Origin of the sequence: uncultured Methanobrevibacter sp. (genome assembly GCF_902770715.1) — an archaeon.
Lineage (GTDB): Archaea > Methanobacteriota > Methanobacteria > Methanobacteriales > Methanobacteriaceae > Methanocatella.
The window spans coordinates 1-57,671 of record NZ_CACXTS010000005.1; the positions used below are offsets into that span (position 1 = coordinate 1).

The 57,671-nt window shown below is 35.0% G+C and carries 56 protein-coding genes and 2 tRNA genes (1 of these 58 running past the window's edge); 36 read left to right on the forward strand and 22 right to left on the reverse strand.

What is annotated here, in order from left to right; genetic code table 11:
• Positions 1-720 (reverse strand): F420-dependent methylenetetrahydromethanopterin dehydrogenase (locus tag QZU81_RS02175; protein ID WP_295589206.1); only part of this gene is annotated, 720 nt, incomplete at its 3' end.
• Between the two features lie 269 nt (positions 721-989).
• Positions 990-1,061: transfer RNA gene (locus tag QZU81_RS02180), tRNA-Val, on the reverse strand.
• 120 nt (positions 1,062-1,181) lie between these two features.
• Here QZU81_RS02180 and QZU81_RS02185 point away from each other — a divergent pair.
• Positions 1,182-2,105, forward strand: a complete 924-nt coding sequence (locus QZU81_RS02185; protein ID WP_292852326.1) for a branched-chain amino acid transaminase — start codon at positions 1,182-1,184, stop codon at positions 2,103-2,105.
• Between the two features lie 12 nt (positions 2,106-2,117).
• Positions 2,118-2,951, forward strand: a complete 834-nt coding sequence (uppP, locus tag QZU81_RS02190) for an undecaprenyl-diphosphatase UppP (RefSeq protein ID WP_295589207.1) — start codon at positions 2,118-2,120, stop codon at positions 2,949-2,951.
• A 28-nt stretch (positions 2,952-2,979) separates the two neighbouring features.
• On the opposite strand, the gene cobT is transcribed toward uppP, so the two are convergent.
• Positions 2,980-4,041, reverse strand: a complete 1,062-nt coding sequence (cobT, locus tag QZU81_RS02195; RefSeq protein WP_292852320.1) for a nicotinate mononucleotide-dependent phosphoribosyltransferase CobT — start codon at positions 4,039-4,041, stop codon at positions 2,980-2,982.
• On the reverse strand, positions 4,034-4,537 hold the full coding sequence (locus tag QZU81_RS02200) for a hypothetical protein (protein WP_292828725.1): 504 nt from the start codon (positions 4,535-4,537) through the stop codon (positions 4,034-4,036). The genes cobT and QZU81_RS02200 overlap by 8 nt, the downstream gene beginning before the upstream one ends.
• 79 nt (positions 4,538-4,616) lie before the next feature.
• On the opposite strand from QZU81_RS02200, the gene QZU81_RS02205 reads away from it, so the two are divergent.
• The 8 genes from QZU81_RS02205 (at position 4,617) to QZU81_RS02240 (ending at position 15,252) form a co-directional block, all read left to right on the forward strand.
• Positions 4,617-6,215, forward strand: coding sequence for a bifunctional N(6)-L-threonylcarbamoyladenine synthase/serine/threonine protein kinase (locus tag QZU81_RS02205; protein WP_295589208.1), 1,599 nt, complete (start codon positions 4,617-4,619; stop codon positions 6,213-6,215).
• A 45-nt stretch (positions 6,216-6,260) separates the two neighbouring features.
• Entirely contained in the window at positions 6,261-6,812 is a 552-nt protein-coding gene (locus QZU81_RS02210; RefSeq protein WP_292828719.1) for an XTP/dITP diphosphatase, read from the forward strand.
• Between the two features lie 68 nt (positions 6,813-6,880).
• Positions 6,881-7,279, forward strand: coding sequence for a 30S ribosomal protein S15 (locus QZU81_RS02215; RefSeq protein ID WP_292828716.1), 399 nt, complete (start codon positions 6,881-6,883; stop codon positions 7,277-7,279).
• Entirely contained in the window at positions 7,269-8,603 is a 1,335-nt protein-coding gene (locus QZU81_RS02220; RefSeq protein ID WP_292828713.1) for a DHH family phosphoesterase, read from the forward strand. The genes QZU81_RS02215 and QZU81_RS02220 overlap by 11 nt, the downstream gene beginning before the upstream one ends.
• A 1-nt stretch (position 8,604) precedes the next feature.
• Positions 8,605-9,792 (forward strand): aconitase X catalytic domain-containing protein, encoded by a 1,188-nt coding sequence (locus QZU81_RS02225; protein ID WP_292828710.1) that lies wholly within the window; start codon positions 8,605-8,607, stop codon positions 9,790-9,792.
• 99 nt (positions 9,793-9,891) lie between these two features.
• Positions 9,892-11,277 carry a Mur ligase family protein gene (locus tag QZU81_RS02230; RefSeq protein ID WP_295589211.1) on the forward strand — a complete coding sequence of 462 codons (1,386 nt, stop codon included), beginning with the start codon at positions 9,892-9,894 and terminating at the stop codon, positions 11,275-11,277.
• The gene (locus QZU81_RS02235; RefSeq protein ID WP_295589213.1) at positions 11,270-12,778 is read left to right on the forward strand and encodes a Mur ligase family protein; all 1,509 of its coding nucleotides are present in this window, start codon (positions 11,270-11,272) and stop codon (positions 12,776-12,778) included. Before QZU81_RS02230 ends, QZU81_RS02235 begins: the two co-directional genes overlap by 8 nt.
• Before the next feature lie 152 nt (positions 12,779-12,930).
• Positions 12,931-15,252 (forward strand): DEAD/DEAH box helicase, encoded by a 2,322-nt coding sequence (locus tag QZU81_RS02240; protein WP_295589214.1) that lies wholly within the window; start codon positions 12,931-12,933, stop codon positions 15,250-15,252.
• Here QZU81_RS02240 and QZU81_RS02245 read toward each other — a convergent pair.
• The 4 genes from QZU81_RS02245 to hisS are packed head-to-tail and all read right to left on the reverse strand — an operon-like array spanning position 15,249 to position 19,558.
• Entirely contained in the window at positions 15,249-15,998 is a 750-nt protein-coding gene (locus QZU81_RS02245) for a sugar phosphate isomerase/epimerase (RefSeq protein WP_295589215.1), read from the reverse strand. The two genes, QZU81_RS02240 and QZU81_RS02245, sit on opposite strands and share 4 nt — an antisense overlap.
• A 5-nt stretch (positions 15,999-16,003) precedes the next feature.
• Positions 16,004-17,851 carry a PINc/VapC family ATPase gene (locus QZU81_RS02250; RefSeq protein WP_292828697.1) on the reverse strand — a complete coding sequence of 616 codons (1,848 nt, stop codon included), beginning with the start codon at positions 17,849-17,851 and terminating at the stop codon, positions 16,004-16,006.
• A 1-nt stretch (position 17,852) separates the two neighbouring features.
• Positions 17,853-18,260: a phosphoribosyl-AMP cyclohydrolase gene (gene hisI / locus QZU81_RS02255; RefSeq protein ID WP_292828695.1), complete on the reverse strand. Its 408-nt coding sequence runs from the start codon at positions 18,258-18,260 to the stop codon at positions 17,853-17,855.
• A gap of 2 nt (positions 18,261-18,262) precedes the next feature.
• Positions 18,263-19,558: a histidine--tRNA ligase gene (gene hisS / locus QZU81_RS02260; protein ID WP_295589216.1), complete on the reverse strand. Its 1,296-nt coding sequence runs from the start codon at positions 19,556-19,558 to the stop codon at positions 18,263-18,265.
• Positions 19,559-19,643: 85 nt separating this feature from the next.
• On the opposite strand from hisS, the gene QZU81_RS02265 reads away from it, so the two are divergent.
• Together QZU81_RS02265 and QZU81_RS02270 are read left to right on the forward strand one after the other, a co-directional pair.
• Positions 19,644-20,495 carry a shikimate dehydrogenase gene (locus QZU81_RS02265; RefSeq protein WP_295589218.1) on the forward strand — a complete coding sequence of 284 codons (852 nt, stop codon included), beginning with the start codon at positions 19,644-19,646 and terminating at the stop codon, positions 20,493-20,495.
• Between the two features lie 4 nt (positions 20,496-20,499).
• The gene (locus QZU81_RS02270) at positions 20,500-21,189 is read left to right on the forward strand and encodes an ATPase (RefSeq protein WP_295589219.1); all 690 of its coding nucleotides are present in this window, start codon (positions 20,500-20,502) and stop codon (positions 21,187-21,189) included.
• Here QZU81_RS02270 and QZU81_RS02275 read toward each other — a convergent pair.
• Together QZU81_RS02275 and QZU81_RS02280 are read right to left on the reverse strand one after the other, a co-directional pair.
• Positions 21,172-22,707: a replication factor C large subunit gene (locus QZU81_RS02275; RefSeq protein ID WP_295589220.1), complete on the reverse strand. Its 1,536-nt coding sequence runs from the start codon at positions 22,705-22,707 to the stop codon at positions 21,172-21,174. The two genes, QZU81_RS02270 and QZU81_RS02275, sit on opposite strands and share 18 nt — an antisense overlap.
• A 9-nt stretch (positions 22,708-22,716) precedes the next feature.
• Entirely contained in the window at positions 22,717-23,664 is a 948-nt protein-coding gene (locus QZU81_RS02280; RefSeq protein ID WP_292828681.1) for a replication factor C small subunit, read from the reverse strand.
• Between the two features lie 152 nt (positions 23,665-23,816).
• On the opposite strand from QZU81_RS02280, the gene QZU81_RS02285 reads away from it, so the two are divergent.
• Genes QZU81_RS02285 through QZU81_RS02295 form a run of 3 tightly spaced genes read left to right on the forward strand, consistent with a single transcriptional unit; the run spans position 23,817 to position 26,340 of the window.
• Positions 23,817-24,776, forward strand: a complete 960-nt coding sequence (locus QZU81_RS02285; protein ID WP_292852284.1) for a zinc metalloprotease HtpX — start codon at positions 23,817-23,819, stop codon at positions 24,774-24,776.
• An 8-nt stretch (positions 24,777-24,784) separates the two neighbouring features.
• Complete coding sequence (locus QZU81_RS02290; RefSeq protein ID WP_292852281.1) at positions 24,785-25,516, forward strand: tRNA (adenine-N1)-methyltransferase; 732 nt, start codon at positions 24,785-24,787, stop codon at positions 25,514-25,516.
• Between the two features lie 59 nt (positions 25,517-25,575).
• Complete coding sequence (locus QZU81_RS02295) at positions 25,576-26,340, forward strand: DUF4013 domain-containing protein (RefSeq protein WP_295589221.1); 765 nt, start codon at positions 25,576-25,578, stop codon at positions 26,338-26,340.
• 5 nt (positions 26,341-26,345) lie between these two features.
• Here the strand turns inward: QZU81_RS02295 and leuS are convergent, their stop codons facing one another.
• Positions 26,346-29,201: a leucine--tRNA ligase gene (gene leuS / locus QZU81_RS02300; RefSeq protein ID WP_295589222.1), complete on the reverse strand. Its 2,856-nt coding sequence runs from the start codon at positions 29,199-29,201 to the stop codon at positions 26,346-26,348.
• Between the two features lie 10 nt (positions 29,202-29,211).
• Positions 29,212-30,000: an NAD+ synthase gene (locus QZU81_RS02305; protein ID WP_295589272.1), complete on the reverse strand. Its 789-nt coding sequence runs from the start codon at positions 29,998-30,000 to the stop codon at positions 29,212-29,214.
• A gap of 64 nt (positions 30,001-30,064) precedes the next feature.
• Between QZU81_RS02305 and QZU81_RS02310 the strand changes: the two genes are divergently transcribed.
• On the forward strand, positions 30,065-30,460 hold the full coding sequence (locus QZU81_RS02310) for a nuclear transport factor 2 family protein (protein ID WP_292828666.1): 396 nt from the start codon (positions 30,065-30,067) through the stop codon (positions 30,458-30,460).
• Between the two features lie 200 nt (positions 30,461-30,660).
• On the opposite strand, the gene QZU81_RS02315 is transcribed toward QZU81_RS02310, so the two are convergent.
• Positions 30,661-31,332, reverse strand: coding sequence for an ABC transporter ATP-binding protein (locus tag QZU81_RS02315; protein WP_295589224.1), 672 nt, complete (start codon positions 31,330-31,332; stop codon positions 30,661-30,663).
• A gap of 246 nt (positions 31,333-31,578) precedes the next feature.
• Between QZU81_RS02315 and QZU81_RS02320 the strand changes: the two genes are divergently transcribed.
• Positions 31,579-32,592 (forward strand): ArsA family ATPase, encoded by a 1,014-nt coding sequence (locus QZU81_RS02320; RefSeq protein ID WP_292828660.1) that lies wholly within the window; start codon positions 31,579-31,581, stop codon positions 32,590-32,592.
• A gap of 38 nt (positions 32,593-32,630) precedes the next feature.
• On the opposite strand, the gene QZU81_RS02325 is transcribed toward QZU81_RS02320, so the two are convergent.
• The 4 genes from QZU81_RS02325 to QZU81_RS02340 all read right to left on the reverse strand — a co-directional run bounded on the left by QZU81_RS02325 (position 32,631) and on the right by QZU81_RS02340 (position 37,028).
• A complete protein-coding gene (locus QZU81_RS02325) occupies positions 32,631-32,984 on the reverse strand; it encodes a hypothetical protein (protein WP_295589225.1) in 354 nt (117 codons plus the stop codon).
• Positions 32,977-35,877: a hypothetical protein gene (locus QZU81_RS02330; protein ID WP_295589226.1), complete on the reverse strand. Its 2,901-nt coding sequence runs from the start codon at positions 35,875-35,877 to the stop codon at positions 32,977-32,979. The genes QZU81_RS02325 and QZU81_RS02330 overlap by 8 nt, the downstream gene beginning before the upstream one ends.
• Positions 35,878-36,004: 127 nt before the next feature.
• Positions 36,005-36,643: a cobalt-precorrin-7 (C(5))-methyltransferase gene (locus QZU81_RS02335; protein WP_295589228.1), complete on the reverse strand. Its 639-nt coding sequence runs from the start codon at positions 36,641-36,643 to the stop codon at positions 36,005-36,007.
• A gap of 1 nt (position 36,644) precedes the next feature.
• Positions 36,645-37,028, reverse strand: a complete 384-nt coding sequence (locus tag QZU81_RS02340) for a helix-turn-helix domain-containing protein (RefSeq protein WP_295589229.1) — start codon at positions 37,026-37,028, stop codon at positions 36,645-36,647.
• A gap of 102 nt (positions 37,029-37,130) precedes the next feature.
• Between QZU81_RS02340 and QZU81_RS02345 the strand changes: the two genes are divergently transcribed.
• Together QZU81_RS02345 and QZU81_RS02350 are read left to right on the forward strand one after the other, a co-directional pair.
• Positions 37,131-37,934, forward strand: a complete 804-nt coding sequence (locus QZU81_RS02345) for a protein-ADP-ribose hydrolase (protein ID WP_292828645.1) — start codon at positions 37,131-37,133, stop codon at positions 37,932-37,934.
• Position 37,935: 1 nt separating this feature from the next.
• Positions 37,936-38,778 carry a hypothetical protein gene (locus QZU81_RS02350; protein WP_295589230.1) on the forward strand — a complete coding sequence of 281 codons (843 nt, stop codon included), beginning with the start codon at positions 37,936-37,938 and terminating at the stop codon, positions 38,776-38,778.
• Here QZU81_RS02350 and QZU81_RS02355 read toward each other — a convergent pair.
• Together QZU81_RS02355 and QZU81_RS02360 are read right to left on the reverse strand one after the other, a co-directional pair.
• Positions 38,767-40,887, reverse strand: coding sequence for a phage holin family protein (locus QZU81_RS02355; RefSeq protein ID WP_295589232.1), 2,121 nt, complete (start codon positions 40,885-40,887; stop codon positions 38,767-38,769). The two genes, QZU81_RS02350 and QZU81_RS02355, sit on opposite strands and share 12 nt — an antisense overlap.
• Positions 40,884-41,753 carry a metallophosphoesterase gene (locus tag QZU81_RS02360; protein ID WP_295589234.1) on the reverse strand — a complete coding sequence of 290 codons (870 nt, stop codon included), beginning with the start codon at positions 41,751-41,753 and terminating at the stop codon, positions 40,884-40,886. The genes QZU81_RS02355 and QZU81_RS02360 overlap by 4 nt, the downstream gene beginning before the upstream one ends.
• Positions 41,754-41,831: 78 nt before the next feature.
• On the opposite strand from QZU81_RS02360, the gene QZU81_RS02365 reads away from it, so the two are divergent.
• The 8 genes from QZU81_RS02365 (at position 41,832) to QZU81_RS02400 (ending at position 48,738) form a co-directional block, all read left to right on the forward strand.
• Positions 41,832-43,022, forward strand: coding sequence for a redox-regulated ATPase YchF (locus QZU81_RS02365; RefSeq protein ID WP_292852235.1), 1,191 nt, complete (start codon positions 41,832-41,834; stop codon positions 43,020-43,022).
• A 33-nt stretch (positions 43,023-43,055) separates the two neighbouring features.
• On the forward strand, positions 43,056-43,616 hold the full coding sequence (locus QZU81_RS02370; protein ID WP_292852232.1) for a DUF6434 domain-containing protein: 561 nt from the start codon (positions 43,056-43,058) through the stop codon (positions 43,614-43,616).
• Positions 43,613-43,927, forward strand: a complete 315-nt coding sequence (locus tag QZU81_RS02375; RefSeq protein WP_292828626.1) for a TIGR04076 family protein — start codon at positions 43,613-43,615, stop codon at positions 43,925-43,927. The genes QZU81_RS02370 and QZU81_RS02375 overlap by 4 nt, the downstream gene beginning before the upstream one ends.
• Before the next feature lie 577 nt (positions 43,928-44,504).
• Positions 44,505-44,894 (forward strand): hypothetical protein, encoded by a 390-nt coding sequence (locus QZU81_RS02380; RefSeq protein ID WP_295589236.1) that lies wholly within the window; start codon positions 44,505-44,507, stop codon positions 44,892-44,894.
• Positions 44,895-44,954: 60 nt separating this feature from the next.
• A complete protein-coding gene (locus QZU81_RS02385) occupies positions 44,955-45,965 on the forward strand; it encodes an SLC13 family permease (RefSeq protein ID WP_295589238.1) in 1,011 nt (336 codons plus the stop codon).
• Between the two features lie 278 nt (positions 45,966-46,243).
• Positions 46,244-46,792, forward strand: coding sequence for a DUF2115 domain-containing protein (locus QZU81_RS02390; protein ID WP_295589240.1), 549 nt, complete (start codon positions 46,244-46,246; stop codon positions 46,790-46,792).
• 121 nt (positions 46,793-46,913) lie between these two features.
• Positions 46,914-47,363: a MarR family winged helix-turn-helix transcriptional regulator gene (locus QZU81_RS02395; RefSeq protein ID WP_295589242.1), complete on the forward strand. Its 450-nt coding sequence runs from the start codon at positions 46,914-46,916 to the stop codon at positions 47,361-47,363.
• A gap of 13 nt (positions 47,364-47,376) precedes the next feature.
• The gene (locus QZU81_RS02400; RefSeq protein ID WP_295589244.1) at positions 47,377-48,738 is read left to right on the forward strand and encodes an MATE family efflux transporter; all 1,362 of its coding nucleotides are present in this window, start codon (positions 47,377-47,379) and stop codon (positions 48,736-48,738) included.
• A gap of 61 nt (positions 48,739-48,799) precedes the next feature.
• On the opposite strand, the gene QZU81_RS02405 is transcribed toward QZU81_RS02400, so the two are convergent.
• From QZU81_RS02405 to QZU81_RS02415, 3 genes are all read right to left on the reverse strand, one after another.
• Positions 48,800-49,603 (reverse strand): alpha/beta fold hydrolase, encoded by an 804-nt coding sequence (locus tag QZU81_RS02405; RefSeq protein WP_295589245.1) that lies wholly within the window; start codon positions 49,601-49,603, stop codon positions 48,800-48,802.
• 168 nt (positions 49,604-49,771) lie between these two features.
• Positions 49,772-50,209 carry a hypothetical protein gene (locus tag QZU81_RS02410; protein WP_295589246.1) on the reverse strand — a complete coding sequence of 146 codons (438 nt, stop codon included), beginning with the start codon at positions 50,207-50,209 and terminating at the stop codon, positions 49,772-49,774.
• Positions 50,210-50,284: 75 nt separating this feature from the next.
• Positions 50,285-50,683 (reverse strand): C-GCAxxG-C-C family protein, encoded by a 399-nt coding sequence (locus QZU81_RS02415; RefSeq protein ID WP_295589248.1) that lies wholly within the window; start codon positions 50,681-50,683, stop codon positions 50,285-50,287.
• Positions 50,684-50,771: 88 nt separating this feature from the next.
• Between QZU81_RS02415 and cfbD the strand changes: the two genes are divergently transcribed.
• The 9 genes from cfbD to QZU81_RS02460 form a co-directional block, all read left to right on the forward strand.
• Positions 50,772-51,845, forward strand: a complete 1,074-nt coding sequence (gene cfbD, locus QZU81_RS02420; protein ID WP_295589273.1) for a Ni-sirohydrochlorin a,c-diamide reductive cyclase catalytic subunit — start codon at positions 50,772-50,774, stop codon at positions 51,843-51,845.
• Positions 51,842-52,438 carry an imidazole glycerol phosphate synthase subunit HisH gene (gene hisH, locus QZU81_RS02425; protein WP_295589249.1) on the forward strand — a complete coding sequence of 199 codons (597 nt, stop codon included), beginning with the start codon at positions 51,842-51,844 and terminating at the stop codon, positions 52,436-52,438. Before cfbD ends, hisH begins: the two co-directional genes overlap by 4 nt.
• Before the next feature lie 2 nt (positions 52,439-52,440).
• On the forward strand, positions 52,441-53,805 hold the full coding sequence (locus QZU81_RS02430) for an AIR synthase-related protein (RefSeq protein WP_292828600.1): 1,365 nt from the start codon (positions 52,441-52,443) through the stop codon (positions 53,803-53,805).
• A 51-nt stretch (positions 53,806-53,856) separates the two neighbouring features.
• The gene (locus tag QZU81_RS02435; RefSeq protein ID WP_292852203.1) at positions 53,857-54,294 is read left to right on the forward strand and encodes a hypothetical protein; all 438 of its coding nucleotides are present in this window, start codon (positions 53,857-53,859) and stop codon (positions 54,292-54,294) included.
• A 51-nt stretch (positions 54,295-54,345) separates the two neighbouring features.
• Positions 54,346-54,419, forward strand: a tRNA-Arg gene (locus tag QZU81_RS02440).
• A 20-nt stretch (positions 54,420-54,439) separates the two neighbouring features.
• Positions 54,440-55,696 carry a tRNA pseudouridine(13) synthase TruD gene (truD, locus tag QZU81_RS02445; protein ID WP_295589250.1) on the forward strand — a complete coding sequence of 419 codons (1,257 nt, stop codon included), beginning with the start codon at positions 54,440-54,442 and terminating at the stop codon, positions 55,694-55,696.
• 41 nt (positions 55,697-55,737) lie between these two features.
• Entirely contained in the window at positions 55,738-56,643 is a 906-nt protein-coding gene (locus tag QZU81_RS02450; RefSeq protein WP_295589252.1) for a zinc-ribbon domain-containing protein, read from the forward strand.
• Between the two features lie 18 nt (positions 56,644-56,661).
• On the forward strand, positions 56,662-57,051 hold the full coding sequence (locus tag QZU81_RS02455) for a DUF126 domain-containing protein (RefSeq protein WP_292828588.1): 390 nt from the start codon (positions 56,662-56,664) through the stop codon (positions 57,049-57,051).
• Positions 57,052-57,059: 8 nt separating this feature from the next.
• Positions 57,060-57,671, forward strand: the 5' portion of a protein-coding gene (locus tag QZU81_RS02460; protein ID WP_292852194.1) for an amidohydrolase family protein. 603 nt of this gene lie beyond the right edge of the window; 612 of the gene's 1,215 nt are visible here — the first part of the coding sequence; its start codon is at positions 57,060-57,062; its stop codon lies off the right edge, out of view.

Here is a 57,671-nt window from a genome sequence, read left to right on the forward strand (position 1 = left end):
TAATTTAGCAGCACATGCAGCAATTTCGTGAGCAGCAGCTACTAATGGGATGAAGTTTTCGAAACCTTTGGTCATGAAACAACCTTTCATGTCTAAGTTTGCAACGGATCCAGCCATTTCGTATGCAGCAATAGCTTTTGCTTTTGCGTATGGGTTTGCGAATCCACCAGCTTCTGCAGCTTTTTCAGCAGTAATGATGAGTTTAGGTAATTCGATTTCTTCGCCTGCGTCAGCTTGAGCAATTACAGCGTCGATAGTTTTTTGGACTAATCTTAATGCTCCGGTTTCAGCTAATACTTTTAAGATGTCGGAGTTGAAGATAGCCATTTCAGTTGGGTCTAACCATTCTCTTTTTGCACCAATCATTGGGTCAGACATTACGATGATGTATCCTAAACCTTGTTCGTCCATTTCATCTTTCTTACCTTTACCAGGTGCGTCACCAATGATAATAGCAGGAACATCTTTTTCAGATAATAATTCTCTTGCTTTAGCTGGTCCAGGTGCTCCTGGGTTTGGGCTAATGAAGATTGCGAAGTCAGGTTCGAAAGCGTCTATTTTAGGCACGACGTCTTCTACTTGTTCAGGGTTCATTTTTGCTCCAGATCCAAAAGTTCTTACATCGATATTTGGTCTGTCTGCTCTTTCGTCTAACAATAGGTCAATTACTGGTGAAGTACCAATATTACCACTTTTAATAATAGCAATTTTTACTACCATAATTTAGTCTCCTTTTTCGATAGTTATAATTTTAATTAAGAAACTATTTAAGTTTTATTATTTAAGATTTTTAATTGTTGTATTAATTATTTCAGCGAAGGTTGTTCATAATTAAATTTAATCAAAAAATTGTATACGATTAACTATTTTTTTGAATATTTTTTGAGTAAAAATTATGTTAGATAAGCCAAAATTAGTGCATATAATTACTATTAAAATTATGAAAAAGTAGACTAAAACTGATAAAAAATATTTAAAATAAGAATTAGTGGTTCCGACGAGATTCGAACTCGTGATCCCCTCCTTGTAAGGGAGGTATCATACCACTAGACCACGGAACCAACAAACAATATTATGAATTTACTATTATATATATTTTTGCATTATTGCTATAATTGAACAAAGTAACTTTAATATATATAAAAAACATATATTTTATCACAAAAATATGAAGTGATAAAATGGCATGGGACGATAAAGAAACTAAAGTTTGGATGGACGGAGAATTTGTCGAATGGAAAGATGCAAATATTTCAGTACTTTCTCATGTTGTCCACTATGGAACAAGTGTTTTTGAAGGTATTCGTGCGTATGAAAACGAAAATGGTGTGGCTGTATTTCGTTTAAAAGAGCATGTACAACGTTTATTTGATTCTGCAAAAATTTATAAAATTGACATTCCGTTTACACAAGAAGAGATTGAAGAAGCTATTTTAGAAACCCTTCGTGTAAATGATTTAGGCGCATGTTACATACGCCCTATCGTATTTAGAGGATATGGAGAATTAGGAGTTAATCCTTTAGGATGTCCTGTTAATGTGGCAATTGCTGCTTGGGAATGGGGATCATATTTAGGAGAAGAAGGAATGGCAAATGGTGTAGATATCGGTGTTTCCTCATGGAGAAAACCAGCACCTGACACTTTCCCTGCTCTTGCTAAATGTGGTGCAAATTACATGAACTCCCAATTAGCAAAACTTGAAGCTATTGACAACGGATATGACGAAGCTATTATGCTCGATTATGAAGGACATGTTTCTGAAGGTAGTGGAGAAAACATATTCCTTGTTGAAGGTGAAAAACTATTCACTCCTGCAATGTCATCTTCCAACCTCAAAGGAATCACCAGAGATTCTATCATGACTGTTGCACGTGACTTAGGTTACGAAGTGGTTGAAGAGGTCATTTCAAGAGAAAGATTATATGCTGCTGATGAAGTATTCTTCACAGGAACCGCAGCTGAAGTAACTCCAATCCGTTCAATTGACCACAGAACAATCGGTATCGGTAGAAGAGGACCTATCTCCGAACAATTACAATCTACTTTCTTTGATATCGTAGAGGCTAAAGTGGAAGACAAATACGGATGGTTATCATACATCTAAGCGGTGTAAAAAATGAATATAATTCAAGCAATAATTATCGGTGTTGTTCAAGGGTTAACCGAATTTTTGCCGGTTAGCAGTTCAGCACATTTAGTTTTTGCTCATAACATTTTAAATGTTGAAAGCTCTTTAGCTTTCGACGTTTTTCTTCATTTGGGAACTTTGATTGCAGTTTTATGGTACTTTAGATGGGATATTATTAAAATGCTTAAATCATGGTGGTTAAGCATTGGTGATTTCCTGCAAGGCAGATTTATGCAAGGTTTCCGTGATGACCCATATAAGAGGCTTGCTTGGTATGTAATTTTAGCTACAATTCCTGTAGGTATCGTTGGGGTATTATTTGAAGATTCAGTTGATGCATTGTTTGCCGGTGCACTTTATGTTCCTGCATTCTTTTTATTTGTAACAGGAACCATTCTCTACTTGTCTCAAAGAATGCCTGGTGGAAATATTAATTTACATAACATTACTAAAAAAGAAGCTTTGTTCATGGGATTAGGTCAGGCATGTGCAGTATTGCCAGGACTCTCACGTTCAGGTACTACCATTTCAGCCGGTTTGGTGGCTGGGCTCGATAAAGAATTTGCAGCTAAATTCAGTTTCATACTATCCATTCCAGCGATTTTTGGAGCATTTGTATTTAAGTTAAAGGATATTGGCTCTGCTATGGATGCTAACTTCTTGCCTATATTTTTAGGTTTTATTGCATCAATTATTGCAGGTTATTTCGCTATTAAATGGATGTTGGATTTAATTCAAAACAAGAGTTTAGATATCTTTGCTTATTATTGTTGGGTAGTTGGTATCGTGGTGTTTATGGGCTCAATAGCTCATATATTTTAAAATTAAAAAATAATAGAGATTAAAATCTCTATTTACATACTTTTTCTATTCTTTTTCTTAATTTTTCTACAGAATTTCCTAAAACAAGTGCAGTGTACATTGCTCCTCCGGCACCGGCACCTTCTTTAACAAATCCTTTTAAGTAATTTTTCAATCCTTCATGTTCGGATTCTTCAAATCTTGGATCCACTACGTTAACGGTAATGTTGTCGTCAATTTGATCCAATATTCCAAAGAGGTCTGCTGTTTCATCAGCTGCAACAAATACTGTAGTTGCTAAGTTGATTCTTGAAAAGTCAAATGTAGGTTGGATGGATTTGATTACTGCACAGGTTGCGGCCATTTGTGTTCCGCCCGCTAAAATAATTGGGATATCGGAACCCAATACCATTCCGGCAATTGCAGGAATTGTAGGGTCTCCTACTGCACCGATTGCTTGCATTGCATCCGCTTCACCAGGTTTGATTCCCGCTTTTTCCAATCCTTCATTTACAGTATTTGATTTTAAATCATGAGGGTTATGTGGCATGCTTCCACTAACTTTTTCATTAGCTTCGTAGCCCAGTGCTTTTAACACGCCTAATGCAGTTGTAGTTCCTGCAGCTATACTTTCACCTATGATAAGCATTTCATGTCTTTGGGATAATGTAGCTCCCAATTCTTTCCCGTTTTCAAATATTTCCAATGGATTCAAAACGCCTTTTCCAGTTCTTATGTCTCTTCCATATTCTTTTCCTAAATTATAATATTCGATATCTGGTTTAATTTTGGAACCTGCATCAACTATGACAAATGGGATGTTTGCGACTTGAAGTGCTGCTTTTGTAAGTCTTGCAGGTGTTGGTGCAGCGGCATCACCAACCACTGTTTCCGCTGGCGCTTCACAACATCTAACTTCACCCAATACCATGAATTCAGCATCTGATGCTGGTGTGTATACTGTTAATTCTGCTGTAGGTCCGGCTCCGGAGATGCCTTCTATCAATGAAGTATCAGTTGTTCCAATTGTAAGTATGAATACTGGATCTTCACATTCCTGTAGCTTTTCAGTTAATTCAGTTGATCCATATGTTTTTATTCCATCAATCATTATTTTCACCTTGTTTTTTTAATAAATCAATAATAATCTTGTTTTGGTTGATAATCTTTTTATTTTGGAGCATGATTTTTTTGAGCATTTCGATTTCAGGCAATTCGTCATCCCTGTAGAATTCCTGCCCGTCCCTTGCTCTTGGCGGAATCTTGATTTGTTCTTTTGGAGGAAGTGATGTTTTTTCATCTGACCTTGGAGGTATGACCCCTTTTGAAGCGCTGTCCTCATTGGATATGAAGTCAACGTATCTGTGTGTAACCTTATTTTTTCCTCTCTCGTCAAGTAATTCCATTAATCTGTCATCCACTTCTTTAACGCCATGAAGCTCTTCTTGCTCTACCTCGTGGAGTAATCTTTTTTGAATATTGTAAGCATTATAAATTGGTATTCCACGGGTTTTACATTCATTTTTAAACATGTCGCTTATGTTAATGTCGCCTGTTAGTTTTTTTACCCTCTTCTGTTCGGGGGTGTTAGCACTATAAAATCCCATATTTTACTTTTTGTTTTTTAAATTTAAAAAATATTTTTATATTTTTAAAAGTAATATACTAATTAATTAAATTTTTTGGTTGATTATTTTGATAAGTTTAGGAATTGAGGGCACAGCAGAAAAGACTGGTGTAGGCATTGTCGACAGTGATGGAAATATCTTGGCTATGACTGGAAAGCAGCTATTTCCCGAAGAAGGGGGTATTCATCCTAGAATTGCGGCTGAACATCATGCCGAATGGATTCCTAAATTAATTCCTGAAGCTATTGAGCAGTCAGGTCTTTCCTATGATGACATTGATTTGATTTCATTTTCACAAGGGCCAGGATTAGGTCCGGCTTTAAGGATTGTTGCAACTTCAGCAAGAAGCTTGGCATTATCACTTAAAAAGCCGATAATTGGTGTTAATCATTGTATTGGACATGTTGAAGTTGGAAAACTTGATACCGGTGCAGTCAATCCAGTATCCCTTTATGTGAGCGGTGGAAACAGCCAGGTAATAGCTTATGAAAGTGGAAGATACAGAATTTTTGGTGAAACTTTAGACATAGCTATTGGAAATTGCCTTGATCATTTCGGTCGTGAAACCGGCTTGGGCCATCCTGGAGGACCCGTCATTGAAAAATTGGCCAAACAAGGTTCATATATTGATTTGCCATATGTTGTAAAGGGTATGGATTTTTCATTTTCAGGTTTGCTTTCTGCAGCCTTGAGGGAAGCAAAAAAAGGAACTCCTATGGAAGATATTTGCTTTTCACTTCAGGAAACTGCCTTTTCAATGCTTGTTGAAGTGACAGAACGTGCACTGTCACATACTCAGAAGGATGAAGTCATGTTGTGCGGGGGAGTTTCAGCTAACTCCAGGTTAAGAGAAATGCTCAAGACAATGTCAGAAGAGCATGGCGCTAAATTTTACATGCCTGAAATGAAGCTTTGCGGTGATAATGGTGTGATGATTGCATGGCTGGGCCTTTTGATGTGTAGGGAATTCGGGCCAATGGAATTCTCCGAAACTGAAATCATTCAAAGATTCAGAACTGATGAGGTCGACATTCCATGGATTGACAATACAAAGACTTACTTGAAATTAAGCGATGAGTTTATAGCGAAAGGTGCTGAGTCAAATATTGTCAAAAGCAGCTATTTGGGTGAAAAAGCCGTCCTGAAAGATAGAATTCCTAAAGGATATAGGATTTCTGAAATTGATGATAAAATCAGGAAGGCAAGAACAAAAGAAGAGGCAAAATTATTGTCTGATGCAAAACGTGCAGGCGTTAAGACCCCTGTGCTGTATGATATTAACTTGCAGGAAAAATCTATTCTGATGGAAGAGATTGACGGTCAGATGGTCAAGGACATCATCAATGAGGATTTGGCCTTTAGAATCGGTGAGGAAATTGCAAAGCTTCACTCTGCGGATATTATCCATGGAGACATTACAACCTCAAATATAATGCTTCAGGATGATAAGTTGGTTTTCATAGATTTTGGCCTTGGAAGATATTCACCATTGGATGAGGACAAAGCTGTTGATTTGCTTGTTTTGAAAAAGTCTTTGCAAAGCATTGATTACAATTTGGCGGTAAAGTACTTTGACTGTGTTTTAAAGGGTTATGGAAGGCGGGATATGGTTAATAAAATATCAGACATCGAATCACGCGGAAGATATACTCACTAATTTTTTGGATTAACTATATAAAAAAATGAATTCATAATTAAAAATATGATAACATTTATAACTGGTAACGAACATAAAGTTAAAGAAGCAGAGAATATTTTCAAAGATTATGACATTAAACTAGAGCATATTGATTTAGGTTACGAAGAGCCTCAAGGAACTCTTGAGGAAGTGGCCTTGTCAGGCGCAAAATATGCTTGTCGTAAACTTGAGAAACCTGTGATTGTGGAAGATGCTGGTTTATTCATTAAAGCTTTAAATGGCTTTCCTGGAACCTATTCTCATTATGTTCAAGATACAATAGGAAATCAGGGAATTTTAAAGTTATTAACCGATACTGATGACCGTTATGCCGAATTCAGGTCAGTTATTGGGTACTGTGCCCCCAATTCTGAGCCCAAGATCTTTTTAGGCAAGGTGTCAGGAGAAATCGCAGTTGAAGAAAGAGGAGATTTAGGATTTGCTTTTGATCCGCTTTTTTATGTTCCTAGTCTAGGTAAGACTTTCGGCGAACTTACAACTGATGAAAAAAACCAATTTTCACATAGAAAAAATTCTTTAGAAAAATTTATTGAATGGTATTCTTCTCAAGAGTAGCATTGTTTTTCTAATTAATACTTAATTGGGCTTATTTAAGATTTAAAAAATTTAAAGAGGTTTATATTATGGCAAGACCAGAATGGGTAACTTATAGTGATGAAGAAATTGAAGAGATGATTTTAAAATTTAACAGAGAAGGTAAAAGTACTTCCGAAATAGGTATTATCTTAAGAGACCAATATGGAATTCCATCTGTTAAAGATGTAACTGGTGAAAGAATCACTCAAATCTTACAAAGAAACGGTCAAGCTGGAGAATACCCAGAAGACTTATTAAACTTAATCAAAAGAGCAGTTAACATCAGAGACCACTTAGAAGAAAATCCTAAAGATTTACACTCTAAAAGAGGTTTAACTATCATTGAATCCAGAATCAGAAGATTAGCATCTTACTATGTAAGTGAAGGTAAATTACCAGAAGGATGGAGATATAATCCAAGAGAAGCAGCACTCCTTGTTAAATAGAGCTAGCGAAGCTACTGATATGCTTAAGGAGCATATCGAAAAGGATAGTGTTATAAGAATAATTTCTCATAACGATGCTGATGGAATATCAGCGGCAGCAGTAATAGCGAATGCTTTGGCTGAGGAAAATGTTCAATTCCACACTACAATTATTCCACGTCTTAAAGAGGATATTGTAAATCAGCTCAGAAGTGAGAAATATGACTTATTCATATTTTCTGATATGGGCAGTCCTTTCATTAAGGAGTTCAATACCTATAAACATGATGTTATTGTTGCAGATCACCATCAGGTAGATGACACCGAATCCGAAAGCAATGTTGTCCATCTTAATCCTCACTTGTTTGGAATTGATGGAAGTAAAGATTTATGCGGTGCAGGTTCAAGCTATTTGGCTATTCGCGAACTTGATAAAAAGCATTTGGCTTATTTTGCTTTGATCGGTGCATTCGGTGATATGCAGGGGCAGGATGGCTTTACTGGTGTCAATAAATTAATACTTGACGATGCTTTAGAAAGTGGAGCTTTGGAAGTTCATGAAGGTTTAAAGATTGTTTCAAAAGCATCAGAACCAATTTTTAAATCTCTTGCTTACACTTTTTCACCCCCTCTTCCGAAAATTAGTGGAGACTTGGATGGGGCTCGTGAATTTTTAGAGCGCATGAACTTGTCTTATGGTATCAAATTCACCGACATGGAAGATGAAGAAAAAGACTTGTTGAAAGATGCTCTTGTTTCTATTAATCCGGATATTTTCGGTGATTGTTATACTGTTCCAAAAGAAGTGCCATTGCTTCGTGATTTAGAAGAGTATTCCTATATACTTGATGCTTGTGGTAAGAATAAGAAACAAGGTCTTGGTTTAAGTATCGCGCTCGGCGAACGTGACCAGGCTCTTGATGCGGCTTTAAGATTGCAACGCCAATACAGGGACCAAATTGTAAAAGGTTTGCAATGGGTTAAAAAGGAAGGCGCTGTGCAACTTAACAGCATACAATATCTTTATTCCGAAGACAAAGTATTGAAATCTGTAATGGGCACTATTGCAAGTATTGGTTTATCTGTTGAATTGTTGGATGATTCAAAACCTGTTTTAGGACTTTCAAGACTTCATAAGGATATTAAAATCTCTGGCAGAACCACACGTGACATGGTTGCCAAAGGTGTTAATTTAGGAAAGGCCTTGCAGGATTCATCAAATAATTTTGGAGGCACTGGCGGCGGTCACGACATTGCTGCAGGTGCTATGATTCCATATGAAAGTAAAGACAATTTCTTGCATTTAGTTGATGAAATGGTCGAATATCAATTATCAAATGATTAATATGTTTTTAACAAAAAAAGAAGAACAAATGTGTGATGGGGAGTTCGGAGAAACCATCAGAAAAAGTATGGATATCCTAGTTGCATTAGGGGATATCTATGGTGCTTCTAAATTGGTTGACATAACTTCTGCACAGGTATCAGGAGTCTCTTATAAAACTATTGGAGACGCCGGTTTGGAATATTTGCAAGATTTGGCTAAGGATGGTTCCGGTAAAGCTACCATTAATGCTTCTTTAAATCCACCTGGAACAGATTTGGATAACTGGAAGGAATTGGGTTTTCCGGAAGAGTTTGCAATAAAGCAAAATCAGATTGTCGATGCTTATGCAAATCTCGGTATTTCCAAGACATGCACTTGCACCCCTTACTTGGTAGGTAATGTTCCAAGATTCAGAGATCATGTTTCATGGTCAGAATCATCTGCTGTTGCATTTGTCAATTCAGTAATTGGTGCTAGAACTAATCGTGAAGGAGGGCCTGCAGCACTAGCGGCAGCCATTGTTGGTAAAACTCCATTATATGGATTCCACTTGGAAAATAATAGGAGAGCTAATTTGGTTGTTAATGTTAATTGTGAATTGTCCGGTGCTGATTTCGGTGCATTAGGTTATATAATCGGTAAGGTTGTTGGTGGAGGAGTTCCTTATTTTGTATTGGAAAACACTCCAAATAACAATGATTTGAAAACTTTAGGTGCAGCACTTGCTTCATCCGGTTCGGTTGCACTTTACCATATGGAAAATGTTACTCCTGAATTTGATATGGCCGGCAAGGAAGAAGTTGAAGATATAATGTTCATTTCCGAAAAGGAAATTAACGAAACTCGCCAAAAATTATCAACTACTGATAAAGAGCCTGATTTGATTTGTTTAGGATGTCCTCATGCATCTTTAGAAGAGATTAAACAAGTGGCTAACATTGTCCAAGGTAAAACTATTAAAAATAAATTATGGATTTGCACATCAGTCAGCGTAAAAGCGACCGCTGATAGGATGGGTTACACAGAAAGCATTGAAAAGGCGGGTGGAAATGTTGTATGTGACACCTGTATGGTTGTAGCCCCTATTGAAGAGATGGGCTTTGAGGTAATCGGTGTAAATTCAGCAAAAGCAGCAAATTATGTTCCGTCAATGTGCGGACTTGATGTTGTTTATAATGATGTAGAAAATCTTATTCAGTTTGAATAAGTTTTCTTCAATTCTTTTTTTTAAAATACTTATTTTCTTATTAAACTTTAAATTACATAACTTCTAATATTATAATTAAGAAATTGCGAGGAAGACTTTATGAATTATTTAGTTGTTGGTGCCGGAAATGCTAGTAGGCCTGTTGCAAGACTACTAAATCATTTAGGCCATGATGTTGTTATCACTGATTTAAAAGATAAATCCGAATTTAAAATTGAATTTCAAAGAAGTTTAAATCAATTGGAAAAGGAAGGCGTCAAGTTGGATATGGCAAACAAAAATCCTTCTGTTGAAGGTTTTGATGCTGTTTATATGCCTCCTACATTACCTGATTCCGCTCCAATAGCTCAAAAAATTGCAGAGTCTGACTTAAAGATATTGACTAATGAAGAATTTTCCGAAATGGTGAATGATTTGATTCCGGTCGACATAATAGGAATTACCGGAACCATGGGAAAAACAACCACTACTTTTATTACAACTAGCTTATTCAAACAGGCAGGATATAAGGTATGGTCCTGTTCATCTCTTGTGAACAACCTGGTTTCAGAAGCTATAATCGATGGAATCGTCACAGGCAAAGCAAATGAATGTGACATTGCTATTTTTGAGCTTCCTCATGGTACTATAGGCCTCTTGAATAGGCTTGATATCAAGATAGGTCTTTTAACTAATATTGCCGAAGACCACCTGTCAGAGTTTGGAGGCTCCCTTGAATTGTATCAGCAACGTAAATTGGTTTTGCAGGCTATGAGCAGTACATTTATAGCAAATAATTCATGCAGGGACATCATTGAAAAAGTCAGGGATGATGCGCTCTATTATGCATTGGATGAAGACGTTGACTTCAAGGGAAGCGTTGGCGATAAATCATTAACTGTTAACTATGCAGATGGAGAATTCACTACACCATTCTACATGATGAGTTATTTCTTCGAGAATTCTGTTGCGGCTTCTGCTGTAGCGTTAACATACGGTGTCTCCGAAGAGGACATTATAGATGCACTGACAGAATTCAAGGGCCTTCCGGCACACATGGAAGACGTTGGGGATTACAATGGCAGGAAAGTAATTCTTGATTCCGCATTTTTATATGATGGAATGAAAATAACTCTCGATTACTTTAAAGATGAAAGTGTTGTACTGTTTTTAGATCATTTTGATACATTATCTGTAAGGGATAAGGCGGAAGTCGGTGAATTGGTAAGCAATTATGACATTAAAGTTGTAATTGCAAGCGGATTCAACGAAGTTAATCAAACTGTTGAAATGGAAGCGGCACAGGAGATTTTGGATGCAATCACAAATCCGAATATTGAAAAGGTGCCTGTTGAGACAATCGAAAAGGCTGCCGAATTGACTTTCAAATATTCAAAACCTGGCGACATAATTTTGCATATGGGGCCGCTTATCGCATATGACAGGCTGACTACCGTGGATAAAATTATGAAAGGACTTGAAAAGGGAAGTAAAAAATATGAATAGGAATAAAACCTTTGGGGTTATTGGTGTTTGCGGAGCAAACGGAAATTTAATTGCAAGAATCCTAAAAGAAAGAGGATACAATGTTATTGGAACTGATTTATCATTTAAAAAAGATTGTAGATTTGCCAATGCCTTAGAGGGTTATGATATTGATGTTTTTTACGGCAAAACTCCTGAAGCGTTCTTTAAAAAATCTGATTATATAATTCCTCCTGCTAGCCTATCTAAAGATTCAGAATTATTTAAGAAAATTGATAAGCCTATTTTGGAATTATATGATGTAATTGAAATGATTCAGCCTGAAAAGCCGGTATTTGGAATAACCGGTACAAACGGCAAAACAACTTCAACAACTTTACTTAAAAAAATAGCTTATGATAATGGAATAAAACCCTGTGAGCATAACTTGGAAGGCATGCAGGGAAATGCAGAATTCATTCCAATTTTACAGTCAAGATTGGATGGGGATGTTGCAATTTTGGAAGTTGGAACATTCGGTATTCCTGGAACTGTTGGAAGGGTTGTGAAAAACACTTCCATGTCAGCGGGTTTGATTACAAACATCACTCCTGATCATTTAAACGATTTGGGCAGTTTTATGGATTATGCAAGCGTAAAAGCAGAATTCATTAAGGAAATTGGTGACGGCACACTTATTGTGAATGGGCATGACCCAACAATTATGGGTCTTTTGAGAGAACTTGACTTTAAGGGAAAGCTCATTACTTTCGGTGTTGATGAACTTCCGGATTCTGTAGGAATGAAGGAATGTGTTTGCGGCAATGAAATTGCTGTTAAGGAAATCATCTCAGGTTGCGGCTATTACTTCTGTAAATGCGGCCTGACCACTCCGCAAGTTGACTATATTGCAACAAACGTTGATTTGAAAAACAGGACTTTCGACCTGCACACTCCAACTGAAAAATTGACAGTTAAAATGGGAATAGATGGACTTCACAACGTTTATAATGTTACTGGAGTCATTATTGCGGCTCATGAATTTTTAGATTTGCCTTATGATAAAATATTGCAGTCCATAGCTACTTTCACAGGTGTTGGTGGAAGAATGGAGGAAGTAGGTGAAGTCAACGGCAAAGACATTTTTGTTGATTATGCTCATAATCCTGCAGGTGTAGAGACTGTTTTAAAAGAGTTTAAAAAATTATTCGGTGATTTTACCACTGTCATAACTGTTTCTTCCGAATCAGGATATCCTGGAGATTTGGATATTTTCAATAGTGTTTTGAAATTTTCAAAATTTATTGTGCCTGCATCAACTGCCTCTCAAAAGATAGCTACAGAAAAATTAAGGGATAATCCTAAACTGAACGACAGAATATTTTTCAATTATGTCGGAAACTTTGAAAAGACCTCCACATTAGGCGCTTCTGAAGAGGAAGTAAAGGAAGGAATAAAAAAGGCTTTGAATTTGGATTGTAAGATGGTTATAGCCATTGGTGAGGCCGCTACAAAATTCAAGTCAATAATCTTTGAGTTATGAGGGCATGTTTTTAATATTTTTCCAATAATGCATTTCACTTATTATATTGTTCTATGGTGGAATGGATTTGGACTGTTTTCCTGATTTTCAGATATTACTTTTCAAATGCTCTCTTAAAAGATTTATAAACATATAAAAACAAAATTTTTATCATGACTAGTTACATTGATCATCCTCTATTGAAAAAAAATGCAATTGAATCAAGGTTATATCAACAGGTTCTTGCAGGGGATGTTTTAAAGAAAGGAAATACTATGGTTGTTGCACCGACAGCATTGGGTAAAACAATTGTAGCTATTTTAGTTGCTGCTGATAGGTTGTATAAGGTTAAAAATTCAAAAGTTCTAGTTTTAGCTCCTTCAAAACCATTGGCAATTCAACATGAAGCTAGTTTCAAAGATTTCATCAATCTTCCATGCACCTCAATAACAGGTGCCGTCAAAACTGACGACAGAATCAAACGATGGGAAGAATCAAGAATCATTTGTGCAACCCCTCAAACAATCGAATCAGACTTGTTGAATGGTCGCTATGACTTGAGCAGTGTCTCTTTAATTGTTTTTGATGAATGCCATCATGGTGTCGGATCTTATTCTTATGTATATTTGGCATCCCGATATATGCAGGAATCTAAATTTAATCTGGTTTTAGGATTAACTGCTTCACCGGGATCAGATAAGTTCAAAATCAAGGAAGTTTGTGAAAACCTCTACATTCAAAACATCGTTGTTAAAACTGAAGATGATGCCGATGTAAGACCTTACTTTAATCCGGTTGAAATTCAATGGGTTAGAGTTAAAATGAGTTCCGAACTCGAAAAAATAAAGGAATACGTTGACAAATCCCTTAAAGTAAGGCTTAAGGCTTTAAAAAATATGGGTGTCATAAAAACAGTTTCAGTCAACAAATTGGATATTCTTAATGCAAGAGGAAGAGTTCAAGGCGAAATTGCCAGAACAACAAATCCTGATAAGGAATTGTTTCAGGCTATTTCAATATTGAGTGCTGTTATTAACATTCAGCATGCTCAAGAGCTCATCGAAACTCAAGGAATTCAAACTTTCAACAAATATGTTGCAAGATTACGTAAAAAGAAGACTAAGGCAGCAAAATCATTAATGTGGGATGATAATTTTGGCCGTGCTGTTAAAATGGCGAAAGAGGCTGAAAAGCATGGTTGGGAACATCCTAAATTAAGGGAAATCACTAAAATCATTAAAAAAGAATTGGGTGCTAGTGATGGTCAAACTAAGCTTAAAACATCAAGATTCGATGATAAAAGCGATGAAAAATCTTCAAAAATAATGGTTTTTACCCAATATCGTGATACTCTTGAAATGATTCATCAAAAATTAGAGAAGGAAGGAATCAAATCAGCCAAATTCTTTGGTCAGGCACCAAAGGATGGTGAAAAGGGTTTAACTCAAAAACAACAAAAGGCCATTATAAAATCCTTCAAGAAAGGAGAATATGATGTATTGATTTCAACCAGTGTAGCTGAAGAGGGTATTGATATTCCTGCTGTTGATTTGGTGGTTTTATATGAACCTGTTCCATCTGAAGTTAGAATGATTCAACGTAGGGGAAGGACCGGCCGTAAAAGAACAGGCCGTGTTAAAGTTTTAATCACAAATGGAACAAGAGATGAGGCTTATTATTATTCATCTATCAGAAAAGAGGACAGGATGAAAAATCAATTGATTGATCCTGATGTCTTGGAGGAGTTAAATGCTTCAGCAATTGAGAGGATGGAAAATGAAAAAAGGGTTAAAATAATTGAAAAACCCAAAAAAGAGAATAATTTTCCAATAGTATATGCCGATTCACGTGAAGGAAATTCCAAAGTAATTAGGCATTTGACAGAAATGGAAATCGATGTTAAGGTTAGGTCAATGGCCGTTGCCGATTACCAGGTAAGTGATGAGGTGGCTATTGAAAGAAAAACTACAAAAGATTTCATTGACTCATTAATCGACAAAAGATTGTTTAAACAAGCTAAGGAATTGTCTGAGGAATTTAAGCATCCATTGATGATTTTGGAGGGAGATGACCTGTATGGCGGAATGGTCAATCCAAATGCTATTCGAGGTTCAATCGCTTCTATCGCTATCGATTTTGGAATAAGTATTATTCCAACAAGAAATGCCCAGGATACTGCAGCCATGATTAAGAGAATTGCAGTCAGGGAGCAAAACGGCGAAAGAACACCAATTCAAATAAGAACTGATAAAAAACCGGTAAGCTTAATGGAGCAACAGCTATTCATTGTTGAATCACTTCCGAATATTGGGCCTGTTAACGCTAAGAACTTGTTAACTCATTTCGGATCTGTTTCTAAAGTTTTGAATGCAAGTGAAAGTGAGCTTCAGGAAGTTGAGGGAATAGGTAAAAAGACTGCTGAAAATATTAGAAAGGTAGTTGACTCAAAATACTTGTATTTCGAAAAAGAGATTAAGGAAAAAAGACTTCTTTAGAAGTTCTTTTTCATATATTCATAACTTTTTTTGATAGAATCGTAATCATTTACTTCAATGATGTAGATGCCATCATAATTTTTTTCTTCTAAACTATTGACGATATATTTTAATTCAATAGAGCCTTCACCTAATGCAAGGTGTGCATCTTCATCACCAAAATTATCGTGGATATGTATGTGTTTAATTGAATCAAAAATCATCTGGTCTGGAGAATAGCCTGAATGATTGGCATGGCCTATGTCTAGTGTCATTGACATGTCCAGGGAAGTGAGAAGATTATGCAAATCTTCCATATTATTATAAAGCATTCCATCAAAAGTAGGCATGTTTTCAATTGTTGCCAATACGCCTAAATCCCTTCCGTATTCTCCAAGCTCTTTAATTGAGTTATTTGCCCTTTCATAGACTTTATCTAAGAAGTATTTGTTGGCTAAAAAAGGTGCTAAACCTGGATGGATAACAACTGCTTCAACGTTAATCTTATTGGCAAGATTAATTGAGTCTTTTATTTGTTTAAGGGAATTTAATCTGCTTTTATCCTGAAGGGCTGCAATGTTAACGTCCATAAAGGGTGAATGAATGGAATATTTAAGGTTGTAACTTTCCAATATGTCAGCATCAATGTTCTCTGATGGAAATTGATGCACCAATTCCGCATAGTCAATCCCTAAATTTTCAATGAATTCCAATGTTTCCTCTAATGTAGTTTCAATTCCTGCAAGTGTGGATGCGCCGATTTTCATAATAATCACATTTTTTGTATGGCAGTAATTGCCAAGCCCATTTCGATAGCTTCAATAATGATGTCGGACAGTTCAATGCCTCTTTTAATTTTTATTTCACCTTTTTTAGATGTGGTTGCTGTAAGCAGATAATCATTATTAATGAAAATGTCAAAGTTCTTTCCGCCGCCATTTTCCTTTCCTAAATCAAGGATTAGTTGCTTTTTAGTATGAACTATATCAACTTCAAATGGTGCTTTATTCACTGGTTTGTCCTCAATGACTTCAACTCCGAGACTTATTCCGATGCTTTCTTCGATTTCAGCAATTCTTTTCCCGTTTTTACCTATTATTTTTGGAACAAAGTCATCAGGGATGTAGATATTTGCCCTTTCAGGTGAAATCACTTCCACTTCAACTTTAGCTTTTTTAGGAAGAAGTTTTTTGATTTTTCTTAAAATTTCCTTTTCTGCAATTTTATCAACAGATGACTTGTAATTATCTTCTTGTGAGCTTCCGTTGACCAAATCCATATCCATAACAATGGTTTGCTCACCATATGTATAAATTTCATTTTTAAGCTCACCTGTTTCAAAGTCCCTCACTTCAATAACGGGTCTTGCAAGGTCCGCTTCCTTCATTCCTGTTGGAACTTTAACAGTCATTTTGGTTTCATAAACGCTGGTTACTTTTCCATCTTCAATATAAATGCTTGTATCTACAATTGAAGGAATTACTCCAAGTTCCACTCTGGAAGCGATTCTCTGTATGGCATCAATCGGACGGGTTGCATGTACAACTCCAATCATACCGACTCCAGCCAATCTCATGTCTGCAAAGATGCTGAAGTCAGTGTTTTTTCTAAGTTCGTCATAAATTGTGTAATCGGGTCTTACAAGCAATAGCACATCAGCGGTATTTTCCATGCTGCCTTCAAGAGGAGCATATTGTGTTATCTCATCTGGAAGTTGCAAATCTCTTGGGGATTCCATTGTCTTTACAACCTTGTTTAATTTGGATGAGTAATATTTTGCAATTGCCTGTACAAATGTTGATTTTCCAGCTCCAGGAGATCCTGAAATCAATATTCCTTCTGCGCTGGTTCTGATTCTGTCCAATAATTTTTCAGATAAATGATATTCGTCTAAACTGATATTGGCTACAGGCCTTACTATTGTAATTTCCAGAGCTTCTGAAAATGGAGGATAGGCAATTGAAATTCTATATTCTCTTGATTGAACAACGAAAGAACCTTCTTTTTCACTTTCCAAGTAAGTTTTAGGGTCACTTTTTGCCTTGTCCAGGATTTCATCAACAATCTCTTTAAGTTCTTTGTAGGAATAACGTTTTTCATTTAATATTTCAAAATCAATGTGTCCAGGGGTTCCTTTTTTAGCCATTGGAACAACATTCTCCTTCAAATGTATGGACATTGTATTTTCATCAAAGAAGCTTTCAATTGAAAGTGGTTTTTCAATGTATTCCTGCTTGTAATAGTAAACGGGGATTCCCTGAGCTTTTGCAGTTTCCGCTTGAACTTTATCGTTTGTTAGCAAGGTTCCCATTTCGCTTCTTGCAAGGTCTCTTATTATGCTGTCTATTTCTCCGCTTTTTGCATATTTGATATCATAGTTGGTAGGCCTTCTTCCTTTAAAGCTAACGGATATTTCTCCTTCATATTGTAATTTTTGTAGTTTTTGGAGTTCTTTCAATCCTCTTCTACCTTCAGACCTATTATCATTAGCTTGATGTTCAAGTTCACAAACAACCGCTTCAGGCACGATGATTTCCGGATAATCCAAATCGGAATTTTCAATCAATTCACTTACCGCACCTATTATAACTGCACTGGTATCTGGAATAATACATTTCATTTTAATACACATCATCTGGGTTTACAAGTCTTTCTAAAATGACTTCTAAGTCTTCTTCCTTTAAATCTTCAATATTTATATCATTATCAGTGTTTAATTTTCTAAAAAAGCATGAATAGTAACCTTCGTGGCAAGCTGCACCTTCTTGTCTGATTTTTAAGATAATTGCATCCATATCGCAATCCACAAGGATTTCCTGAACTTCCTGGAAATGTCCTGAACTTTCACCTTTTAACCATAGCTGATTTCTTGATGTGCTCCAATAATGAGCCTTGCCGGTTTCAATTGTTTTGATTAATGCTTCCTTGTTCATGTTGGCCAACATCAATATCTGGTTGGTATCGGCATCCTGTGCAATTGCTGTTATGACTTTAACGCCATTGATTTCATGTCTGAAGTTGATTTCCATGTTCATTCCTCTTTTAAATATTCAATAATGTCGTCGATATCAACTAAACTCTGATCACCGCTAATCATATTTTTCACGGTAACTTTGCCTTCCGCAAGGTCATTAGCACCGATAATGATTATTTTTTCAACTTTGATTTTATCAGCATAATTCATTAATTTCTTGAATTTTTTACCATTCAAATCGACATCGGTTTTAAAGCCGTTTTTTCTTAAAAGTTGTGTAATTTCAAATGCTTTAGCCCTGACATCTTTGGAAATTGGAGCTACATAGACGTCTAGGTGTGAAGGCAACTCCTCTTTTTTTGTTAGTTCTTCAATTGCATTCATCAATCTATCAAAACCTAGAGCAAAACCGGTTGATTCAACTTCCTGTCCTCCAAAGAGTTTGACCAGACTGTATGATCCTCCGCCACAAATCTGCTTTTGTGCACCGAGTTCCGGAACGTAGATTTCGAAAACAATTCCGGTATAGTAGTCAAGCCCTCTTGCAACGCCTAAGTTTAAGGTATAATTTTCAACTTGGAATGCTTCCAATAGGCTTATTAATTCTTTAAGTTCCTCCAAGGATTCTTTTGGTTCCTCATAAGGTGCAATCAATTCTTCAACATCTGAAATTATGGATTTGTCTCCAACAAGGTCGATTAACTTTAATAATATTTGATTCAATTCATCATCATCGATTATTGGTTCATCTCCGCTTAAGGATTCGATAAGCAAGTCCTTATCTCCTTTATCAATGACGACCATGATTTCACTTTGGGTTTCAACTGAAATGTTGAAATGCTCGAATAGGCCCCTGATGATTCCCAAGTGGTTGATGTTGACGTCGGCAGTTGTAATGCCCAATGAGTTGATTGCATCTGTACACAATGCAATGACTTCCGCTTCGCCTTGAGGTGTTTTTGCACCGATTAATTCACAACCGAATTGCCAAAATTGTCTGAATCTGCCCTTTTGAGGTCTTTCGTATCTGAAACAGCTGCCGTAGTAATATAATTTTATTGGCTTTGTTGCTGTTTTTTCAAGTTCGTTCAAGTATAATCTGGCAACGGGGGCTGTGATTTCAGGCCTCAATGTCAATTCCCTGTCGGATTTGTCCTTAAAATTGTATAACTGATTTACAATTTCGTCTCCGGATTTTGTTGTAAATAATTTTAATTCTTCAAATAATGGTGTTTTAATCTCTTGATAACCGTAACTTTCGAATACTTTTCTTAAGGTACTTTCTGCTTGCTTTCTTTCTCTCATTTCTTCAAATAAGAAATCTCTTGTACCTCTTGGTCTTGTAAATTCCATTTTTATACTCCTTTCATAAGATATATTATAATTAAAATTTGTATCTGCAAAGTTATATAATCTTTGTTAATCAATAAGATATTATATGAAAATTAAAGGTAGTACAAATATTGTTGGATTGATTGGTCATCCTGTGGAACACAGTTTTTCACCGCCGATGCATAATGCTGCGTTCGATGAATTGGGGATGGATTATGCTTATGTTGCATTTGATGTCAATCCCACAGATTTGCAAACAGCAATTGAAGGTGCAAAATCTCTTAATATTAAGGGTTTTAATGTTACAATTCCTCATAAGATTGAAGTTATGAAGTTTTTAAACGAAATCGATGAAGTTGCCGGTTTGATTGGAGCCGTAAATACAATAGACTTTAAAAACTTAAAAGGATATAACACTGATGGTATTGGAGCTGTCAGAGCAATTGAGGAAGTGACTTCAATCAAAAATAAAAATGTGGTTGTTGCAGGTGCAGGGGGTGCATCAAGGGCCATTTCATTTTATCTTGCAAAATATGGTGCCGAATCTATGGCAATCTTAAATAGAAATGTCGAAAAGGCCCAAGGTTTGGCTGCTGATGTTTCACAATCCGGTTTGATAGGTGAAGTTAAGGCAGATTCAATTTCCGAAATCCGCAACTATTTGAAAGATGCGGATATTTTGGTAGATACAACACCAATCGGAATGCATCCTAACATTAGCGATGAACCAATTGCCTTTGCAGAAGATATGGATGAGGATTTGGTTGTATTTGATGCAGTTTATAATCCTAATGAAACTGTACTTTTAAAAGAAGCCATTAAAGCAGGTGCAAATCCTGTTTATGGAATTAAAATGTTGCTTTATCAAGGAGCAGAGAGCTTTAAAATATGGACTGGAAGGGATGCACCAGTTGATGTGATGGAAAAGGCCTTAAAGGATACGCTTAATTTAGAATGATAATATGGATTTAATGTTTGACATTTCAGGATTTAATGATGAAAAAGAAGAATTTTCAAATTCTAAAAGGGATGTACTTAAATTTTTAAAGATAATAGGAGTAGATACTCGTTTTATTTCATATACTCCACAGAAGATTTACATCAACAATTTGAGATTTTCAAAATTTTCAAGAACACGTGAAGCTACCTTTATGAAACAATATCCTGAAATTGAAGTTGTAAGAAATAAGTTATTTCAAAAAATTTGTTCCAAGTCATCAAAGCAGTTGGCTTTAGAAATTGAGCCTAATTCTCGTATTTTAATGCCGGAAGAAAATTTTATCATTGAATTGCTCATGGAGCCATACACCCGTAAATATGGTGTTAAGTTGGTTCATGACGGAGAACATGATTTGAAAGTCAATCCTTTGATTTTAGACGATCAGGTTAATGATATTTTTGAAGGCATCTTTTCAGGTGTTGGTTTGAATTTTTCCAAAAAGTCAGATGAAATCTATCCCTTAATTAATGTTCCTTTGGATTGGATTAATTCGTTTTTAGAGATGGATGGCCAGGATACTTTTGAAAATAAAAATAAAAATGAGTTAGCCATCTCCTTCAGCGAATTTTTAGAAGATGTAGCTCCTCAATATAAGGAAAATGTTGTAAAGGCGGCCGAATATATTCAAGATAAATTAGAAACTGAACAATGAAACTTGTTTGTCAGTTTTCTTTTTCTCTTTTTTCTCTTCAGCTTTTTCTTCCACTTTTTCTTCAATGATTTCTTCGTCTAAATCTGGAAGTGGCTCTTCGATGGTTTCCTTTTCTATTTCTTCAACGGATTCCTCTTCAGCATTGCTTGTGCCGATGCCAGGAATTTCAAACGGCAGTGCATCCTCTTTAGGCTCTTCAACTTCAGGAATAACATTCATCATTTGATTTTTTAGCTCTTCAGCACGTCTGTCACGTTCTTCCACTCTCATTTGAGCTTTTTGTTTTTCCATTTTTTTGACAACTTTTGCAGGAATCTTTTTTGATCTGAATCGTTTGATTTCAGTATCTTCAAGTTCTAAAAAGTCGGAAATTTCCCAAGCAAGCTCGTCGTTTCTGAACATGATTTCAAGATAAGGAAACATTGAAATGGCTATTGCTCTTGAAACATGCATCTTTTCAGTCATCTTATCAGCAATTCCATCCCTTAAGTTTCTTTTGCCTCTGTTACGGCTCATTGTTGAGAAAATGGTTGGAGTTTGAATCTTTGTAAATTTCTTATAGGTTTCATGTTTGGAGTTGCTTACTCCGATTCCCATAAAGTCGGTCGCATACTTCCAGTAACCATAATTTCTGCTTACATTTGTCCTTCCGAAGAATATGTCTGCCTTTGAAATGTAATCGTAAGCCTTTTTGATTTCATCTTTTTTCTTGTACTCCCTTGGAATGTTTTCTGCAATGTATTCCATGACAAGTGTAGGATCCTCTTCAATCCAGAGCGCTTCTTTTACATGAGCGGGGGTTTTACTTTTCAACACGCTTGTAATTGCATTGAATATGTCTGAACGTGTATCCTTTGTAACCATGCCTTCGACATCACTAACGTTAAGGGTATGGTCTTTATCTGCTAGCGCCTGCAGGGTATTGATTGCAGACCTGACGTCTCCTTGAGATTTTACAGCTATTTCCTTTAATGCGGCAGGTTCCACTTCAACTCCTTCTGCTTGTGCAATTTTCCTTAAAAGTGCAGAAATGGAATTCCATCTGGATTTTTTCATTTTGATTACTTGACATTTTGGTTTGATGGATTGCAATCTCTTTGAGTAAAAATCATTAGCGATTAGAATCATGGGATGCTTTGAGCTTTTAATTATTTCACCAATGGCTTTGACTCCTCCACGGTCGTTAGTTCCGTGAATGCCGTCCACTTCATCGAGAATTATCAATTTGTATTCATCTCCAAAAAGAGACCTGGATGATGATGACTCTCCAATTGTACTTTTAATTACATCTTGGGAACGTTTATCACTGGCATTAAGCTCAATATATTCTGAAAACTCTTTTGCAATGATTTGGGCCAGTGTTGTTTTTCCAATGCCTGGTGGTCCAACTAAAAGCAACGGTATTTGGGGGTCATTGGATTTCCAAGCATTAACCCAATCGGTGATTATCTTAATCTCTTTTTTATTACCGACCACTTCTGAAAGTTCCTGCGGCCGATATTTATCAGTCCATAACATTTCTATACCTTATAAGAATTGGGTGAGTAGTGCTTCAAGCTGTATTCTTGGATTGGCTCCCTCTCTTATTCTGAAATCGCACTCGGCAATTGCTTCAATCAAGTCCATGTAAATGTTGGCATCCATTTTTCCTTCAATGACTCTTTTGGAAACGTCCTGATAAATTTGGGTAACCATGTCTTCCCCACTGGTTCCCTGCAGAACCATTGTGTCTCTTAAAATGTTACGGGCAGCCATGAAATCGCCCATAAGTGCTTTATTTATCATGTTCCCGATGTCTTGTGGTTTGGCTTTTGAAACAACTTCATAAATTGCATCTTCTGTTATTGCTTCTCCTTCTGATGCTGCGGCCTGAAGGACGTTCACTGCTTTTCTCATATCTCCTTCAGCAAAGTAGACTATTGTATCAAGTCCAGCATCTGTGGTTTCAAATCCTTCATTTTCACAGATGAATTGCAGACGTTCCTTAATCTCTTCAGCTTTAATCGGAGCAAACCTAAATATTGCACATCTTGATTGGATTGGGTCAATAATTTTTGATGAATAATTACATGAGAGTATAAATGAAGCGGTTTTTGTATACATTTCCATTTCACGACGAAGTGCGTGTTGAGCATCTTTGGTCATGTTGTCGACTTCGTCCAGGAATATTATTCTAAATGGTGCGCCAACAGGTTTCAATCTACAGAAATTCTTTATGCGGTCTCTTACTGTATCAATTCCTCTTGCATCAGAGGCATTTAATTCTAAAAAGTTTTGTCTCCAGTATTCTCCTAAAATGGATTTTACTAGTGCTAAGGCTGTGGTTGTTTTACCGACACCTGCAGGGCCTGTAAACATTAGGTTAGGCATGCTTTCTTCGCCTACATATTTCTGTAATCTTGCTACTATTTGCTTTTGTCCTACGATGTCTTCTAATTTTTGTGGTCTATATTTTTCTACCCATGGTCCGCTCATTTAATCACCATTTTTTTATAGTAACATTTATGTATTATGTTGTTAAATTATTTTTTGCTTAACTTTTATTAATGTATGAAATCTAATTAATATATAATTAAAGTGAGCATTTGATAAGTAATGTTTTATGAAATATAATTAAGGTGTTTATAATGAAAGGCACATGGAAACTTAAGCTAAGAATGTGGTTGACATCAATTTTAATGTTTACAATTGTTTATGCCCTTGTCATGGCTGCAGGATGGTATTTGGGCGTTCGCGGTTATATGATCTGGTTTGCTGCAAGCTTAATAATCGTATTTTTGCAGTATTGGTTCGGACCATCACTCGTAAAACGCTCTATGAATGTAAGGCCATTGTCAGAAGCTGAAGCTCCTCACATCCATCAGATGGTTCAGGAATTGGCTGATGCGGCTGGCATTCCAAAGCCTGAAGTTGGATTATCCGAAGTCAATATTCCTAATGCATTCGCATATGGAAGGTCTAAAAGAAGTGGCCATATTGCAATAACCCGTCCAATTTTAGGATTGCTTGATAGAGATGAATTAAGAGCGGTACTTGGTCATGAAATGGGTCACATCCAACATAATGACATGATTGTAACTACAGTCGTAAGTGTAATTCCAATGATCTGTTACTATATTGCATTGTCCTTCATGTTTTCAGGAGACAGGGACAACGGTGCAACAATTATTATTGGAATTTTAGGATATGTTGCTTATCTTGTAGGTCAGCTATTGGTACTCTTCATTTCAAGGATAAGGGAATATTATGCTGATGAGGCAAGTGTCGAATTTGGAAACAGGCCTGCTGCATTGGTGTCTGCATTGTATAAACTATCCTATGGTGCTGCAAGATGCAGTGATCAGACTATTTCCGATTTGAATACAAATCGTGCATTCTTTGTCAATGACATAAATAACGCTAAACATGATATTAATGATTTTTCACAAATAGACTTTGACGGCGATGGAAAAATATCAGATGATGAGTTAAGAAGACTTGCGAATTCAGATGTTAAAATTTCAAGAAAGAATGGGGTCATGGAAATATTATCCACTCACCCTGATTCCTTAAAAAGAGTAAAAAGATTAGCTGAACTTGAAAATTAGGTGTAATTATGAAGATGATTTTAGATGAACGTGGAAAGAAATATGTTATAAAACCGGGTGAAGAATTTCAAAGCGATTTGGGAATTATAAAAGCGGAGGTTTTAGATAATGCTGAAGTGGGTGACGAAGTTAAAAGCCACCTTGACCACACATTTAAAATCATGAAACCTAATATTAATGACTTCATTGATATAATGGAGAGGAGATGTTCTATTCTCATTCAAAAGGACATCGGACAGGTTCTGGCTCATACGGGTTTGGGCGCAGGCTCAAGAGTGGTCGATGCGGGAACCGGTGCCGGAGCTATTGCTCTTAATTTCGGGAATGTTGTAGGTCCTGACGGTGAAGTGTTTACCTATGAGATTCGTGAAGACTTCGCTGAAGTTGCAAAGAAAAACATTGACAGATTCGGGATAACCAATATTCATGTTAAAAACCAGAACATCAAGGATGGAATTGATGAAGATAATATTGATTTGGTCTTTTTGGACTTGCCAAAGCCTTTTGAGATATTTGAAGAAGTTTGGGATGCGTTAAATGTTGGAGGATGGCTGGCAGTCTATGCGCCATATATCGATCAGGCAGAAACAGCTTATCGAATTGCAAAAAAACTTGGCTTTTATGATATTGAGATATTTGAAACTTTAGAAAGGGGTTTGGAAGTCAGGCCGCAGGGGGTAAGGCCAAAGACACGCATGGTTGGTCATAGCGGATATTTGGTATTTGCAAGAAAATTATAACTATTTTTTATACTTTAATTTTTAAAAATTGGGTTAATAAATGTCTTTAAGGTGTAGAAATGCCAAATGCAATGTTAAAGGGTTCAGTCAGATATTGTACCGGAAATAAATTGTTTTGTCTTTACGTACTGGCTCAATTTTTCTTATTTGAATGCTTGTTGAATGAGGTTGGCGGACTCATGAAGTCTACCTCGCTGATAGTTCTTTTGGTGGTATTGGGCTATGGACTAAAAGTTACTCGGGACGTAATCAATGGAGGTACAAGCCTACCTAAAATAAAACTCAATGAATTAGTTAATTTTGGCCTTAAAGGCATTGTCGTATATACTTTTTACTTAACTATCCAGGCTTCTGCTTTGGGTTTGATTTCTTTATTGTTCCATTTTCCGGAATTTGATTTGGAAGAGATGATTATAAATCTTCATGAAACAATATCATTGTTTTTTGAGCATGATCCAGTCAGTTTCATATTATTTATCATATTGGGTCTTCTGATTGTTTATGGTACAATATTTTTCATGGAAATTGCTTTAGCCCTATTGGCAGATGGTGGAAAACTCAAAGACGCATTTGATTTTCCTAGAATTAAAGATATAATTGGTGTGATTGGATGGAAGGAATATGCTGCTGATTATACAAAAATTGTAGCTGCTGTCGTTATTTTGGTTCTTATAAATGGATATTTTGCTCATTATGGCATTTTTGGTATTATAATTGGTGTAATAACTGATATGTTGGCGTTCACGGTTGAATATCGTGGGATTGGTAATATATACAGAGAATATAAACATTCAGTCAGTAAAAAAGAAAAAGAGTTGGAATAATTAAATTATTCCATGAATAATGCAGGTTTGTAAGGCATTGCATTTTTAGCCTTGTTTTGTGGGTCGTATGAATCATCGGTATGAATAATCACTTCATTGCCACATTCTTCTTTTATGTAGTCTAAAGCATCAGTTAAAATCTCCTCTTCGTTGATTTTACCAATGTATCTTGTTTTTGTAATTTCCTTACCGATTTTTTTAGCTACCATAGCTATTTCTTTTTTATCATCGTAGATATTGGCTCCGATAGCTCTGCCCATAATTTGGCCGATGTCTGGTTTTCCAACTTCATCAGCTATTTTGTACAATTCCCATTTCCAGTCAGGAGCAAGGTAAATGTGAACTTTCTCAACGTCGTCTCCAACCATCTGCTTGATGTGTGCAATATCCTTAATGATATTTTCTACAAGCTCTTCGGACTTTTCGATTTCGGGACTTACAAGTTCTTCATCATATTCCGGCCATGCTGCTTCACTTACAAAGCCTTCTCCACCATAAGTTGACCATAATTCTTCTGAAGTATGTGGTGTAAATGGTGCTAAAAGCCTAATCCAGGTTTCTAAGACAGTTGACAAGACATAAATGACTGCAGGGTCTTTATCATCAATAATATGTTTCACACGATATAAGTAGTGGTCAACATCTTTCTTAAGCAAGAATAATGAGTTTTGTAAAGCTTGTCTTGTTTGGAAGACTTCTAAAGCTTCTGTTGATTTTTTGACATGTTCATTAAGCTGGCTGATCATCCACAAATCGATTGTACGGGTCAATTCAACCTCTTCGATATTGCTTAAATCTAACGGAGATCCTTTTATTTCTTCAATTCTGGCTGCAAATTCTCTAAACCATTCAAGTCTTCTTTTAGTTCCGAGAACTTCTTTTTCTCTCCAATCGAAGTCTTGCCATGGTTCAGCTGAAGCCATCAAGAAGAGCCTTACTACATCAGCAGTATAATCCTTAATAGCATCCTTTAAGAGGATTACATTACCTTTGGAGGAGGACATTTTATTTCCTTCCAAAAGACCCATTCCAAATACTACAGTTCCTTTTGGCCATTTTTCTTCAGGATATATTGCACTGTGGGCAAACATCAGGAAGCTTAAATGGTTACCTACAAGGTCTTTTGCAGATAATCTCCAATCAAGAGGATACCAGTAGTTGAACTCGTCTTGGATTTCTTTCACTTTTTCTTCAGGCACGGTAATTTCACCGGAATCCTTGTTAAGTAACACTTTATCAAAGAATGCAAGGTTTAAATCATCAGGATCCATGTCTTTTAGGTATTTTGCAATTGCATAATAGGACATGTAGATTGTGGAATCTGTTAAAGGCTCGATTAACCATTGGTTGTCCCAAGGAAGCCTTGTTCCAAGTCCTACTTTTCTGGAACATGCCCAATCATCTAACCAGTTGATGTAATAATCAAAGTTGTTTTTTAGTTCATTTGGAATAATGGTTTCGCCTTCAAGGACTTTCAATGTTTTTTCAGTCCATTCCTCATCACCATATTTCATGAACCATTGGTCATCCATGATTTTAACGACACAATTGTTACCGCATCTGCATACAACAGGTCTTTCAGCAAAATCATACATGATTGTTGCCATATTTTCATTGATTAGCTTTTCTTTCAGTTCTTCACGAGCAAAGCGAACTTTCATTCCTCCAAAATCAGGAATTGATTCTATGATGGTACCTTTGCTGTGTTGCTGTTTGTATAATTCATTGGTAGCTTCATGTAGTTTTTCATCGTTTTGGTCTGTAATTCCAAGCCTTTCAATAATGTCTGCCGCTGGAATTTCCCCATATCCTTTAAGGGTACAGACTGGAATCGGATGAACATTTTCAATGATGCCTTCTAAATTGTATTTGGCTATTAGTTCATCATTATTTTTTAAATCTTGAAGAGCGATGTAGTCTGCCGGTGCGTCAGCAGGTTCTGAAAATACAACCCCACTTCCGTATGATGCGCTTACAAAGCTTGCTGGGAAAATTGGCAAATCATCGCCAGTAAATGGGTTTTTAGCCATTTTACCAATTAAATCATTAGGGTCAATTTCTTCGATTATATCCAAATCTTTAATTTGATTTTTTAAATTATAGTGAGCTTCTTTTGTAATGACCCATTTTTCTCCATTAGCATCAACTAAAACATATTCTACATCTGGGTTTAACCAAATGTTGGTTGCACCAACGATAGTTTCAGGTCTTAATGTTGCAGTTACAAGAATCTTATCATCAATTGGGAATTTCAAAAGGGTTAATTCATTAACGCCTACTCCTTCACCTTCAAGCAAATCATGGTCTCCAACAGGGTTGTCACAGTTTGGACAGTATTTTACAGGGTGTTCCCCTTTTTGAACTAATCCTTTTTCATGCAAAGTTGTGATTTGCCATTCAATGAATTTCCTGTAAGTTGGGTCAATTGTCCTAAATTCTCTTCTCCAATCGATAGAATAACCCATTTCTTCCATTACTTCATGATATTCGGTTGAGAAGTATTTAACAATGAATTCAGGTTCTTCTAATTTTGGTAATGTTTCTTTAGGAACTCCATGCACTCTGTGGTATAAGTCAAGTGTCCATGGGTCTTTTCTTTTAATCCTGTCTGCAATTCCAATAACCGGAGCACCAGTTACGTGCCATGCCATTGGGAATAACACGTTATAACCTTCCATTCTTTTGAATCTTGCATAAACATCAGGTACTGTATATGTACGGCCGTGACCAATATGCATTGCTCCACTAGGGTATGGAAAAGCAACGGTAATGTATAACTTTTCTCGTTCATCTGGGTTTGATTCAAACAATTTTGCATCTGCCCATTTTTTCTGCCATTTCTTTTCAATATTTTCGCTCACTAAATCACCATTATAAAATTGTTTTTTTAGGGCTTTCTGGAACTTTACTTTTGTGTTCGCTCCTAATAATTTTATTAATAATCATATCAACATCATCGACTGAAATATCTAATTTTTCAGCTATTTCAGTATTTTTAATGTCTTTTTCTGTGTAAAGATAAAGAATTTGATCAAGCAAATAATAACTCATTCCGATTTCTGCTTCATCGGTTTGATTGTTCCATAAACCTGCACGAGGAGGTTTTTCAATGATTTCCTGTTTGACATTCATTAATTTACTCAATTCATAAACTTCAGTTTTATATAAGTCTCCAATAGGTTCCATATCACATGCGCCGTCGCCATGTTTGGTAAAGTAACCAATTAGAATTTCGCTTTTATTACCTGTTCCGATAACGAGGTAATTTTTAGCGTTTGCATAATAATAAATGATGGACATTCTGATTCTAGCTTTAAGGTTTCCTATTGCCAAATTATTCTCTTCAAGCTGTGTAACATCCAAAAATTCATTTAAAATGCCGTCAATACCTATTTCTTTATGTTCAATATCTAGATATTTGGCTATTTCAATTCCATGAATTTTATCTTCGTTTGGTGTGGTAGTAGATGGCATGGCTATTCCAAAAACCTTGTCCTTGCCCAATGCTTCACAGGCAAGATAGGCAACTAAAGTTGAGTCAATCCCACCGCTTAGGCCAACAACAACTCCATTTGTTTTAGACTCATCGACTTTATCTTTGATGAATTCAATAATGTCTGTTTTTGTTTTTTCTAGGTTTATTTTTGGAATTTCACTAATGTTTTCACCAACGTTATCATTTATACATAAAATAATATGTACTTATTAATTTATATATTATATTATGTCAGATGTAAAACTTATTTGTGATAAATCATTTTCTGAAGTTGACCAAGAGGTTGTTGATTGTTTCATTGAGTTTCAACAAGCATTGATTGATAATGATTCTGATAGATTAAACGAAATCGTTCTGGATGGGGTTGAGTTCACTAATCTGATTGGAAAAGCCCAATCTAAAAAGGAGTTCTTATCTCAAGTCACTGAGGAAATTTTAGTTTTCACAGATTCTGAAATACTTGATCCTACAATATTGTTCGATGATGAAGATACCGCTTCTTTAATAGCCACTGTCAGATTAACTATTAAATTTTATGGTAATGACCGTAAAATGATATCAAATAATGTTGCAAGCTTTCAGAAAACTGATGGAAAATGGCATATCTCAAAATGGGATACTTAAAAAAAGTAAGGAAAATGATTGAAAGGATATTTCAATATTTTTTCCTTTAAAAATTAAGATTTCAAGTTCAATATTTCTTTTCAATCTCAATTCTTTCATCTAAGAGTTGATATTTCCCCCTCTCCTTTTTAAAGAAGGATGTTTAATAATCATTCATATCTTCTGGAAAGAACATTAATTTTTAAAAAATAAATTAATGGTCATTCCCTTTCTTTTTTAAGGGCTTCGACCATATCAATATTTTTGAGATTGTTTGCAACTTTTGCAAATTCATTATTGTGTGTTACTATAATCACTGTTGTATTTTCACTTTCACATAGGTTAACCAGCAGTTCAATAATGATTTTTCCAGTATGGGAATCCAATGCACCTGTAGGCTCATCACACAAAAGCATTTTTGGTTTTTTGGCTATTGCACGTGCAATTGATACTCTTTGTTGCTCTCCTCCTGATAGTTCTGATGGAAATTTATTAACATGCTGTGACAATCCTACTTGACTTAAAATATCTTTTCCATTTATATTTTTATCAACAATATCATTTAGAATCTCAATATTTTCACATGCTGTTAGATTTGGGATTAGGTTATAAAACTGAAAGATGAAACCTATCTCCTTAGCACGGTAACGTGTAAGTTCTTTATCTGATAAAGCACTGATGTTTTCATCATCAATAATTATTTCACCGCTTGTAGGCTTGTCAAGACCTCCTAAAAGATTAAGTAGTGTTGATTTACCACTTCCGGATGGTCCAAGAATCACTACAAGTTCTCCTTTATTGATTGTAAAATTAAGATTGTTTGCCGCTTTAACTGTTTGATTTCCCATTTTATATTCTTTTGAAACACTGTTAACTTTTATTAATGTTTCCATTTTTTAAACCTGTTATCTTTATATGAGATAATATATTTTTTACATTAAATTTAATTTTTGTAAAAAACATGTCAAAATCTGAAAAATAATTTCTCATAATCGATTAATTAATAGTTACTCTTTTGAGTTCAATATTTAAAAAAATCATGGGAGAATAAACGTTGGATAATGACTAACTTTATATAGTATAATGAATTAAATAACATTTAGTTACTAAAAGTAAGTTTATTAAAGGAGGTAAAATACTTGGCATTTAAAGATTATTTCAGATTTAATAAAGATAAAACTACATTCATTTTTGTGGGGGGTAAAGGTGGAGTTGGAAAAACTTCCATATCTTCTGCTACTGCATTGTGGTTGGCTGAACAAGGTAAAAAAACTTTAATCGTATCAACTGACCCTGCACATTCACTAGCTGATTCATTAGAAGTTCCTATTGGAAGTTATCCTCGTGAAATCAAAACCAATTTATTCGCAGTTGAAATAGACCCTGATGAGGCAATGGCACAAAAGCAAGCACAATTGGAAGCCCAAAAGGCGGCAAATCCTGATGATGCAGGAGGTCTTTTTGGCATGGATTTCCTATCTGACCAATTGGATATGGCATCTTCTTCTCCTGGTGCAGATGAAGCAGCAGCATTTGAAATGTTCATGGGAGTAATGAACTCTGATGAATTTGATGTTGTCGTATTCGATACCGCTCCAACTGGACACACTTTAAGGTTATTATCCTTCCCGGAAGTAATGGACTCCTGGGTAGGTAAAATGATGATGCTTAAAGCAAAGTTAGGCACTGCAACTAATGCCTTAAAGAAAATCATGCCATTTATGGATGCAGTAGATGACCCTCAAACTTCTGAAGATTTAAAAAGAACCAAAGAACAAATTGACAAAGCAAAAGAAGTATTGTCCGATCCGGATAGAACAACATTCAAAATGGTTGTAATTCCTGAAGAAATGTCAATTTATGAATCTGAAAGGGCGCTAGAAGCTCTTGGCAAATATAATATTACTGTTGACAGCGTTATTGTAAATCAAGTAATGCCTGATATCTGCGATTGTGATTTCTGCCACTCAAGACATAAATTACAGCAAAAACGTTTGGCATTGATTGACCAGAAATTCCCAGATCAACACATTGCTGAAGTTCCTTTATTTAAAGATGAAGTTAAAGGGCAAGAAAAGCTATTGAAATTAGCTCACATCTTATATGATGAAGAAGACAACGATGAAGTTGTCCAAGAAGCAATACAATTATAAAAAATTAAAAATAAGTTAAAATGCATTCATTTTAACTTTTAACTATCTTTTTTTTCACTGAAAATTATATCAAATATTATCGCCAAAACCATTAAAGCTGTTGAGATTAGAAGACGATTTCCAAAAAATACTTCTAATAATCCAATAATTATGGCCAATGTGAATGTTGCTTTAACTGAAATGTGGATTTCATTTAATATTTCCTTTAGAGATTTGTTTTTAGCGTTTGAATCGGATAATGTCTTGATGCTCATATATAAAATGCCTATCCAGAACAATAAATTCCAAATGTCCTCATATTCTGGATAAATTATTGTCACAGCCAACATTATTACAAACACAGCAACAACTGGAATCATGATCTTCAAATCTTCACTTTTAATTTTAACCACCTTTCCAACTTTTATCCCAATATTTTGTCGGCATACTGATAGGTGTCCAATAATCTTCGCAGAAATACTGGTAAGTTTCAGTCTCTTTTAATTTCTTTGTTTTTCCATCACTAATATAGATTGCAGATGTTCTATCTAATGTTAAATCATTTTTGATTTTAACTTCAATATAATCATAACCTCCTTTTTTGTTTGGAATATTGTAGATTTTTTTTCCTTGTAAATATCCAGGCCTTGTAAATGTTGCCGTGTCTATTATTTTATGCCAATCTTTTTCATCTGCCATTTTATCTTTATAGGTTGCTCCGATTGTTTGCACAACTGTCATTATAGTGAATAATTGCATAGCTGATGCTGTAGCACCTTTTAAAAGGTATCCTAATCCAAATTTTATGCTTTGGTATGCTAGAATTGAAAAGGGATGAATTTTTTCTAATTTATTGGATAGGATATAAATACCCGGCGAAAATAGCTTCATTGCATTTTTTATTCCTGCAATAATGTCTTTTGGAAGAATTCCAACACCGCAGCAATCTTTGGTCGTGGAAATCGATGATCCTTTATAAACTGTAGAATTATGTGACATTATCATGTTTGCAACTCCACTTGTTTGATTAATAGCAATTGCACAATTGGTCCTGTCTTCTGCAAGCAAATAGACCATTTCTCCTAATTCTACAATGCTGAATTTTCCAGACATTATTGTTGAAAAAATAGCGTCAAAGGAATTGGTTGTATTGTCCCAGTATCTTGTTGCAACAGCTGAAAGTGCATAATCTTCAAGATTTGGCAGATTAATGGAGTTTATTAGTCTAAATAACATCACATTTGTTTCATTATCTCCTTTAACTCCCATTCCCATATCAGAATTTAGAATGTTTAGGTATGTGTCTTCTAAATTGATTCCTCCAAGTATGGTTAACGGATTTTCACGATTCCACCTGACATTAAATTCTTTTGAATAATGGTCTGCAAGTTCATCGGCTAACCAGGTAGTTTCCAGTGATGCCAGATGCATTCCATAAACGTTCATAACTCCAAATCTATTCAAATAATCAGGATTTCTTAAAATCCAATTTTCTAAAATATTTTGGGATATCTTTTCATTAATGATGCTGTAAGACTGTAGAACTTCAAAACCCATGGCATTTCTATAGTTTTTACCGAGTCCATAGCTAATGGTTTCTAATTTTTCAAGCTCTTCTTTCCCGTTCACTGTAAATTTGGTAATCAAATTCTCTTTTGAGATGTATCCCACAACGGAATTTCCGAAGTAGCTGAATGTTATGGGATTGCCAGTATTGGTAAATCGTATTGAAGATGTATCGTGCCTTGTAATTTCATCATAACTTTTATAGTTGAAATCATAAATCGTTTTGCCGTAAAACTTGGATAAGCTATATCTTAAGCCCAATTCATCAAAATTAACTGTTTGGAAGTTTATTTTTGCAGTAATTTTGTCATTTTCCATATAGGTTAATGTTTCGCTTTTATCCAATCCCTTACTCGCATAAAAACCGAACAGTGCTGTGCTGTCTTTAGTTTTGCTTTGATAATCAATTTGGGTGTAACCATTGATTCTAGTGATAAAAATTCCATTTCCCTTCAGTTTTGCCTTATCGCTGTCGCTTTTTATTCCACTCCCTTCAAAGGGCACGAAATAAGTTTTATATCCAAGCAATGTTGAATTTACTCCATCAAATCGTGTTGTGGAAAAGGTATATGTTTTATCTTTAATCTGAATTGTAAACAGCTCATTTTTTGGCATTTTTATAATTCCATTCACTCCAGTTTTTATTGAATATACGGAATTGGGAAACACATAATTTGTTGTGACATTGACGTAATTTGGAATTAATGTTGTATGGATGTAGTCGATTGGTTTTACATATTTGTCGACGATTATTTTATTTGTGTTCCTGAGGCCGTTGTATTCGGTTGTGATTTTGTAACTTCCTGCGTCTAACTTAACGTTCAATGTTGCAATTCCCTTCTTGTTTGTTGTTTTTGAGTAAGTTTTGCCGTTGATTTTGAGAGTAACTTTTTCATTTGAGGAAACTTTTCCCTTGCTGTTTAGAACTTTAACATTAAATTTCCCAGTATTGTTTTCATTTATTTTCAGGTCTTTTGTTTCAATCAGCGACTTTATGGTGATGATTTTATTTATTGTCTCTCCAGATTTTTGATTTATTGATGATATGATGTATTTTCCTGGTTTTAAATTGATGTTTAATTTGGCAATACCTTTTACATTTGTTTTAACGGCATAATTTTTGTTATTTAATTTGAATTTAATGGCGGTGTTTTTTAAAGGAGTTCCCTTCTGGTTATAAAAGGTAGAATGGTATGGTGCGGCATTTTTATAATATTTCGTAAAGTCGCTGCATTTAATTGTGCTTTTAACTATGACATTGTTTTTAATGCTTTTAGATTTGTATTTGTCTGTCTGTTTAAAATTGGTTAAAACAGTATAGCTTCCACTTTTTAGTTTTATATTAAGTGATGCTGAACCTTTTTTATCTGTTATTTTTTCGTAGTCTTTTCCATTAACTGTGATGGTTATTTTTGCTTTGCCTATTGCCTTTTTGTCCTTGTCTTTTAGAGTTACGGAGAATTTGCTCCCGTCCTTATAATACATTTTAACATTGGATGCCTTTAAAACAACTTCTTTTTTTTCAACGGCTGTTTTCGTTGCAGCTTCCAATTTATCACTTTTTGCATTGTCTGATTCAAGTTTGTCTTTGTCATTTTCTACGCTTAATTTGCATAAGTCCTGATTTGGATCAGGTTGCTGAATACTTATTGTTCCATTTTCGCTGTCTGCTGCAGATACAGCACAAATAAAAAAAAGAAATAGGAAAATGAAACATATGGTGTTTATCTTTTTATTCATAGTATCTACCTTAATGTCAATTTTTAGTTAAATCAACGATTAAAGTATGATATCTTGAATATTTAAACTTTAATTTTAAAAATAAATAGTAAATGACTTTAAAAATGAATTTTAAGGATAAATTGTTCTAATAAATTACCATAATGCACATATAGGTAAATTCACTTTGAGCAATCTCTTTTAATGTTGACTCCACAACTTTTTCATCGGGATAACTTAGCCTTTCACAGACTACAACTTTACGGTCCTCGTCAACACCATTGTCAAGTAAAAACTGTGCCATGTCCTTTACTTTTCTTGAAGGCAGTGCTATTGTTGTTTTTCCGTTGTTGATAACTGGCAGGATGTCTTCTATGTTTTCCCTTCCATGAAAGGTCATTACATTGGCATTGTCCCATTGAATATGGCATCTTGCAGCCGCAAGCTGAAGGGAGCTGATTCCAGGAATCACTTCAATGCTTTCTTTAGGAAATCCTTTTTCAGCCGAAATTCTCAAAACAGTATTCAACACGCCTGAAAATCCCGGATCTCCTGTTGATAATATTGAAACGGCATTTCCATCACAAGCCAGTTCAACACCTTCCTCTAGCTTGTCAAGCAATTCTTTAACGTTGAATGCAATCTTATTCTGAACATCATCAAACAGTTCAATTGCACGTGTACTTCCAACAGTGTAGTCGCTAGCTTTAACTGTGTCTATTGCTTTTTTAGTCAAAAATTCGCTTGCACCAGGGCCAATTCCAATAATATAAATCTTACCAGTCATTTTAATCATCAATTTTTAAAGTTTCTTTAAATGTGTTTTTCAAAGCGGCTCTTGTTTCATCTGAATAACCTTTGTCCTTTTCATCTTCTAAGGTAAACATGGCCAATTCATAAACGATCCTGTTCATTGATTTTCCATATTCGGTCAAATGATACTCTGTACTTACGGGGGTTGTATTCAACACATGTTTTTCAATCAAACCGTTTTCTTCCAGTTCCTTTAAGCAATTTGACAATACTTTATTGCTTAAATTTGGTTTATCTTCCAAGAATTCCTTAAAATGTTTTTTGCCGAAAAACATGTCTCTGATAATTTGAATGCTCCATTTTTTGTTAATCAGATTTAGAGTTCTATCAACAGGACAGATGATTTTTTCAGACTTCATATTTTTAAATTGTATTAGATTATTATTAATAGTTACTTTTTTGTTACAAGGTTTCCTTATGGTTACAAAAATCATTTAAATGCTAAAATCTATTATTAATTAATGCTTGAAGGAGGGATTAAAATAAACGGCGAAGAACAACTGGATTTTCTCATTAATTATTTGATTGAAGAGAGAAATGAAATAATTGATGTTCCTGATGATTATTCGGACAAAAGAAATTTGTTTCGTGCATTGATGAATGTTAGGATGCCTCATGAGGTGTCAGATGAATTTTTAAAAGTTCAGGATGACTTCTTGACTCAGGAAACATTAAGCAAAAATCTCACTTCCGTTGATGAGATTGAAGAAGCTAAAGGCAAAATCATGCTTTGGCAGGGGGACATTACTACATTGAAAGTGGATGCGATTGTGAATGCCGCCAATTCAAAGTTACTTGGATGTTTTATCCCTTTACATAACTGCATTGACAATGTAATTCATTCGGCCAGCGGTGTCCAGCTGAGGGATGAATGCAATCGGATGATGAAGGAACAGGGTTGTGATGAAGAAGTCGGAAAGGCCAAAATCACTGATGCATACAATCTTCCTTCTAAATATGTTATTCATACGGTTGGCCCTGCAATCCCGCAAGGGTCTGAACCGTCCGATGATGATTGTGATAAATTAGCTAGCTGTTATAAGTCTTGTTTGGCTATTGCAGATGAAAATGGCTTAGAATCCATTGCATTCTGCAGTATTTCAACTGGTGTTTTTAATTTTCCACAGGTATTGGCCTGCAAGATTGCAGTTAAAACGGTTGAAGATTATTTAAAAGCAAATGAATCAGGTTTAAAGCATGTAATTTTTGATGTGTTTAGTGATTCAAGTTATTCAATTTATAAAAGGGAGTTATTTGCTGATTAATATGGATTTTGTAAAAAGATTAGATAATGCTAAAAGGGCTATTGATGATGCGGATTATATTTTAATTGGTGCAGGTGCAGGGTTTTCAGCAGCTGCGGGAATTGAGTATTCGGGCAAGCGTTTTGAAGATAATTTCCAGGATTTTATAGAAAAATATGGTGTTCAAGACATGTATTCGGCCACATTTTACCCATATGCAACTCAAGAGGAAAAATGGGCTCATTGGATTCGTCATGTATATGTGAATAGATATTCTGTTGGAAAAACAAAGTTATATGGACAACTGCTTGAGTTAGTTAAGGACAAGGACTATTTTGTCCTGACTACAAATGTGGAACACCAATTTTGGATAAATGGATTTGACGATAAAAGGATTTTCGCAACTCAAGGGGATTATGGTTTGATGCAATGTGAAATGGCATGTCATAATAAGCTATATTCTAATGAAGAGTTGGTATTCGATGCAATGGATAAAATAGAAGATTGTATGATTCCATCAGATTTAGTTCCCAAATGCCCCGTATGTGGAGGCAATATGGAAATTAACGTGAGAAAAGACAATTTCTTTGTTGAAGATGAAAAGTGGCATCAGATGTATAATAACTATTCCAATTATTTAAAAAGAGTTGATGGAAAAATCGTCTTTTTGGAGTTGGGTGTCGGATTCAATACTCCTGTCATCATAAGGTATCCTTTTGAGCAGATGACTCATGATAATCCGAATACCACACTAATCAGATTAAATAGAAGCTATCCTGATGCAATTCCTCAAAATAAAGATAAGACAATTGGTTTTGATGAAGAAATTTCAGAAATATTCGATTATTGGCTTTCAAGATTCTAACTCTTCTATTTCTTTTTTTAAGAAGTTATAAATTGAAGAAGCTCCAATTAGCTCTCCAGGGTCTTGCCAATCGGAAGGATATAGGATGAACGGTTTTGTTTGGTCTCCACCAAGACCACCATGTGATCCTATTAATTCCTCAAATGCGCACACTTCATTATTTTCTGAATCATAGAAGCTGTTTACCATAATGTCGGGCATGTTATCGAATGAATTTTGACGTTTTAAATGCATGGCGGCATTTTTGCCGAAACCGTCTAATGGATTTTCACCAACGATTTCATCTGTATTCAGGTAGTAGATTCCATTTTGACCAATGACCATTCCCCCGTTTGATATGGAATTCACTAAAACAAATCCGATGCCGGAATGTTTTACAAGTCCAGGAATCAAATCCGGGAACAGCATTACAATTTCCTCATAATTTAGGCGTTCTTTCCATTGTGTTAGGTAGATTAATCCTAAGTTTCCAGATCCTAAAACAATCAATTCGGAATCTTGTGCTTTTTTGGTACTGTGCTCTACGCTTTCATAACCTGTAATGTATTCTAAGCTATTTGAGTATTTGTCATATAAGGCAAGGAACTGCTTGTTTTCAAAAAGTATTGCAGGCTTTTTGTTTTGAAAATCTTCTTTAATGTTTTGCAGAGAGCCCATATCTTCAAATAAATCGTCACGAATTAAACCCACCTTTTCTTTAATCTGTCTGATTTGTTTGTTTTCAGGAATTACTGCATCTCTGAAGTGGTCAATGTTATATGCTGTTTTAAAAAGTTTCAAATCGTCTGGAAGTAGTCTGCGCACATAATTGCCCAATGATATTCCATATCTTTGCTTGAATGTCGCACCATTTGATTGGCCATGGTCTGATAGGATTACTAATTTGTAGTCCCTGTCACTCATTTCAATGGCGGAAATGATTTTTGGAAATTGCATGTCGATTCTTTTCAATGCTCCCCAAACATCATTGTCCTGTACTCCGGAATGGTGTGCAATTTCATCATATCCCATAAATGTAGCATATGCAGTGTCAATATCACCGGTTAATATTTCGCTGGTTAAAACATCGATTGTTACTTCTCTTAAAACTACATTAGCCCCAGCTCTGACTGCTGCATAAACGATTGTTCTTCTTAAGCGGGGCTGTATCTTTCTCAAAAAGTGGGTTATTTGAGATGACACCTCAAGAATTATATCCCATATGAATAAAATGAATAGTCTTTGGAAATTGTATGAATCTAAAAAGACTGCATTCAATGTCTTGTTGTAGATGTTGGATAATCCATTTAATTTTGAGGATGTTAATGTAGGAATTTTGCTGTCTCCAGAAAACATGTTTGCAATGCTGATTCCATTTTTAAGCAAACCTTCTCCATTGCTTATTTTTTCTTCTATTTCTGGAGCATCACTCAATTTTCCTGAAACAACAATTTTATTATTGTTTTCTTTTTCAACCCATCTATATGCTACAATATTCCTGTTATTTCCATGCAATATTCCGGCTTGACTGGCACCGGTTTGTGAAGATAAATCGGTTTCCCACTCTTTTAATGTATGTGTTTCCTTGATAAATTTTTCAATGTTGGGCATAATGCCTTTCTCAATAGCCTTCTTTAATGTATTTATTGAAAGGCCGTCTATTTCAAGCATTACTACTCCAGGAAATCTTTTTTTGTAAGGAACCTTTTGCTTTATGGCATAATCAAGGATTGTTTTCATGTATCTGTCATAGTAGCTGGTGTTGATAATGTTTGAAATGAATGTTGTGGCGATAGCCATCACAATAGGAACTTGCAAAATCCCATAAAGTCCTGTTTCAACTCCTGGAACAAACAATGATGCTATATAAAAGATAATGGAGTTGATAAAAAGCGATCCGATTCCAAAAGTAAATATGATGATTTTCATGAAATATCTTCTGAATATCGGCCACAATAATGCATTGGCTATTGCAAATGCAATTACTATGATGAATGCATTATACCAGTATCCGATTGTAAAGTCCGCACTGATATAATCCACAGCATATATTGCGACAGTATCTGCTATCACAAGTAATAATGTGGATATTATTGTTCTGAGTGATGAGATTATTCTATTTTTTATCATTCTATCTTAATCTTTTGTCTTTTATTTGTTTTTAATGTAATTATTGTTATTTCAGGTTTGCAATTGATTCGTATCCTAAAGGAATTTGTTCCAAGACCTTTGCTTGTGTATTGGACCATATTCCGAACTTTATAAAGTCCAACAGGATATCTTCTTGAATCAGGACCTCTGAATGGTGTAGTTTCAAATTTGGGTATTATGAACTGTCCTCCGTGTGAATGGCCTGAAATCTGCAAATCGAATTTTCTGGTTTTTGAGGACTCTTCTGCAAAGTCAGGTTCATGAGCAAGTAAAATGCTGGGAGTATTCTCTCTCATTTTAGCCAATACTTTATCCAAATTGTCTGCACATACTGTACAGCTATCTACACCGCATATATTTAGAAATTCTCCATTTTTATCAAGTGTAAATGCGTCATTGCTTAAATCAACTATTCCTGAGTTTTTAAATATTTCTCTGATTTTATCTGGGTTCATCCAATGGTCATGATTTCCCAAAACTCCAAATTTGCCGTATTTTGCTTTTAGTTTGCTGAAAGATCTTTCTAGGGATTGTTCATATCCCTCTATGACATATGAAACATAATCTCCAGTCAATGTAATCAAATCTATATTTAGGGTGTTGACATAATCCACAAGTTCCTCCAAATATTCGGGGTCAATCCACTGTCCCAAATGGATGTCGGTCAAATTTAAGATTCTGAAGTTCTGGAAATTCCAACCTAAATTATCAAGTTCGATATCAATTTCCACCAAGTCAATCTCTTCTTCACAAAACTTTTTGCTGGGAAGTGAAGAAGTCATAACCTCTTGAATATCTTGTCGGATTTTCATAGCCTGTGGGCGTTCATTGTCTTTATCTTTCATTAAATATTAATTAATTCTGAAACTATTTATAATTTTAATAACAAACATTTAGATGATATTAAAGATTAAGTGATTATTATGCTTCAAATTGCAGTTTGTGGAAAACCAAATGTTGGAAAATCATCTTTTTTCAATTCAGCTACTGCATCAAGTGTAGAAATGGCGAATTATCCGTTCACAACTATTGATGCAAATAAGGCGGTTGCTCATGTAATTAAGGATTGCCCATGTAAGGAGTTAGGTGTTACTTGCAATCCTCACAATTCAATATGTAAGGATGGAAAAAGATTGCTTCCAATAGAATTGATAGATGTTGCAGGACTTGTTCCGGGAGCACATGAAGGAAAAGGATTAGGTAATAAGTTTTTAGATGATTTAATGCAAGCTAAAGTTTTTATAAATGTTATTGATGCTTCAGGTTCAACAGATCTTGAAGGAAACCCTGTTGATCCGGGAAGCCATGACCCGCTTGATGATTTGGAATTTTTGGAAAATGAAATCGTAATGTGGATGTACGGAATTTTATCTAAAAATTGGGTAAGGCTTGTAAGAAAAGTTGGTGCTGAGCACTTGGATATTTCAAAGGTATTATTTGACCAATTATCCGGTACCGGAATAGCTATTGAGGACATTATTGAAGCTAGAAGAACAATTGAACCGGATTATAATAAATGGGAAGAGGAAGACTTAATTGAACTTACCCGTAATATATTGCACATTGCAAAGCCAATGATGATTATCGCAAATAAGGCAGACCTTCCAACCTCTGCTGCAAACATTGAAAGGATTAAAGAAAAATATCCGAATGTTATTCCAACTTCAGCAGAATCAGAAATTGCACTTGTCAGGGCTTCTGAAGCAGGTTTGATTTCATATGTTTCAGGCGATGACCACTTTGAGATATTAAAGCCGGATGACTTGAATCCAAATCAGATTAAAGCGCTAGAATATATTCAAACTAATATTTTGGATAAATACGGCAGTACTGGAGTTCAGGATGCTTTAAATTATGGTATTTTTGAATTGCTTGACAGAATTGTTGTATATCCTGTTCAAGATGAACATAAATACACAGACCAAAAGGGTAATGTATTGCCAGATGGATTTTTAGTTAAGAAAGGTTCAACTCCAAAGCAGTTAGCTTATATCGTACACACTGATATTGGTGACAAGTTCATGCATGCAGTTGATGCAAGGTCTAACATGCGTGTTGCCAGTGACTATGAGCTAAAAGACGGAGATATTATAAGTATTGTAACAAGAGGATAATTTCCTCTGCTTTTTTTATTTTTAAGGATTTTCATGGTTGAATTAACTAAGGACTTAAAAGCTGAAGAATTTAAGGAATACTATTTTTTAAAAGAGGATTTGAAGGATTTTTGTAGGTCTGAAGGTTTAAAAGTCAGTGGAAGCAAAGAGGATTTGGAAAATAGAATCATTCATTATCTGTCTACTGGCGAAGAGTTAGATGAACCTACCATCAAGCAATTTTCCAATGAATCAAAAACTGAAATCGCATTGGATTCAAGATTGGGTGAAAATTTCAAGTGCAGTGAAGATAAGAGGGCCTTTTTTGAAAAGGAGATAGGGCCTGGTTTCAAATTCAAAGTTAAATTTCAAAAATGGCTGAAATCCAATCCTGATAAGACTTATCGTGAAGCCATTGAAGCATATCATGAAATTCAAAATTCAAAGGAGAAAACCAAAATAGATAAGCAGTTTCAATATAATCAGTATATACGGGATTTCTTTGAAGACAATGGGGATAAATCATTAGATGATGCAATCAAATGCTGGAAATATAAGAAAAGTCTTAAAGGCCACAATAGATATGAAAAAAGTGATTTAAGAGGGTTATTATGAAAAAAGTAAAGATTACCGTTATGAGAAAGGTCAGACATGATGACTTGATTGAAAAATATGAAAATCCATTAGAACATGAATGTGATGTTGAAGAAGGCCAGATTTTCATTGCCAACGGTTGGGCAAAGCCGGATAATTTCTGCGATAGTGCATGGGAAAGCGTTTCACCATTTGTATTGGCGTTGGCAAATGGGGCTAGCGACTTTTATGATGGATGGATGAAAAACAAGAAATCAGCAATGATTTCATGCAATGATGGTTTTAGGCCCGTTAGTTTCCTTTTAGAAACAATGGATGAAGATGCTGATTAATTATTTTAAAAATAATATTGATTTTCCATTGTAATTTTGATTTAAGGATTAATCAAAGGTTTTAAATACTTTAATAATCAATCATTAATTAATTTGATAAAATTGCCTTTTTAATTTGTTTTAAAACAATTTGAAGCATTTAAAACAATTTTTCAAGTAAAAATAAATTTTACAAGGTGATAACAATTTTTGATTGGTTAGATTTTAAGGAAGTTGGTGATTGCTTGTCGATTAATACAAAGGAATCTCATATTCGTGGTGCGATTACTATGTATTATTATGCAGTTTTTTCAGCAATTAGGGATTATTTGATAAATATTAAGCATCAATTTCAATTTAAAAATAGTTGGAAAGTTCATAAAAGAGTTTGGGAATTTTTGTTAAATTCATCTAGATAATGTGAATGAAATTGGAGAATTTCTATTCAAGGTTCGGGATGTTAGAAATCATGCCAATTATGATGCTGAATATGATTTAGAATACTTTTTAGAGGAATTAAAAAACATTCATACAAAAATTGAAAATGTAATAAGTTCTGTTAGATATCTCAGGAATAATCCGCATGTGAGGTTATTAAATGGATGAATTAGATTATGTATCCATGTTAAATAGTGATTCAAAGTTATTTGATGATGAATTTAATAATCTTAAGAAATTTTATACTTTAAATAATGAAAAAGATATATGGGATTTTATTAAAATTCATCCAGGTGTGATTGTTTTATTGAATGCCTATGAACAATCTTTAAAAAAATATTTTACTGGTGCGGTCTTCGAACTTAAATTTAATCCTGATTTATCAGGGTCTTGGTTTGATTTAATAGCACTTACTGTTTGGGTTGATGAGGAAACATTTAATAATGGATCTATCGAACATATTTATTCTATTGACCATGATCTTCTACCTTTAAGAAGAAGGTTAAATCTTCTAGGAGCAATTCTATTGACAAAAAGGATTTTGAAATAATCCTTCCAAAAAATATTTTTTTTGAATAATTTCTTATAATTCTTTTAATAAAATAATATTATGGATAAATTAATAGATAAGGGCTTTGATTTTTTTAAAAAAGAAATAATATTTTCTATATCATTAATACTAGCTATTATTTCTTGTTTTTTTGTTAAACCATCTATTAATTATCTTGGTTATATTAATTGGGGAACTATAGTGTTGCTTTTTGTGATAATGCTCATTGTTGAAATCCTTAAAAATTTGGCTATTTTTGAAATATTGGTTCGAAAATTATTAACTAGGATTGGAAATGCGCGTGAACTTGTTTTGATATTGGTGTTTATTTGCTTTTTAAGCTCAATATTCATCACTAATGATGTTTCTTTAATCATATTTGTACCTTTTGCTATATTGGCTCTAAAAAAGGTGGAAAGAGTTGATTTAATTATTTTAACAGTTTCCTTGCAGACTATTGCAGCTAATGTGGGGTGTATGGTTCTTCCTATTGGCGCTCCACATAATATTGTGATGTATACTGTTTCAAATATTCCCTTTGAATCGTTTTTCTTCCTTCTCTTACCATATATTGTCGTATCATTGGTATTTTTAGGGATTGTATTATTATTCATTCCAAAAGACAAGATTGATTTGCCTAAAATGACCAAAATAGAGTTTGAAAGTGAAAACTTCATTAAAAGGATTCTAATGGGTGTTGACTATTATTTGCTTTTAACTTTCATCGCTCTTTTTATATTGATTGGCAATCTGGAAAACATTCCATTTTTCAATTCGCTGTTTACAAAATGGATTGTTGGCAATGAGGTTTTATGGGGTGTTATTGCATCTCAAGTCATTTCAAATGTTCCCGCTGCAATGCTGTTAAGTGGTTTTAGTGCAAATTATGAAGCTATTATTGTCGGAATCAATATTGGTGGTTTTGGAACTCTAATCGCATCTATGGCAAATCTTATCTCATATAAGATTCTTGTTCGTGAATGTGATGAATTCAAGATCAGATATTTCATTGTTTTCACAATTTTAAATATAGTTTTGCTGATAATTCTATTTGGAGTCTATCTATTGTAGATTTTTTTCATGAAATTCAAAACTATGGATATTAAATTTCTTTGTGCCAAAAATCATCGGCAAAAATCTTTGAATAAATTTTTTCTTGTTTTCTTGATATGGGTTTAAAAATTTTTTTTTAAGGTTCCAATAATATGAACTAAACGGTTAAGGCAAATTTGAGTGGTGAAAATACAGAAGTGCATCAATAGAGGTGATAATTTAAATTTTTATTTATGCCCTGATGGAAAATCCTTTTAATGTATGATATTCAATATAATATATTGTAGATGATTTTTATGAATGATTCTTTAAATATGTATGATGATTTTTCTAATGTTGTTTCAAGCGAAGAAAGTATTTCAACCGAATCTGTGTTGGATATTTTAAAAGAGTATTCCGGCACTATTTCCGTTTTTGATTTGATGGCCGTGAATGTTGAGATGATTGAAGAAAGCAAATACGTTCAGGAAAACTATAAGGATAAAAGCCATCTTGTATATGTCAAATACTTTTTGGGACGCATTAAAGATGTTCATAGTGATAATAATAAGTATGATCATGACATTGATAAGGAAGAGTTCATTGATGCGATTGCCACTTTAAAGTCATATCATATTAATGAGTCAGTTACTTCAAAAACAAAATTTCCATTAATTTATGGGATTATTTCAATTTATACTACATTTATTTTAGAAGAACCAATACATCCGGTTGGTACTCCTTTTCCAGGTTCATTATATGTTGAAGAAAAAGACGGGAAATTTTATTGTCCTGTAAAAGATGCAAATCTCGAATCTCCTAATGCTGTTTGTAAAATGTGCATTGCAGAACAATTGGAATTTTAATATTTTTTACTTATTTTGCATTGAATCAAAACTAATTGTTCATCAATAAACTGTTTATCAGGAAACATTTATATGTTGTTCCTTACAAATTATTTTTATATACAATAGAATTGATGGGACCATGACTAAGGAAAACGATAAATCAGATAAGTTTGAATCAATGTCCTTCATTGCATTAATTCATCATATCTCTAAAAATAAGCTGAAATATTCCATTAAAAATCCTAATCGTATAGATATGGTTCATGAAGGCCGTTATTTAATACAGATTTATAAAAAGGAAAATTTATCTCAGGATGACTTGGCAGATATGTTCTGTCAAAGTAAAGGAACAATAGCCAAAGCCTTGAGAAAATTGGAAGATAATGGTTATGTTGAAAGAAAAATTGATGAGAATAACAGAAGAAAATACATCTTAAAAACAACAAAAGATGGAGAAAAATTAGCTATTTTATTAATAAAAGATTTGGAAGAATGGGAAAGGAATGTTGGAATCGACCGATTGGATGATGACACAAAAGACCAATTAAGGAGAATAGCTAGAAAAAGTGAAGAAATACTTGAAGAATAAAGATGGGATTGACATGGCAAATAAAAATGTGGAGTTAATGAGGGGAGAACCGGAAATTGCTGTTAGAAAACTTGCAATTCCGATTATGATTTCAATGCTTTTGACAGCATCATACAATATTGTTGACGGTATATGGGTTGCAGGATTGGGTCAGGCAGCTATTGCAGGAATAGGTTTTGTAACGCCGATATTCATGATTTTAAATGGTGTTAGTGTAGGGCTTGGTAATGGTGCTACAAGCAGTATTTCCCGTGCGGTCGGGGCAAAAAACCATGAAAAAGCCAGCAAATCAGCAACACATTCACTTTTAATTTTTTTAACAGCATCAATTTTGTTAACTGTAGTTCTACTCATAATATTGGAACCTTTGCTTAAGGCTTATGGTGCAAGCGGTCAGTCCTTGGTTGAAGGAATAAAATATGGTACTCCCCTATTTGCAGGTTTATTCGCATTCATGTTCGCTAACGGGGGAAGTGGAATTCTTCGTGGTGAAGGGGACATGAAAAGAGCAATGTATGCAATGATAGTCTCCGTAATATTAAACTTCATTTTGGATCCGCTTTTCATATATGTTTTACGCCTTGGTTCAGCTGGAGCTTCTCTAGCGACAATTGTAAGCTCTGTTGGTTCAGCTTCCGTAATCATATATTGGATTTTAATAAAAAAGGATACTTATGTTGATGTTAATCTTAAAGGGTTTAAATTCGAATCAAAAATAGCTAAAGACATTCTGAAGGTAGGAATACCTTCATCTTTGGACATGCTTATGATGTCAATTGCAATGAGTTTCTATTTGAGGTTCATTGCTTCCGTTGGTGGTGAATATGGTATAGCAGCATTTACATCCGGTCAGAGATTGTACTTATTTGGAATAATGCCTTTGACAGCTATCGGTAGTGCAGTTGCAGCAGTAAGCGGAAGTGCGTTCGGTGCTAGAAATTGGGATTATCTTTCCAGAACCCACAGTTACGGAACTAAATTTGCAACATTATTTGGACTTGCCATAATGCTGATTCTTGTAGTTTTTGCTCCTCAGTTATCCTTGATTTTTGCATATACTCCGGAAACCGCTCCATTGATTCCTGAAATCACAAACTTTTTAAGAATTGCATCCTTTGGTTTGCTTTTAGTTGGTATTGGAATGCCTTCAAGCTTTTTCTACCAAGGAATCGGACGTGGAACAACAAGTCTATGCTGGACAATAATAAGGGAGCTGATTTTCACAGTATCCTGCACTTATCTATTTGGAATAGTCTTCAATTGGGGTTTAATTGGTATTTGGACAGGTCTTGCTGTCGGTAGGATTATTGCATCCATCTTGAACTATACATATGCCAGATACACAATCAGGCAGTTAAAAAATGTTTTAAATTAGGAGGAGTTGTTTTGAATTTTTTCAACTCAAAACACCCTTTCAAATTTCTATAAAAAATATTTCATTGATTTAAGAAGTTATTAACAATATTCTTGAATTCATCAGGCTGTTCTACAATAACAAGATGTCCGGCATCCTTAATTAATTCGAATTCAGCATCTTTTATTCCATCAGCCACTTCACGGCCCAATTCAGGAGGGTTGATGCCGTCATATTCAGCACCAATGACCAAGGTTCTACAGGTTACTTTGTCATAATCATTTGAATTGTCAAAATTGGCCAGTGAAGCGTCTTCTGCAGCCTTTTCTTCTTCACTCAATTCCTGACTTTCATCACCTTTAAGCAATTCTTCAACATTCAATTCCCCATTTATAGCTTTTTCATATGATTGTGGCGCAAGGCTGGCTTTCAATATCACTCCCATCATTTCTTCCTGTGTCACTTGGGTTATGTCCATATCCGCTTCTTTTAAAAGTCTTGCAACAGATGAAGTTTTGCCGTGAGGCTTGGTACAAAGCAAAATAAGATTGTCAATGTTGTCACATTTGACTTCAGCTGTTCTAAGAGCGATATATGAGCCCATTGAATAGCCTAAAATATTAACATTTTCCAAGTTTAATTCTTTGATAATTTCGTGGATGTCATATGCATGATCGTCTATTGTATATTTTTTAGGGCGTGTTGATTCGCCATGTCCTCTTGTGTCAATAGTTATTACACGATAATCATCTTTAAACATGTCTCTTATAGGATACATGGTTGTCTTATTTCCTGTCAATCCATGGATTAACAATAACGAATTTTCGCCGTGTTCTGTATCGTCTATGCAAATTTCAATATCGTTTATGTTTAAGAATTTTTTCATAGTAAAAGCCCCATCGTTTTATATGTAAATATTTTGCATTAATTGCATATTAATTTTTGAATATGCTTTTGAAAAACAGTATTTTTTATAAAAAATTATTCTTTAGAAAAAATTCAGTTTAAACTTAAAAAAAAGAAAAAATAAAAAATAAGAGAAAGATTATTTCCCTTAACTTAAAACTTCTTCAACAAGATTCTTTTCACTAGCTGTAATAATAACTAAGTCATTGTCTTGAATATATGAAAATAGTGTAAAAAAGCCCATATCTTCAAGATAACCAGTAGTATTATTGATAGTTGTTTTTTCACCGATGTCTTTTATATAATCTTCAGTTAGGTTCTGGTCATATGTAGCAACATTTATTATAACAACGTTTTCATCGTCTTCAAGTGTTTTTGAATTAGTTACAAAAGTATAATTCTCATCTGCATCTGTTTTATTAACAACCTCCTCAGTAACATTTTCTGTCATTCCTTCAGGAATAGTGAAGTTAATTCCAGATACTGTTATGGTATTGTTTAATGAGTCAGCTGAATCTGCAGCATATGCGCAGCCAATCATTACAATTGCAAAAATTCCTAGCAAAACCAATATCTTTTTGTTCATAATTCACCTCTCTTTTTGTTATAAAATTTTTTGAAAAGCCTATTAAAAAATTTAATAAATGTAATTAAGTTTTTTCTATTCGTCCAATAAATCAGCAACTTTTTTTGCAATGAAGACGCAACAGTCAACACATGGTGATTTGTCTTCTCCATTGTTTGTTATTGTGCCGCAGCATACGCTTCCGTATTCATCTTTAAAAGTGTTGAAAATCTCTTTTGCATTTGCTTTGATTTTACTTACATCATCTAAAATGATACCATTCGCCATCAATGCACCAGTTACTGCTCCGCAGGTTCCTTCATCAAATGTTCCGCCGATTCCCCCTGCAAATCCGCAGCCTAATCTAGTCATTTCTTCGCCGGTAATGTCTGCACCTGCAGTTTCACAAAGCCCCATTAGAGTTGATTCGGAACAGCTTTTTGTTTTCCTGTACTCTCTGATTTTTTCCTCTAAAATTTGCTCATCAAGTTTCATTATACAATCTCCCAATTTAGTTAATTAATTATATTAATTAAGAATATAAAATATTTATTTGTTAAAAATTATTTAGGTGATAAAAATTATACATCCGAGACCAAGTCCGATTGCCGCTACTCTTTACACATTAAGAGACATGAACGTTGATGTTATTGTTATGCATGGACCTACCGGTTGCTGTTTTAGAACAGCTAGGCTTTTAGAAGGCGATGGTGTACGTGTTGTAACCACCGGAATGTCTGAGAATGATTTTATATTGGGTGCAGGTGAAAAATTAGTTGAAACTTTAACTGAAGCTTATGAGCAATTCAAACCAAAACTAATGGGTATTGCAGGCACTTGTGCAAGTATGATTATCGGTGAAGATTTAAAGGAAGCAATTGCAACTGCGGATTTGCCGTGCACAGTAATCCCTGTCGAATCTCATGGCGGATCAGGTGAAGGGGACAATACCGTTGGTGCGATAATGGTTTTAGATGCGGCAGTTGAATGTGGTGTCATTCCAAGAGAAGAGGCTGGCAGGCAGATTGAAATGCTTGAAAAGGCAACTGAAGTTGAAAAAACCCGTGGAATGGCGCAGGGAAAATATATTAAACCTAATTTCGGAGATTCAAAAGAATCTGTTGCAAAAACTGTAGTCAATGCATTAAAGGAGAATAAAAAAGTTGCTTTTGTTTTGAATGTTAAAAAGGAAACATCCTACTTATTTGCGGACATTATTAATTTTGACTATAAGCAAATTAATCCGGATAATAAGCCGATTTTTGTAGCTAATTTGGATGAAAACATTGGACTTCCTAGAATCAGGCAACATGCAGTAAATATTAAAGACCAATTGGGCATTGAACCTGATTTCATTACAGGTGGATTGGATGAATATCCTATTACTGCCAATAAAGCGGCAGAATACTTAAAAGATAAGGATTTGGATTTAATTGTAGTATTCGGTGTTCCTCATGCATTTCCAATTGAAGAGTTTGATGTGGAATCAGTGGCTGTAACTGATGGGCCTCGTCTTGTAGAGCCTCTTAGGGAATTGGGTTATACACATGTTGTTGCAGAGCTTGATGCACATTCAAAAACATTAGGAACCGATGAAATCGTATTTTCAGACTTTGGTGGTATGATTAGATCAGCTATTGGATGGTTAGATGAATGATAACGATTATAGATTATAAAAGCGGAAACTTGAAAAGCATTTCAAACGGATTTAAAAAAATTGGTGCTGATTATCAAATAACTGATGATAAGGAAGTCATTGCAGACAGTGATTTCTTAGTTTTGCCGGGTGTTGGAGCATTTGGCAGTGCAATGGAAAATTTGGAATCGTTTAAGGATATTATTTATGAGCATGTTAATGATAATAAGCCCTTCTTGGGAATTTGTCTTGGCCAACAGGTTTTAATGGATTCTAGCGATGAATCACCGGGTGCTGAGGGACTGGGCTTGTTTAAAGGACATGTCGAATTATTGCCTGAAGGCGTTAAAATTCCACATATGGGTTGGAATAAACTTGAAGTGGTTAATGATTCCCCTATTCTAGAAGGCATTGACGGGGAATACTTTTATTTTGTTCATTCTTATCATGTTGTCCCTGATAATGAAAATATTGTTGCAGGAAAATGTGATTACGGTGGTGATGTTGTCGCATCATTATCTCAAAACAATTTATTTGCAACACAATTTCATCCAGAAAAAAGCGGTAAGGCAGGATTAAAAATCTTAAAAAATTTCACTAAATTGGAGATATAACTATGGATATTGAGGGATTTGTAAGAGCTAGAATTGATGAAATGGATTATAATGATTTAGCAGATATTTTAGCTGTAAGAATTAGAGAATATAAAAAGATTTCAGAAGAAAACTCTCTTGAAATGGCTAAAGCAGTAATTGATGAAGTATCAACTACTTTAAAATTACAAGAAAGTGATGATGAATTTTTAAAAGAAATAGCAAGTGTCAATAAAGCTGATGTATTGATGGGCGAAATGGGTGTAGGTTCCCGTGGAGCAGGGGACTTTTTTGTTCATAGAAAAATAGCAGAAATCGTTTCCTCCACTAATACAGCGTCTTTAGTCAATCCATCCGAACAGGATGATGGGGGTGTTGTAAAGGCACCGGTTAAAAATGATGAAGTATATATTACAACCGCTGTTGACGGTATACATTCCAGATTAAGTGAATATCCATTTTTAGGCGGTTTTCACGTAACTCGTGCAACACTTAGAGATGTCTGTGTGATGGGAGCCGACCCTGTTGCAATTCTAAGCGATGTTCACCTTGCAGATGACGGTGATGTTGCTAAAATATTCGATTTCACAGCAGGTGTTGCAGCAGTTTCCGAACTCGTGGATGTTCCAATTGTCGCAGGAAGTACCTTGCGTGTCGGTGGAGATATGGTTTTAGGTGACAGGTTCGTTTCCGCTGTTGGAAGCGTAGGGGTATCACCACATCCTCCAACTGCAAGGAAAGGCGCAACCGAAGGCGACATTATCCTTTTAACAGAAGGTTCAGGTGGAGGAACAATCACAACAACAGCTCTTTACAATGGTTTCTTTGATGTTGTTTGGGATACAATGAACGTAAACTTTGTTCAGGCATCACATGCATTATTTGAAGCAGATCTTGTCAAAGACATTCATGCAATGACAGATGTAACAAACGGAGGTCTTAGGGGAGATGCTCATGAAATATCCAACACTACCGGTGTTGGATTGGAATTCTATGAAAAAGAAATCAGAAAGATGGTAGCTCCAAATGTCTTGAACATGCTTGAAACATTGAATATTGATCCGTTAGGTGTTTCAACAGACTCCTTGATGTTGATTGCACCTCCAGAAATTGTCGGAGACATTAAAAAGGCAGTTGGAAAATATGATGTTGCAATTTCTGAAATTGGTGAAGTTAACAATTCAGGAGAACCAATCTTAATTAAAGAGGATTCAACTGAAGAAAAATTAGTTCCTTTATTTAGAGAAGCTGCATATACCAAAATTAAAAAACTGGTTGGTGAAACAACTCCTGAAGACTTTGAAGAAATGAAAGAAAAGGTTCAAAAAGCTTCAGATGCGGCAATTCGCAAAAAAGATAAAGTGATAAAACACATTCGTGCAAATTAACATTTGCACACTTTACTATTTTTTTAATACTTTAAAATCCTATTTTCATTCATGTTAGATGAAAAAGGATATTTTTACATAATCGATGCAATTCTTGCAGTAATGTTGCTTTTAATGGTATTTTTAATTGTAAATGCAACAATTTCCATTCCAAGTCCTGATTACTCACATGATTCAAAAGACATTAGAATTGCTCAGGATACAATGGAAATACTGAGCGGAAAGGTGAATTTTGAAGATCAATCTTTTCTAGGCGAAATTTCAGAAATTTTAAAGGGCAATGAAAATTCAAAGGAATCCGTTCGTGAAGTTTCAAAGATTTGCAAGGACAAATTAAAATCATTCAACCTTAAAAATTATAGGTTCAGTGAAAATAATGTTTTGAAAGGTAAAGTTTTAGCATCATCCGGAGATTATTCCGAAGCTGGTGATGTTTCTGTTGCAACAAGGAATTATGGCGATTATTCGTATAGTCTTTCAACATGGTAATAATTAAATACTATAAAAAATATAATTTATGTTGTTATCTTATTTTGTTTAGCCCTGGTGGTGTAGTTTGGATAACACATGGGACTGCGGATCCCATTCCCCGGGTTCAAATCCCGGCCAGGGCATTATATTTTCCGTGATTATTATGTTAAATGCTAATACTTATGTTACAGCTCAAGAAGGTATTGGTGGAACCATTAGAAACCAATATGAAGACTTTTATGTTGAAGAAATTCCCGAAGTAATTCCAGAAGGCGAAGGCCCTAACGTTTATGTCTGGATTGAAAAATTAGGAAGAACCACATTGGATGTTGTCTTGGACATTGCCCGTGATTTACATATTTCCAGAAAAAGAATGGGCTTTGCAGGGATGAAAGATAAAAAGGCTATTACTCGCCAATGGATTTGCATAGCCAATATGGATTCCGAAGAACAGTTAAGGCAAGTCGAAAACTTGGATATTTATAAAACTGATTTTTTAAAGGTTGGTCGTGGAAGAAAAAAACTTAGAATGGGTCAATTAAAAGGAAACAAGTTCAGAATTCTTATTAAGGATTTAGATGATATTGAAAAAAGTGCAGATGTTGCAAATGACGTCTTAAAGGAACTTGAAGTTACAGGTGTTCCTAATTATTTCGGTTGGCAGAGATTCGGTAAACCTAGAACAATCACTCATCTGGTGGGTGAGGCGCTAGTCGAAAATGACCTAGAAAAAGCAGTCAATACTTACATTGGCAATCCTCAAAGTGATGAAGGGGAGGAAAATCAAAGGGCAAGGCAGGCATATGATGATGGAAACCTCGAAGAATCCCTTGAATTGATGGGCAAAAGCATGCGTTATGAGAAAATGATGGTAAAGGAATTAATAAGGGATTCAAAAAGAGGCGAATTAACTGATAAATCCTACATGAATGCATTGCATGCACTTCCAAAGCCACTTCAAAGAATGTTTGTCCATGCTTATCAATCTTATTTGTTTAACGAAGCCGTAAGTAAAAGAGTAGACATGGGAATCAACAAATATGTTGAAGGTGACATTGTCATTGACTCAGAAGAGCATATTGTTCGTGATAAATCCCCTGAAGAAATTCAGGAATTGATAGATAACTTCGAAGCCAGTCCAACATGTCCTCTGTTTGGTACTAAAGTTCCATTTGCCGGTGGCGAAGTTGGAGAAATGGAGGAGAATATTTTAAAAAGCTATGGGATTACAAAGGCGGATTTTGAAGTTCCGAAAATGCCTCGCTTAGGAAGCCACGGTCTTAGAAGGTCTATGAGATTCCAAGTGTGGGATGCATCCGCAACTCCTACTGATGATGGAGTGATGTGTGAATTTTCAATAAATAAGGGATCTTATGCTACTGCTGTTTTAAGAGAAGTGATGAAAAAGGATGTTGTTTAACTTTTTATATTGTGAATTATAAATGTGAATATGGTGTTAATATGGTGTTTTGTCCTGAATGTGGAAAAGAAGTAAAAGATGCAAAATTCTGTTCAAATTGTGGTTCACTTCTTCCAAAGGTTGATGAACCTGTTGAAGCTCCTGCTGTGGAAGAACCTATTGAAGAAGTAGTTCCGGAAGTTGAGGCTGTGGAAGAACCTGTTGAAGAAGTTGCTCCTGAAGTTGAGGCTGAAGAGGCTGTTGATGTTCCTTCTGAGGAGGAATCTGTTGAAGAAGTAGTTCCGGAAGTTGAAGCTGATGGTCCTGTTGATGTTCCTGTTGAAGAGGGATCTGTTGAAGATGTGGCTCAGGATGAAGCCGAAGAGGAAGTTACTGAAGTTACTGCCGAAGAAGAACAAAAAGAAGTTATTAGTGAAGATTCAGTTGATGAACCTGCAGAAGAGGAGGTCATTGATACTCCTGCGGAAGAGGAAGCTGCAGAAGACACAGTTGATGTTAATGTTTCCAAAAATACCAAATTCTGTTCTAATTGTGGAACAGAAGTTGCTATCGAAACAGTTTTTTGTCCTCAATGCGGATTTAGATTAATTGGTGAAGAAAAGCCACAGACTAAATTCTGCCAAAATTGCGGTAAAAAAATTGACATTAACGCTGAAATTTGTCCTCATTGTGGCGTTAGAGTAGCTCATGTTGCTGCTTATCAAGAGAAAAATGCGCTCTTGGCTGCTATCTTAAGCTTTTTATTCCCTGGTTTAGGCCACATATACCTTGGATTGAATAAAAAAGGAATTTCATTTATTATTGCTTATATTGTTTCAGCAATTCTTATTCTGTTGTTTGTTGGTATCGTTTTATGTATAATAGTCTGGCTTTGGGCTTTAATAGACTCCATTAAATCAGCAGAGGCTCTTAACAGAGGGGAATTCGTTGAAGATAAATTATTCTAATTTCACTATGGTGATTTGATGATTGAATGTAGAAATATTGCAAAAGGAAAAGGAAAAGGAGAGTTAATTGTTTCATCTGAACCGATTAGCTTCTTAGGGGGAGTTAATCCGGATACTGGTGTAATAATTGATCCTAATCATGAATTAAAAGGAGAATGCATTAAAGATAAAGTTTTATTTATTCCAGGCGGTAAAGGTTCAACTGTCGGGTCTTATGTTATTTTTCAGATGATGAAGAATAATACTGCTCCTAAAGCTATAATCTGTCTTAATGCAGAACCAATTATAGCGACTGGCGCTATAATGTCAGATATTCCGATGGTTGATTCACCTGCTGAAACTAAAGATTTGGTCACTGGAACTTTAGTGGAAGTTGACGGTGATAACGGAACAATTGAAATATTGTAGGTGTTAATATGCAAACTCTAATTGAAAATGTAAACGTTATCAACCCGGGAGAAGATTTAAAAACTCATCAGAATGTATTGATTGAAGGCAATTTGATCAAGGAAATTTCATCAGATAAAATAGGCACTAAATCTGATGTTAATGTAGTTGATGGGGAAGATAACTATTTGCTTCCGGGGTTCATTGATTGTCACACACATATTTTTGCTAAGGGTTTCCACAAGGAGGAGAATATGGCAAATCCATTGGGAATTCATTTTTACAATGCGGTTCCTCACTCTTTACAAACAATCAATGCGGGCATTACAACAATTAGGGATTGCGGTTCAGCGGATTTAAGCTTTAAATTGGCTCAACAAAGAGGGCTTTTCATAGCTCCAAAAGTACACTTGTCAATCACTCCGCTGGTAATGACTGGTGGGCATTTTGATTTGCTTCTGCCTTCTGGATGGGATATGGAAATAATGTATCCTGGTTTTCCGAAAGGAAGATGCGACGGCATAGAAGAAGTTTTGAAAAAGACCCGTGAAGTTAAAAGAGCCGGCGCTGATTTTATTAAAGTCATGTGCAGCGGTGGGGTTTTAACTACAAATACATCACCTGAATTTGCACAATTTAAC

Bases quoted from the DNA above. Each gene is read 5' to 3' on its own strand.
- QZU81_RS02185 (WP_292852326.1), top strand. From the start codon at position 1,182: ATGGCATGGGACGATAAAGAAACTAAAGTTTGGATGGACGGAGAATTT.
- uppP (WP_295589207.1), top strand. From the start codon at position 2,118: ATGAATATAATTCAAGCAATAATTATCGGTGTTGTTCAAGGGTTAACC.
- cobT (WP_292852320.1), bottom strand. From the start codon at position 4,041: ATGATTGATGGAATAAAAACATATGGATCAACTGAATTAACTGAAAAG.
- QZU81_RS02200 (WP_292828725.1), bottom strand. From the start codon at position 4,537: ATGGGATTTTATAGTGCTAACACCCCCGAACAGAAGAGGGTAAAAAAA.
- QZU81_RS02210 (WP_292828719.1), top strand. From the start codon at position 6,261: ATGATAACATTTATAACTGGTAACGAACATAAAGTTAAAGAAGCAGAG.
- QZU81_RS02215 (WP_292828716.1), top strand. From the start codon at position 6,881: ATGGCAAGACCAGAATGGGTAACTTATAGTGATGAAGAAATTGAAGAG.
- QZU81_RS02225 (WP_292828710.1), top strand. From the start codon at position 8,605: ATGTTTTTAACAAAAAAAGAAGAACAAATGTGTGATGGGGAGTTCGGA.
- QZU81_RS02230 (WP_295589211.1), top strand. From the start codon at position 9,892: ATGAATTATTTAGTTGTTGGTGCCGGAAATGCTAGTAGGCCTGTTGCA.
- QZU81_RS02235 (WP_295589213.1), top strand. From the start codon at position 11,270: ATGAATAGGAATAAAACCTTTGGGGTTATTGGTGTTTGCGGAGCAAAC.
- QZU81_RS02240 (WP_295589214.1), top strand. From the start codon at position 12,931: ATGACTAGTTACATTGATCATCCTCTATTGAAAAAAAATGCAATTGAA.
- QZU81_RS02245 (WP_295589215.1), bottom strand. From the start codon at position 15,998: ATGAAAATCGGCGCATCCACACTTGCAGGAATTGAAACTACATTAGAG.
- QZU81_RS02250 (WP_292828697.1), bottom strand. From the start codon at position 17,851: ATGAAATGTATTATTCCAGATACCAGTGCAGTTATAATAGGTGCGGTA.
- hisI (WP_292828695.1), bottom strand. From the start codon at position 18,260: ATGGAAATCAACTTCAGACATGAAATCAATGGCGTTAAAGTCATAACA.
- hisS (WP_295589216.1), bottom strand. From the start codon at position 19,558: ATGGAATTTACAAGACCAAGAGGTACAAGAGATTTCTTATTTGAAGAA.
- QZU81_RS02265 (WP_295589218.1), top strand. From the start codon at position 19,644: ATGAAAATTAAAGGTAGTACAAATATTGTTGGATTGATTGGTCATCCT.
- QZU81_RS02270 (WP_295589219.1), top strand. From the start codon at position 20,500: ATGGATTTAATGTTTGACATTTCAGGATTTAATGATGAAAAAGAAGAA.
- QZU81_RS02275 (WP_295589220.1), bottom strand. From the start codon at position 22,707: ATGTTATGGACTGATAAATATCGGCCGCAGGAACTTTCAGAAGTGGTC.
- QZU81_RS02280 (WP_292828681.1), bottom strand. From the start codon at position 23,664: ATGAGCGGACCATGGGTAGAAAAATATAGACCACAAAAATTAGAAGAC.
- QZU81_RS02285 (WP_292852284.1), top strand. From the start codon at position 23,817: ATGAAAGGCACATGGAAACTTAAGCTAAGAATGTGGTTGACATCAATT.
- QZU81_RS02290 (WP_292852281.1), top strand. From the start codon at position 24,785: ATGAAGATGATTTTAGATGAACGTGGAAAGAAATATGTTATAAAACCG.
- QZU81_RS02295 (WP_295589221.1), top strand. From the start codon at position 25,576: ATGCCAAATGCAATGTTAAAGGGTTCAGTCAGATATTGTACCGGAAAT.
- QZU81_RS02310 (WP_292828666.1), top strand. From the start codon at position 30,065: ATGTCAGATGTAAAACTTATTTGTGATAAATCATTTTCTGAAGTTGAC.
- QZU81_RS02315 (WP_295589224.1), bottom strand. From the start codon at position 31,332: ATGGAAACATTAATAAAAGTTAACAGTGTTTCAAAAGAATATAAAATG.
- QZU81_RS02330 (WP_295589226.1), bottom strand. From the start codon at position 35,877: ATGAATAAAAAGATAAACACCATATGTTTCATTTTCCTATTTCTTTTT.
- QZU81_RS02335 (WP_295589228.1), bottom strand. From the start codon at position 36,643: ATGACTGGTAAGATTTATATTATTGGAATTGGCCCTGGTGCAAGCGAA.
- QZU81_RS02340 (WP_295589229.1), bottom strand. From the start codon at position 37,028: ATGAAGTCTGAAAAAATCATCTGTCCTGTTGATAGAACTCTAAATCTG.
- QZU81_RS02345 (WP_292828645.1), top strand. From the start codon at position 37,131: ATGCTTGAAGGAGGGATTAAAATAAACGGCGAAGAACAACTGGATTTT.
- QZU81_RS02350 (WP_295589230.1), top strand. From the start codon at position 37,936: ATGGATTTTGTAAAAAGATTAGATAATGCTAAAAGGGCTATTGATGAT.
- QZU81_RS02355 (WP_295589232.1), bottom strand. From the start codon at position 40,887: ATGATAAAAAATAGAATAATCTCATCACTCAGAACAATAATATCCACA.
- QZU81_RS02360 (WP_295589234.1), bottom strand. From the start codon at position 41,753: ATGAAAGATAAAGACAATGAACGCCCACAGGCTATGAAAATCCGACAA.
- QZU81_RS02365 (WP_292852235.1), top strand. From the start codon at position 41,832: ATGCTTCAAATTGCAGTTTGTGGAAAACCAAATGTTGGAAAATCATCT.
- QZU81_RS02370 (WP_292852232.1), top strand. From the start codon at position 43,056: ATGGTTGAATTAACTAAGGACTTAAAAGCTGAAGAATTTAAGGAATAC.
- QZU81_RS02375 (WP_292828626.1), top strand. From the start codon at position 43,613: ATGAAAAAAGTAAAGATTACCGTTATGAGAAAGGTCAGACATGATGAC.
- QZU81_RS02380 (WP_295589236.1), top strand. From the start codon at position 44,505: ATGGATGAATTAGATTATGTATCCATGTTAAATAGTGATTCAAAGTTA.
- QZU81_RS02385 (WP_295589238.1), top strand. From the start codon at position 44,955: ATGGATAAATTAATAGATAAGGGCTTTGATTTTTTTAAAAAAGAAATA.
- QZU81_RS02390 (WP_295589240.1), top strand. From the start codon at position 46,244: ATGAATGATTCTTTAAATATGTATGATGATTTTTCTAATGTTGTTTCA.
- QZU81_RS02395 (WP_295589242.1), top strand. From the start codon at position 46,914: ATGACTAAGGAAAACGATAAATCAGATAAGTTTGAATCAATGTCCTTC.
- QZU81_RS02400 (WP_295589244.1), top strand. From the start codon at position 47,377: ATGGCAAATAAAAATGTGGAGTTAATGAGGGGAGAACCGGAAATTGCT.
- QZU81_RS02405 (WP_295589245.1), bottom strand. From the start codon at position 49,603: ATGAAAAAATTCTTAAACATAAACGATATTGAAATTTGCATAGACGAT.
- QZU81_RS02410 (WP_295589246.1), bottom strand. From the start codon at position 50,209: ATGAACAAAAAGATATTGGTTTTGCTAGGAATTTTTGCAATTGTAATG.
- QZU81_RS02415 (WP_295589248.1), bottom strand. From the start codon at position 50,683: ATGAAACTTGATGAGCAAATTTTAGAGGAAAAAATCAGAGAGTACAGG.
- hisH (WP_295589249.1), top strand. From the start codon at position 51,842: ATGATAACGATTATAGATTATAAAAGCGGAAACTTGAAAAGCATTTCA.
- QZU81_RS02430 (WP_292828600.1), top strand. From the start codon at position 52,441: ATGGATATTGAGGGATTTGTAAGAGCTAGAATTGATGAAATGGATTAT.
- QZU81_RS02435 (WP_292852203.1), top strand. From the start codon at position 53,857: ATGTTAGATGAAAAAGGATATTTTTACATAATCGATGCAATTCTTGCA.
- truD (WP_295589250.1), top strand. From the start codon at position 54,440: ATGTTAAATGCTAATACTTATGTTACAGCTCAAGAAGGTATTGGTGGA.
- QZU81_RS02450 (WP_295589252.1), top strand. From the start codon at position 55,738: ATGGTGTTTTGTCCTGAATGTGGAAAAGAAGTAAAAGATGCAAAATTC.
- QZU81_RS02455 (WP_292828588.1), top strand. From the start codon at position 56,662: ATGATTGAATGTAGAAATATTGCAAAAGGAAAAGGAAAAGGAGAGTTA.